Origin of the sequence: Actinomadura hibisca NBRC 15177, assembly GCF_001552635.1 — a bacterium.
GTDB lineage: Bacteria > Actinomycetota > Actinomycetes > Streptosporangiales > Streptosporangiaceae > Spirillospora > Spirillospora hibisca.
In genome coordinates, this window is sequence record NZ_BCRO01000088.1 from 1 (window position 1) to 54,632 (window position 54,632).

A 54,632-nucleotide genomic window follows, 5' to 3' on the forward strand; every position below is an offset into this window, starting at 1 on the left:
CCCCGGTGGCCGGGGTCGCTGGTCAGGTTCGGGCGCGGGGCTGAGGTTGTTGGTCACGCGCGGAGCGCGGGGTTCGGGTTGTTGGTCGGGTCCGGAGCGCGGGGCTGGGGCCGTTGGTCAGGTGCAGGGCACGGGGCTGGCGTCGTTGGGCACGCGTGCAGCGCGGACTGAGGTAGTGGCGCGGAGCGTGGCTTTAGCGCGGAGCGCAGGCTTGGCGCGGAGCGTGCCTTAGCGCGGAGCGTGAGCTTGGCGCGGAGCGTGCCCTTAGCACAGAGCACAGGCTTGGCGCAGAGCACGAGCTTTAGCCCAGAGCACGAGCTTTGACCCGAAGCACAAGCTTTGGCTCGAAGCGCAAGCTAAAGCCCCCACCCCCCGCCCTCACCTCTCATCCCACTCCACCCCCATCTCCACCAACCCCCTCCCCACCAAACTCCTCCGATGCACCGGCACCACCCCCTCCCCCAACCTCAAGCTAGGCACCCTCCCCACCAACCGCTCGAACGCGATCTGCATCTTCAACCTGCTCAGCGCCGCCCCCACGCAGTGGTGCACCCCATACCCGAACACCATGTGCTCCCGCGCGTTCGCCCGCCGGATGTCGAACCGCTCCGGCTCCGCGAAAACCGTCTCGTCATGCGCCGCCGAATCCGCATGCAGCAGCACCTGCACCCCCGCCGGAATCGTCCGGCCGTGCAGTGTCACGTCCCGCGTCGTCGTCCGGAAGCTCCCCAGGCTCGCCCCGTCGATCCGCAGGCTCTCCTCGATCATCCCCGGGATCAGCGCCGGGTCCGCGACGATCTCCTCCCACGCCTCCCGCTCCCGCATCAGCCGGTAGACCGCGTTCGACACCCCGTTCGGCACCGTGTCGTTCCCGCCCAGCAGCAGGGCGCTGATCGTCTCCACCACCTCACGATGGGAGAGACCCTCCGCGCCCGTGTCGATCAGCCCCGCCATCAGCGAGACGAAGTCGTCCCGCGGCTCCGCCCGCCGATCGCTCACCAAGCGGTCCACATAGTCCAGGTACTTCAGGAAGTCCTGCGCCAGCTCCAACTGCCGCTCCGGCGGCTGCGGCGACAGGAACAGCTGGAACCACGACAGCACGTACTGCTTCACCTGGTGCTCGTCCTCCGGCGGCACCCCGATGAACGCCGCCGACAACCTCGCCGACGGCAGGTGCGCCACCTCCGCCACGAAGTCCGCCGCCCCCTTCGGCACCACCGCGTCCAGCACGCCGTCCATCTCCGCGCGGAACCGGTCGCCCAGCCGTTCCACCGCGCGCGGTGTGAACGCCCGGGAGATCGCGCGGCGCATCCGCGTGTGCTTCGGCGGGTCCACGTTCGCCGCGAAGTCGTCCAGGAACGACCGGTGTTCGCCCAGCACCTCCTTCACCTGGTCCGTCAGCGTCCGCGAGATCGTCAGCGAGCCGACGCTCGAATACACCCGGTGGTCCCGGTACGCCGCGCGCACGTCGTCGTAGCGCGTCAGCACCCACATCCGCAGGTGCTCGCTCCAGAACACCGGTTCCTCGTGGCGCAGCCGCCGCAGGAACGGGTACGGGTTCGCGACGTGCCAGTCCGACGACACGTCGAAGTCGGCCGCGGTCTCGGGGGTGGTCACCGTGGGTCTCCGCTCGGAAGGGCGCCGCTCAGGATGCGGCGGGGGTTGACGACGAGCATCCGCTCGATCTGCGCCTCGGTCACTCCGGCGGCGCGCAGCGCGGGCAGCACGTCCCGCGAGATGTGCAGCAGGTGGTAGTTCGGGTGGCGCTCCTTCACCACCTCCGGCTCGAAGCGGTCGTTGAAGCAGTAGGAGTCGTGGGACAGCACCATCCGGTCCGCGTAGCCGCGCTCGCACAGCGCCACGACGGTCGCCACCCGGTCCTCAAAAGAGCAGAACTCGATCCCGAAGCGGTCCATCCCCAGGTAGGAGCCTGCGGCGATCAGTTCCTCCAGGTAGCCCAGGTCCGTGGAGTCGCCCGCGTGCCCGATCACCACCCGCGACAGGTCCACGCCCTCTTCCGCCAGCAGTTTCTGCTGGTTCAGGCCGTTCCGGGTGGACGACTCGCTGTGCGTGGTGATCGGCGCCCCGGTCTCGCGATGTGCCTGCGCCACCGCCCGGATCACCCGTTCGACGCCCGGCGTCATCCCCTGGCGGCCGGTCGCGCACTTCAGCATCCCCGCCTTGACGCCCGTCCGCCCGATCCCCTCGGTGATGTCCCGGACGAAGAACTCCGCCAGCCGATCGGGGCCGCCGAACAGGCTCCCCGGCCCCCGGTTCGCGAAGTAGGCCGGGAGCGCGTCGTAGGTGTACAAGCCCGTCGCCGCGACGATGTTCACCTCGGTCTGCTCGGCCACCCGCCGCACCGCCGGGACGTACCGGCCCAGCCCGATCACCGTCAGGTCCACGATCGTGTCGATCCCGGCGGCCTTCAGCTCGTTCAGCTTCCCGGCCGCCTCCCGCGCGCGTTCCTCCAGGTCCCAGCCCTCGGGGATGTCGGGCCAGTTCCACAGGATCTCCGGGCTCAGCCCGAACACGTGCTCGTGCATCAGCGTCGCGCCCGCGTCGGCGATCGGGCCCCGCATCGTCTGGATCGTCATGCGACCGGCACCACCGGGAACAGCGGGTGCTCGAACGGCCCGTTCACGGTCAGCCCCAGGTCGTCGGTCTGCCCGTAGGGCGCGCCCGTGTAGAGGGCGGCGGCGTCGAAGTAGGTCGCGGTGAACGACAGCCGGGGTTGTTCGCGCCGGTTCGCCGGTGCTCCGTGGATCACCAGGCTGTGGTGCACGGTCGCGTCGCCCGCCGCCAGGTCCGCCGGTTCCGACAGCGGCAGGTCCGCCAGCCAGGGGTGCTGGCTCAGCGCGTCGTCGTCCTCGCGCACGAAGCTGCGCCCCAGTGGCCCGTAGACGTGCGAACGTTCGTAGAAGCGCAGCGCCCCCATGTCCGCCGGCATGTCCGCCAGCGCCAGCCAGACCGTCAGCATCGACGCGCGGTCCATCGGCATCCACGGGAAGTCCTGGTGGAATACCGTCGCCCCGTGCCCGTCGTCCCCGGCGGGCTCCTTGACCAGCAGGTTCGTCACCTGCAACCGCACCGCGTCCACGCCCACCAGCAGCCGCGTCACGTTGTGCGCCAGCGTCGGCGACAGTGACAGCGCCGCGAACGCCTCGTCGTGCCGGGCGATGTCGCGGTCCTGGCCGAACGCCTGGTCCACGAAGGAGTTGCGGAACCCGCGCCGCCGCTCGGCCAGCCGCTCCAGCGCGCGTTCGCGGAGGTCGGCCACGAAGTCCGCGCCCACCAGGCCGGGCAGCCGCGCCCAGCCCCGCGCGCGGAAGTGCGCGATCTCGTCGTCGGTCACCGTGCGGACGGGAGCTTGCAACACCGGAACGCCCATGGCCGTGACGGTAACGCCGCACACCTGGGCGAAGCAAGCGCTTGGTATACAGTGCCGTCCATGCGCCCCTTCCGCTTCGCCGCCGTCCTGCGCGACGCCGCCTCGGCCGCCGGGTGGGCGGCCAAGGCGCGCCGCCTGGAGGACTCCGGATTCGACGCCCTGCTGGTCCCCGACCACCTGGTCGGGCCGCGCTTCGCGCCGCTCGCCGCCATGACCGCCGCCGCCTGCTCCACCACCCGCCTCAAGGTCGGCACGCTGGTGTTCGCCAACGACTTCCGCCACCCGGCCGTGCTCGCCAAGGAGGCCGCCACGCTGGACGTGTTGTCGGACGGCCGCCTGGAGTTCGGCCTCGGCACCGGCTGGATGGCCCACGACTACGACCGCGCCGGGCTCGTCCTCGACCCGCCCGGCACCCGCGTGGACCGGCTCACCGAGGCGATCGACGTCCTCAAGGGGTTGTGGCGCGGCGGCCCGTTCAGCTACACCGGCGAGCACTACCGCATCGACGGCCTGGAGCAGGAGCCCGTCCCCCTCCAGCGCCCCGGTCCCCGCCTGATGCTGGGCGGCGGCGGCCCGCGCATGTTGCGGCTGGCCGCCCGCGAGGCCGACATCGTCAACCTCACCCTGCGGGTCCGCGCCGACGGCTCGGGCCCCGACACCGGCGACGGCGGCCCGGACGCCTTCCGCCGCAAGATCGACGTCCTCCGGGAGGCCGCCGGGGACCGGTTCGACGACCTGGAGCTCGGCACCTCGGTCCTGCGCGTCGGCTCCTCCGGCGGCGCCCACGCCTGGAGCGCCGCCGCCCCCGACGCCCAGGCCGACACCCCGCAGGTCCTCACCGGCGACCCCCAGGAGATGGCCGAGCGGCTACGCCGCTGGCGGGCCGATTTGGGACTGTCCTATTTCGTGCTCCATCACGAGACGGATCTGGCCGCGTTCACCCCGGTCGTGGCCGAACTCGCCGCCGGATGACCACATTTCGCACTCGGCCGATCGCCAAGGGTGCGACCGGCGTAGGATGCGGACGTCCCCCCGAACCCGACGGACGCCCGAGGCAGCGGTGGCGAGTCCTGAAACACGGCCGGGCAACCTGCCGGCGGAGACGACCAGCTTCGTCGGCCGCCGGGAGGAGCTCGCCGAGATCGGCCGGTGCCTGAGCCGGGCACGGCTGGTCACGCTCCAGGGGCCGGGCGGGGTCGGCAAGACCCGGCTGGCGCTGCGCGCCGCCACCGACCTGCGGCGCCGCTTCCCCGACGGCGTGTGGCTGGTGGAGCTGTCGGCGCTGTGCGCGCCCGAGCTGCTGGCCCGCACCGTCGCCGAGACGTTGCGGCTGCCGGGCCTGACGGCGGGCGACGCCGTGGACCTGCTGGCCGACCACCTGGCCGACCGGCGGCTGCTGCTGGTGCTCGACACCTGCGAGCACCTGGTGCACGCGTGCGCGATGCTCGTGGAGACCCTGCTGGCGGCCGCGCCCGGCCTGCGCGTGCTGGCCACCAGCCGCGAGTCGCTCGGCATCGCGGGCGAGCACACCGTGTTCGTCGCGCCGCTGGAGGTGCCGCGCCCCGGCGACCCGGCCGCCGCCTCCTGCGACGCGGTGGCACTGTTCGCCGACCGCGCCACCGCCTGCCGCCCCGGCTTCACGATCGCGCGCGACAACCGCGCCGCCGTCGGGCAGCTGTGCCGCCGGCTGGAGGGCATCCCGCTGGCGCTGGAGCTGGCGGCGGTGCGGCTGCGGGCCATGCCGGTGGAGGAGATCGTCGAGCATCTGGACGACCGGTTCCGGCTGCTGGGCCCGGCGCGCACCGGCGAGCGGCGGCACCAGACGTTGCGCACCGCCATCGCCTGGAGCCACGACCTGTGCCTGCCGCCCGAGCGCATGTTGTGGGCGCGGCTGTCGGTGTTCCCCGGCGACTTCGACCTGGCGGCCGCCGAGCGGATCTGCACCGACGCGCACCTGCCGGTGGAGGAGCTCCTCGAAGTCCTCACCATGCTGGTCGACAAGTCCATCGTGCGCTTCGACCGCGACGGCCCCCGCTACCGGATGCTCGACACCCTGCGCGAGTACGGCGCCGAGCTGCTCGACCGCAGCGGCGAGCACGACCTGCTGCGGCGGCGGCACCGCGACCACTACACCGCGCTGGCCGAGCAGGCGCGCAAGGAGCGTCTCGGCGACCGGCAGCTGCACTGGATCGGGCGGCTGCGCGACGAGGCGGGCAACCTGCGGGCGGCGCTGGAGTGGTCGCTCGCCACCCCCGGCCAGGAGCGCGACGGCCAGCGGCTGGCGGTGCTGCTGTGCGACCACTGGTTCATCACCAGCCGCTACGGCGAGGGCCGCGAGTGGCACCGCCGCGCCCTGGCGGCCGTCCCGCCCGACGCCCCCGGGCGCGGCATGGCGGTGTACGGGGCCGGGATGTTCGCGGTGCTCCAGGGCGACATCGACGCGGCCGCGCCGCTGCTGGCCGAGGCGCTGCGGATCGCCGAGGCCACCGGCGACCCGGCGCTGCGCGCCCACGCCCTCCAGGAGCAGGGCCGCGCCTGCTTCGCCGCCGGCGACCTGGACGGCGCGCTGGACCTCTACCAGGAGGCCCAGGACCTGTACGACGCGGTCGGCCACCCCAACGCCCCCGCCATGATGATCTACACCGACCTCGCGTCGGTGCACATGTTGCGCGACGACCTGACCGCCGCGATCGCCGTCGCCGAGCAGGGCATGCGGTTGTGCGCGGCGACCGGCGAGCGCTGGTGCTGGGGCTCGGCGTCGTGGGTGCGCGGCGCCGCGCACTGGCGGGCGGGCGCGACCGGCGAGGCCGTCGCCGCCGTCCGCGAGATCCTGCCGGTCGCGGCGGCCTTCGACGATCAGGCGGGCATGGCGATGTGCCTGGACCTGCTGATGGTGTGCGCGGTGTCGGCGGGCCGGCACGAGCGGGCCGCGACGCTGGCGGGCGCCGCCGGGGTGTTGTGGGAGCGGGTGGGCGCTCCGCTGCACCGGGGGCCGCACTACGCGGCGATACGCGACCACGAGGTCCGGGCGGCCCGCCGCCAGCTCGGCTCCGGGCGAATGGCGGAGCTGCTGGCGCGGGGCGCGCGGTTCACGGCCGGGGAGGCCGTCGCGTTCGGGCTGGACGACCGCGACGGCGGCTGACACCGTCGCCTACCCTCTCACCAGGGAAGCCTTTATGCCGCCAAAGTGCGAAAGTGGAGGCGGACACAGCTGAACGGCCGGTTTCGACCGGCGAGATTGGGTGGACGATGAGCAGCCGAGAGGCCCCGCGCGCCGATTACGACGACTCCGCGCTGGAGGTCGGCAAGCCGAAGGAGTGGGCGGCGGGCGTCCCCGGCGTCGCGGCGGCGCTGCGCGACTCCTACGAGCAGATGGGCGTGCGCCGCGCGGCCCTGACGCTGCTGCGCGTCAACCAGAAGAAGGGCTTCGACTGCCCCGGCTGCGCGTGGCCGGAGGGCGAGCGGCGGCACACCGCCGAGTTCTGCGAGAACGGCGCGAAGGCCGTCGCCGAGGAGGCCACGACCCGGCGCGTGACGCGCGACTTCTTCGCCGAGCACACCGTGGACGAGCTGGGCGAACGTTCGGACATGTGGCTGGGCCAGCAGGGCCGCCTCACCGAGCCGATGATCCGCCGGGCCGGGTCGGCGCACTACGAGCCGGTGTCGTGGGACGAGGCGTTCGGCCTGGTCGCGACCGAGCTGAACGCGCTGGACTCCCCCGACCGGGCCGCCTTCTACACCTCCGGCCGCACCAGCAACGAGGCCGCGTTCGCCTACCAGCTGTTCGTGCGCGCGTTCGGCACCAACAACCTGCCCGACTGCTCCAACATGTGCCACGAGTCGTCGGGCTCGGCGCTGACCGAGACCATCGGCATCGGCAAGGGCTCGGTGCTGCTCGACGACCTCCGCAAGGCCGACCTGATCTTCGTGGTCGGGCAGAACCCCGGCACCAACCACCCCCGCATGCTCTCCGCCCTGGAGGACGCCAAGCGCGCCGGGACGAGGATCGTGGCCGTCAACCCGCTGCCCGAGGCCGGGCTGATGCGGTTCAAGAACCCGCAGCGCCCCTCCGGCGTGGCGGGCAAGGGCACCGCGCTGGCCGACCGCTTCCTCCAGATCCGACTGAACGGCGACCTCGCGTTGTTCCAGGCCCTGAACCGGATGCTCCTCGAATCCGACGACCCCGACGCCGTCGACCGGGCGTTCCTGGACGAGCACACCGCCGGTTTCGCGGCGTTCGAGGAGCACTCCCGCGCGCTCGACTGGGATCAGGTCCTGGAGGCCACCGGCCTCACCCGCGACGAGATCGCCGCCACACTCGGCGACGTCCTGGCCGCCAAGAGCATCGTGGTGTGCTGGGCGATGGGCCTGACCCAGCACCGCAACTCGGTGCCCACCATCCGCGAGGTCGTCAACTTCCTGCTGCTGCGCGGCAACATCGGCCGCCCCGGCGCGGGCGTGTGCCCGGTGCGCGGCCACTCCAACGTGCAGGGCGACCGCACGATGGGCATCTTCGAGCGGCCCCGGCCCGAGTTCCTGGACGCGCTGGCCGCCGAGTTCGGGTTCGAGCCGCCCCGCGCGCACGGCCTGGACGTGGTCGACACCATCCGCGCGATGCGCGACGGCAAGGTCCGCGTGTTCGTGGGCATGGGCGGCAACTTCATCCGCGCCACCCCCGACTCGGCCGTCACCGAGGCCGCGATGCGCCGCTGCCGCCTGACCGTCCAGGTGTCCACCAAGCTCAACCGGTCGCACGCGGTGACCGGCGGGCAGGCGCTGATCCTGCCGACGCTGGGCCGCACCGAACGCGACGTGCAGGCCACCGGCGCGCAGTTCGTGTCCGTCGAGGACTCCATGGGCATGGTGCACGCCTCGCGCGGCCGTCTCGCCCCGGCCTCCCCGGCGCTGAAATCGGAGGTCGCGATCGTGTGCGGGCTGGCCCGCGCCACGTTGAAGGACTCCCCCGCCGACTGGTCGGCGATGGAGGACGACTACGACGTCGTCCGCGACCACATCTCCCGCGTCGTGCCCGGCTTCGCCGACTTCAACGCGCGCGTCCGCGGCCCCGCCGGGTTCACCCTGCCGCACGCGCCGCGCGACGAGCGGCGCTTCCCCACCGCCACCGGCAAGGCCAACCTGACGGTCAACCCGCTGGAGGTGCTGCGGGTGCCCGAGGGGCGGCTGCTGCTCCAGACCGTCCGCAGCCACGACCAGTACAACACCACTATCTACGGCATGGACGACCGGTACCGGGGCGTCCGCGCGGGCCGCCGCGTGGTGTTCGTCAACCCCGGCGACCTGGCCGCGCTCGGCCTGGCCGACGGCGGCACGGTGGACCTGGTCTCGGAGTGGGAGGACGGCGTCGAGCGCCGCGCGCCGGGCTTCCGGCTGGTGGCCTACCCGACCGCGCGCGGGTGCGCGGCGGCGTACTTCCCCGAGACGAACGTGCTGGTCCCGCTGGACAGCACCGCCCAGGTCAGCAACACCCCCACCTCCAAGTCGATCGTGGTGCGGCTGGAACCGGCCGTATAACGCTCCGGCCGAGGGGCGGCCGGAACGCCGCCGGGACGTTACGATGCGCTCATCGGTGAACACCGAACGGGTGGAGCGTCTGGTGACGGTACTGGCGGCCGAAGGCAGGGCGGGCAACCTGCCCGCCGAGGTGACCCGCTTCGTCGGGCGCGCCCAGGAGCTGGCCGAGGTCGCGGACCTGGTGGAACGCGAGCGGCTGGTGACCCTGTGCGGGCCCGGCGGCGTCGGCAAGACGCGGCTCGCGCTGCGCCTGGCCGCCGACCTGCGGCCCTCCTTCGCCGACGGCGCGTGGCTGGTGGAGCTGTCGGCGCTGCGCGAGCCGCAGCTGCTGCCCCGGCTGGTCGCCGAGGCGCTGGGCCTGTGCGACCAGACCGCGCGCGACGCGGTGCAGTCGCTGGAGGACTACCTGTCGGACCGGCACCTGCTGCTGGTGCTAGACACCTGCGAGCACATGGTGGACGCCTGCGCGATGCTCGCCGAGCTGCTGCTGCGCGCCGCGCCCCGGCTGCACGTGCTGGTCACCGGCCGCCAGCCCCTGGACCTGCTGGGCGAGCACACCTACGCGCTGCCGCCGCTGGCGGTGGCCGACGCCGGGTCCGGCCCCGACCCCGACTCCGACTCCGGCGGCGACTCGGTCGCCCTGTTCGCCGACCGCGCCGCCGCGAGCGCCCCCGGCTTCGAGATCACGCCGGACAACCGGGCGCAGGTGGCCCGGCTGTGCCGCCGGCTGGAGGGCATCCCGCTCGCCATCGAGCTGGCCGCCGTCCGGCTGCGCACCATGTCGCTGGACCAGATCGCCGCCCGGCTGGACGACCGGTTCCGGGTGCTCGGCACCGCCCGCACCCGGCACGCGCGGCACCAGACGCTGCACGCGGCGGTGAGCTGGAGCCACGAGTTGTGCACGCCCGAGGAGCAGGCGCTCTGGGGGCGGTTGTCGGTGTTCCCCGGCGACTTCGACGACCGGGCGGCCGAGGCGGTCTGCACCGGCGGCCCGGCCTGCGGCGACGTCCTGGACCTGCTGGGCGCGCTGGTCGACAAGTCGGTCCTGCTCCGCGACCGCGACACCGGCCGCTACCGCATGCTCGACACCCTCCGCGAGTTCGGCGCGGGGCTGCTGGACGCGCCCGCCGCCGCCGAGCTGCGCGACCGGCACCTGCGCCACTACCTGGCGCTCGCCGAGCACGCCGAGCGGGGCATCTCCGGGCCGGACCAGACGGCGCTGATCACCGGGCTGGGCGCCGAGCGGCACAACCTGCGGGTCGCGCTCGACCACGCGTTCTCCGCCCCCGGCGCCGAGCCCGCCGCGCTGCGCCTGACCCGGCTGCTGTACATGCCGTGGGTGATCCTGGGCCTGTTCGGCGAGGCCCGGGGCTGGGCGCAGCGGGCGCTGACGCTGCGGACTGCCGAAGACCCCGCCGGGAACCCCGCCGACGGCTCCGAACGGTGCTGGGCCCTCTACTCGGCCGTCGTGCTCGCCGCCCTCCAGGGCGACGGCGACGCGGCGCGCCCGCTGCTGGACGAGCTGGTCCGGGTCGCCCCGGCCTGCGCCGACGCCGAGCTGAGCGCGCACGTCCCGCAGGCCCGCGGCCTGGTGTCCTTCTTCACCGGCGACACCAGGACGGCCGCCGAGCACCTGGAGGAGGCCCTGACGGCCCGGCGCGCCCTGGGCTGCGACCACCCCCGGTCGCTGGTGAGCTACCCGCTGCTGGCCGGGTCGTACGGGCTGCTCGGCCGCGCCGAGCGGGCCATGGCCGTGGCCGACGAGGGCCTGCGCGAGACCGGGCGCGTCGGCGACGCCTGGAACGGCTCGGCCCTGATGTACAGCCGGGGCCTGGTGCGCTGGACGGCGGGTGACGCCGCCGGGGCGATGCCCGACGTCCTGGCCTCGCTGCGGCTCAAGGACGGCTCGTCGGACGCCCTCGGCCACGCCATCACGCTCGACCTGGCCGCCGTGTGCGCGGCCGACCTCGACGCCCCGGACCGGGCCGCCACGCTGCTCGGCTTCACCGCCCTCCTGTGGGAACGGCTCCGCGTGCCGATGCTGGGCCCGGCCTACGCCGCCCTGCGGCAGAGCTGCCTGGAGTCGCTGCGCGAGCGGCTCGGCGAGGAGCGCTTGGCGGACGGGATGCGGCACGGCGCGTCCCACACGCTCGCCGAGGCGACGGCCCTGGCGCTCGGCGAGGCCGACTCCGGCGGGCCCGGACCGGCCGCCGGACGCCGCCGCGCCCGCTCGCTGACCCCGCGCGAACGCGAGATCGCGGGCCTGGTCGCCGAGGGTCTGTCCAACCGGCGGATCGCCGAGCGGCTGGTCATCGCCAAGCGCACCGTCGACTCCCACGTCGAGCACATCCTCGCCAAGCTGGAGGTCGCCTCCCGCGCCCAGGTCGCGGTCTGGGTCGAGCGGCACGGCCACGCCTCCGGCGACGACCCCGGCCATGCCGACGACCCTGACGACACGAGCGGACCGGCCCCGCCCTGAGATAACGGACCGCAGGTAAATCCAGGTTCGCCGCAAGCGCCCGATCCGGCGGGGCGGACCGGCATACGATGGGCGGCGCGCCCCCGTTCCGACACGAGGTGACCGTGACCTCTCCGCCCGAGAGACCGCGCGGCGGCAACCTGCCCGCCGAGGTGACCAGGTTCATCGGCCGCCGCCAGGAGCTGGCCGAAGCCCGGCAGGCCCTGTCGCGGTCCCGGCTGGTCACCCTCACCGGCGTGGGCGGCGTCGGCAAGACGCGGCTGGCGGTGCGGCTGGCGGCCGAGCTGCACCGCTCGTTCCCCGACGGCGCGTGGCTGGCGGAGCTGTCGGCGCTGCGCGAGCCCGAGCTGCTGCCGCGCACCGTCGCCGACGCGCTGCACCTGCCCGGCCAGTCGGCGGGCAGCCAGGTGGAGCGGCTGGCCGACCACCTGTCGGACAAGGACCTGCTGCTGGTGCTCGACACCTGCGAGCACCTGATCGAGGACTGCACCGCGCTGGTGGAGGTGCTGCTGCGCACCGCGCCGCGGTTGCGGGTGCTGGCCACCAGCCGCGAGCCGCTGGACGTGATGGGCGAGCACAACCTGGTCATCTCGCCGCTGCCGGTGCCCGCCTGCGGCGGCCGTCCCGGCGAGGGCGACGCGGTGGCGCTGTTCGCCGACCGCGCCGAGGCGATGGTGCCGGGGTTCGCGCTGACCGACGACAACCGCCAGACCGTGACGCGGCTCTGCCGCCGCCTGGACGGCATCCCCCTCGCGATCGAGCTGGCCGCCGTGCGGCTGCGCACCATGTCGGTCGACCAGCTCCTGGCCCGCATCGACGACCGGTTCAAGCTGCTCGGCACCGCCCGCGCGGGCCGCAACCGGCACCGCACGCTGCGCGCGGCGATCGAGTGGAGCCACGAGCTGTGCACCGAGGACGAGCGGCTGCTGTGGGCGCGCTTGTCGGTGTTCCCCGGCGACTTCGACCTCGCCGCCGCCGAGGCGGTGTGCTCGGGCCCCGGCCTGGAGGCCGACGACCTGCTGGAGGTGCTGGGCCGCCTGGTGGAGAAGTCGGTGGTGTTGTGCGAGCACGACGGCAGCCGCTACCGGATGCTCGACACCATCCGCGAGTACGGGGCCGAGCGGCTGACCGAGCGCGGCGGCGACGCCGAGCCCCGCCGCCGCCACCGCGACCACTACCTGGCGCTGGCCGAGCGGTCCCGGGCGGCCGCGCTCGACGGCGGGCAGCTCGACTGGCTGATCCGGCTGCGCGCCGAGAACGCCAACCTGCGGGTCGCGCTGGAGTACTCGCTGGCGACGCCCGGCGAGGAGGCGACCGGCCTGCACCTGGCGGTGGTCCTCCAGCACTACTGGATGTGCCTGGGGCTGTTCGGCGAGGCGCGGCGCTGGCACGAGCGGGCGCGCGCCGTCGCGGCCGGGAAGGCGCCCGAGGGCGGGCCGGAGGGCGCGTGGCTGGACTGCTTCACCGGGATGATCGCGGTGCAGCAGGGCGAGGCGGCGCTGAGCCGGACGCTGATCGAGCCCGCGCTGCGCTCGGCCGACCCCGACCTGCGCGCGCACGCGGTGCACGTGCAGGGGCTGATCGCGCTGTTCGAGGGCGACCTCGCGCAGGCGCAGGCGCGGCTGGAGGAGGCGCGCGCGGCGTTCGAGGCGGGCGGCTACCGCGACCCGCTGGCGCTGCTGACCGGCCCGCACCTGTCGTCGGTGCTGCTGCTCCAGAGCAAGAACGACCAGGCGCTGGAGCTGGCCGAGGTGACGGTGCGGTCGGGCGAGGCGACCGGCGAGCAGTGGCACCACTCGTTCGCGCTGTACGCGCGGGGCGCGGCGTTGTGGTGGCAGGGCGAGCACGCCGAGGCGGTGCGCGACCTGCTGGCCTGCCTGGAGATCAAGGAGCGGCTGGGCGACCAGCTCGGCATCACGCTGGCGCTGGACCTGCTGACGCCCGCGCCGGTGGTGCGCGGCGAGGACGAGCAGGCGGCGATGTTGCTGGGCGCGACCGAGCGCATGTGGCGGGCGCTCGGCGCGTCGCTCCAGTACGGGCCGCACTACATGAAGCGGCGCGCGATGTCGGAGAAGGCCGTGCGCAAGCGCATGGCCGACGACCGGTTCGAGGCGGCCAAGCGGCGCGGCGTGGAGATGACGATCGCCGAGGCGATCGGGCTGGCGCGGGGCGAGGCGCCGCCGCCGATCCCCGAGCACGCCCGCGAGCCGCTGAACGTCCGCGAGCGGCAGGTCGCGACGCTGGTCGGCGAGGGCCTGTCCAACCGGGAGATCGCCGACCGGCTGACGCTCGCCAAGCGCACGGTCGACTCCCACATCGCGCACATCCTGGCCAAGCTCGGCATCTCCTCGCGCGCCGAGATCGCCGCGTGGAGCCGGCAGACGCTGGGCGGCGCGGCCCGCTGAGGGCCGTGCGCGCCCATCACGGCCGCATGTCGTGGCCGCACGTCATGGCCACACGTCAGCGCCGCACGGGTGGAGCGCCTCTGGTCAGTCCTCGCGGCGCGGGGCGAGCTTGCTGCCGGGGTAGGGGCTGAGCAGCGTCTCGCGCCACGGGCCGTCGAGATGGGCGCGGGCGCGCTTGCGCCAGCTCAGCAGCCGGTGGTCGGGCTCGGCCTCGTCGTCCATGCCCAGCGCGGCGTCGCGGGCGCGCTGCACCTCCAGGTGGGAGTCGATGTCGGTGCCCCACAGCGTGACGACCTCGGTGTCGCAGAGCTGCACCTCGTACGCGCCGACGAGCCGGTGCCCGTGGTCGGCCATGATCGGCGCGCGCTCCTCGCGCACCGCCGCCAGGTAGTCCAGCGCCGCGCCGGGCCGCACCTGGGCGCTCTCGAACAGGTACAGCGGCGCGGCGTAGCGCTCGGCGACCAGGTCGGCCAGCACCGGCGAGCCGGGCGCGGCGGCCAGCGGGCGGGAGAACGCGCCGTGCCGCAGGTCGTCGATGTCGGACAGGAACAGGTTGGCCTGCACGTCGTCGTAGATCTCCAGCATCTGCCGCCAGCCGCCGTCCCAGCCGCCGTGGCAGTCCCAGAGCGTCACCACCTTGAACTGCGGATGGCCGCTGATGCCGACGGCGTAGAACGCGCCGACCAGGTCGATCTCGCGGGACCGGATCGACAGCCCCGCGGTGAGCTCGGCGTCACCGGCGGCGCGGCGGTCGTCCTCCTGCTTGTAGGCGGTGAGCCAGCGCAGGTACTCCAGCGGCCTGCGCGAGTTCATCGGGTGGAACTCGACCTCTTCGAGCAGGTGGACGGCACGGCGCACGACGCCTCCCATGAGCCAAGCGGACGCTTGTTTGGGACACTAGCGCCCGGCGGCCGCTCCCGCCAGGGGCGGCCGGCGGTCGCGCCACGGGCGCGCCTCCTCCAGCGCGCGGCACACCGCCATGACCAGGGCGTCGGCGTGGCGCGGGCCGACGACCTGGAGGCCGACCGGCAGGCCGCCGTCCGTCCACCCGCACGGCACGCTCGCGGCGGGTTGCTGGGTCATGTTGAACGGGTAGGTGAACGGCGTCCACGACGCCCAGCGCTCGCCGGGCCGCCCGCCCGGCGTCTCCCGGCCCGCCTCGAACGCGGTGATCGGCAGCGTCGGGGTGACGAGCGCGTCGTACCGCTCGTGGAAGCGGCCCATCGTCCGGCCCAGCTCGACCCGGCGCGCGGTGGCGTCCAGGTAATCGCCCGCGGACAGGCGCGCGCCGCGCTCGCAGACCTCGCGCAGACCGGGGTCCAGCCGGGCGCGCTGCCCGGCGTCCAGGTGCTCCACGACCTTGGCCGCGCCCGCGAACCACAACACCTCGAACTCGGCGATCGGGTCGGCGAACCCCGGGTCGGCCTGCTCGACCCCGGCCCCCAGCTCGGCCAGCGTCGCGACGGCCTCCGCCACCAGCGCCGCCACCTCCGGATCGACCCGCGCGTAGCCGAGGGCCGGGCTGTAGGCGATGCGCAGGCCCGCCAGGTCGCGCGGAGCGGCCCCGGCGAAGGGGACGGCGGGCGGCGGCAGCGCCGACCAGTCGCGGGAGTCGAAACCGGCCGCCACGTCCAGCAGCAGCGCGGCGTCGGCCACGCTGCGCGCCATCGGTCCCACGTGCGACAGTGTGCCGAACGGGCTGGCGGGATGGTGCGGCACCAGGCCGTAGGTGGGCTTGAGGGTGAAGGTGCCGGTGAAGGCGGCGGGGATGCGCACCGAGCCGCCGCCGTCGGTGCCCAGCGCGAGCGGCGCCATCCCGGCCGCGACCGCCGCCGCCGCGCCGCCGCTGGACCCGCCGGGCGTGCGGGCGGGGTCCCACGGGTTGCGGGTGACGCCGGTGAGGGGGTTGTCGGTGACGCCCTTCCACGCGAACTCGGGGGTGGTGGTCTTGCCGACCAGCACCGCGCCGTGCTCGCGCAGCCGCGCGACGCCGGGCGCGTCCTCGTCCCAGGTCTGGTGCGGGTCGATGGTGGTGGAGCCGCGCAGGGTGGGCCAGCCCTTGGTGAGTAGGACGTCCTTGATGGAGACAGGGACGCCGTCGAGCAGGCCCGCCGGTTCGCCGCGCCGCCAGCGTTCGGTGGCGGCGCGGGCGGCGTCGAGCGCACGGTCGGCGTCCACCAGGCAGAACGCGTTGAGGTGCGGGTCGGCCGCGCCGATGCGGGCCAGCACCGCCCCGGTGGCCTCGACGGGGGACAACGTCCCGGAGCGGTAGGCGTCCAGCAGTTCGGTCGCGGTCAGGTCGGCGGGATCGGTCGCACCGGTCATGGCACCCCTTCGCGGACGTAGCCGAGCCGCTTGTCCACGACGTTGCGCAGCGGCCGGCGGTGGCAGTGGCGGTCGAGGTTGTCGGCGAACAGGGCGACCAGCGCCTCGCGCCATCCGGCGGCGTCCCCGGCCATGTGCGGGGAGACGACGACGTTCGGCATGTCCCACAGCGGCGACGCGGCGAGCAGCGGCTCGTCCTCGAACACGTCCAGCGCCGCGCCCGCGATCCGGCCCGCGCGCAGCGCCGCGACCAGGTCGTCCTGCACCACCAGCGGGCCGCGCCCCACGTTGATGAGGCGGGCGGTCGGGCGCATGCGGGCGAGGGCGGCGGCGTCGATCATTCCGCGCGTGCGCGCGGTGAGCGGCGCGGCGAGCACGACGTAGTCGGCCTGCGCGAGCGCGGCGTGCAGATCGTCCATCGCCCACACCGTGCCGAGATCGGGGTCGGCGGGCCGGGCGGCGCGGCCGAGGCCGGACACGCGCAGCCCGGCGGCGGTGAGGGTGCGGCCGACGGCGCGGCCGATCGGGCCGGTGCCGACGACCAGCGCGCGGGCCCCGGCCAGGCGCTCGGTCTCGCGATGCCGCCAGGTGCGCCCGGCCTGGAGGCGCAGCGTGGTGTGCAGGTCCTTGGCGAAGCACAACACCAGGCCGAGCACGTACTCGGCGATCGGCTCGTCGAACACCCCGCGCGAGTTGGTGACGACGGTCGGGCCGTCCGCCAGCGCGGGGAACAGGAGCCGGTCCACTCCGGCGCTGGCGATGTGCACCCAGCCGGGGCCACCGCCCGCATCCGGCCATGCGTCGGCCAGCGCCTCGGACCAGAAGTGCCACATGAACAGCACGTCGGCGGACGGCAGCGCCTCGGCCAGCCCGGATTCGTCCACGTAACGGACGTGGGCGAGGCGTTCGACGGCGGTCATGTCCGGCAGCGGCTCCGGGCCCCGCAACACCACGACGTCGAGGCGGGAGACCGGATTCATACGCACCTGTTCCTCATGGGCTGGATGCGGCTTTTCTATGCGTTTCTCGGCGTTACTTTCCGCAGTCCCGAGTTAACGGCGATGCAACGCGACGGGCATTGACACGCTAGGAAGCGCTCGTAGGATTGTCAACAATCAGCACGGCCGGGCCGTGCTCCCACCCCTGATCCTTGGGGAGGTCCGCTGCACATGCCCAAGCTGATGACCGTCACCCTGGAGCGCCGCGGCGTCTCCTGCGTGGCCGAGCTGCTGGAGAAGGACGCGCCGCGCACCTGCGCGGCGGTCTGGGCGGCGCTGCCGCTGGCGGGCGACGCCTACCACGCCAAGTACGCGCGCAACGAGGTCTACACGATGGTCGAGCGGTTCGCCGCCGAGGAGGTGGGCCTGGAGAACCCGACCGTCACCCCCATCCCCGGCGACGTCGTCTACTTCTCCTTCTCCGGCGGGATGCTCGACCGGGCGTTCAAGGAGGAGAAGGGCATCGGGGCGCTGCCCGGCGTCATCGACCTCGCGCTGTTCTACGGCCGCAACAACCTGCTGCTCAACGGAGACGTCGGCTGGGTGCCCGGCAACGTCTACGCCACCGTCGTGGAGGGTCTGGGCCCGATGGCCGAGGCGTGCAACGACGTGTGGCGGTCGGGCGCGGTCGGCGAGCGCCTGGTCTACCAGCGGCACGAGCGCTGAGCGGCAGGCCGGCGATGGCATTCGACCCCGCGCTGGTCGTCGGGCCGGAACTGCTCGCCCAGACCGGGATCGGGGTGGTCGCGCCGTTCGACTTCGCGCTGGACCGCGAGTTGTGGCGCTGGACGCCCGACGACGTGTCGTTGTTCCTGACCCGGCTGCCGTACGTGCCGGTGCCGGTGACGGTGGAGATGGCGGGCGCGCTGTCGGACCACTCGATCGTGCGGCAGGCGGTGCGCGACGTGCTGGCCCCCGAGCCCCTCGCCGTCGCCTACGCCTGCGCGTCGGGCAGCTTCGTCGGCGGCGCGGCGGGCGAGCTGGACCTCCACCGCACGATGCTGGCGGCCGGGGCCCCGGCGGCGGCCACCACCTCCGGCGCGCTGGTGGAGTCGTTGCGGCTGCTGGACGCGCGGCGGATCGCGGTGGTCACCCCCTACATCGACAGCGTCACCGAACGGCTGGTCTCCTTCCTCGGCGAGTACGGCGTCGCGGTGGCGTCCTCGGTCGGGATGGGGCTGCTCAGCCACATCTGGAAGATCGGCTACCGGGAGATCGTGGCGGCGGTCTCGGCGGTGGACCGGCCCGACGCCGAGGCGGTGTTCATCAGCTGCACCAACGTGCCGACCTACGACATCATCGCGCCGCTGGAGGCCATGCTCGGCAAGCCCGTCCTCACCGCCAACCAGGTCACGATGTGCGCGGCGCTGCGCGCGATGGGCTCCCCGGCCGCCGGGCCCGGCCAGTGGCTGGTGCGGCGCACGCGCCCCACGGCGGCCTGACCACCGCGCGGGCGGCGTCACCCGGCCGCTACGATTGTCGACAATCTGCCGCAGACGAGGCGTCGGGAGGCACGGTGGGACGGAACGCGGGCCTGTCGGTGGGCTTCCTGTACCCCGGCCACAGCGCCGAGGACGACTACCCCGCGATCGAGGCGCTGCTCGGCGACGTCGCGCTGCCCGTCGTGCACACCACCATGCGCGAGGACGCGCACCGCGTGGACGCGCTGCTGGACATCGGCGGCGCGGACGTGCTCGACGTGGGCGCGCGACGGCTCCGGGAGCTGGGCGTGGACGCGGCGGTGTGGGCGTGCACCAGCGGCAGTTTCGTGTTCGGGTGGGACGGCGCGACGGCGCAGGCCGCCGGGATCGCCGAGGCGGCGGGCGTGCCCGCGTCCAGCACCTCGTTCGCGTTCGTCAACGCCGCGCGGCATCTGGGCGTGCGGCGCGTGGCGGTCGCGGCGACCTACCCCGAGGACGTGGCCGAGCACTTCGCGGCCTTCCTCGGCGGGGCCGGGATCGAGGTGGTCGCGCTGGGCTGCCAGGACATCGTGACCGCCGCCGAGGTCGGCGCGCTGGACCGCGAACGTGTGCTGGAGTTCGTCGCCGCCGGAGACCACCCCGACGCCGACGCCGTTCTCGTGCCCGACACCGCCCTGCACACCGCGCACCGGCTGGACGAGCTGGAGCGACGCCTCGCCAAGCCGGTGCTCACCGCCAACCAGGTGAGCGTCTGGGAAGGGTTGCGCCTGGCGGGCGGCACGCGCCCGCGCACGGGTCTCGGCAGGTTGTTCGCCGCCGGATGGAGCTAGGAAGAAGAGACATGGGCCGTTTGGGAGAACTGGAGCCGGTCCCCCGCCGCTCGACCGTCGAGATCGTGTCGGCCGAGCTGCGCGCCGCGATCCTGTACGGGTCGCTGGCGCCCGGGACCCAGCTCGGCGAGGCCGAGCTGGCGGCGCGGCTGGGCATCAGCCGGGGGCCGCTGCGCGAGGCCATGCAGCGCCTGGTGCAGGAGGGCCTGCTGCACAGCGAGCCGCACCGGGGGCTGTTCGTCGTCACGCTCGACCACGACGACGTCGAGGACGTCTACCGGGCGCGGCTCGCCGTCGAGCGCGAGGCGTGCCGCCTGGTGATGGCCCGCAACCGGGGCGAGGCCGTCGCGCGGCTGACCGAAGCGCTGGAGGGCCTGGTCACCGCCGCGCGCGAGCGCGACCGGGTGGCGATGAGCGACGCCGACCAGGCGTTCCACCAGGTGCTGGTCAGCGCCTCGGGCAGCCCCCGGCTGGAGCGCATGGCGCAGACGTTGCTGGTGGAGACCCGCATGTGCCTGAACGCGCTCCAGGACACCTACCCCGAGCCCGAGGAGCTGGTCGAGGAGCACCGGCGGCTGGTGGACGCCATCGCCGACGGCGCCGAGGACCGGTTGCTGCTGCTCATCGAGGAGCACATGATCGACTCCGTCGAGCGGCTGCGGCCCGCGCCCTGACCTCTGGACAGCGTCCGCCGCGCGTGATGCCATGACGGCAGATTGTCGACAATCTCCCCCGGGAGGGGCGCATGGCGAAGCTGTCCCCGGTGCTCAGGCAGGCCACCCCCGTACTGGCCGAGCGCGGTGAGGGGGTGTACCTGTTCGACACCTCCGGCCGCCGGCACCTGGACTTCACCGCCGGAATCGGGGTGACCGGCACCGGGCACTGCCATCCCCGGGTGGTGGCGGCGGTGCAGCAGCAGGCGGCCCGGCTGATGCACGGCCAGTACACCACCGTGCTGCACCGGCCGCTGCTGCGGCTGACCGAGCGCCTGGGCGCGGTGCTGCCCGCCGGGCTGGACTCGTTGTTCTACCTCAACAGCGGCAGCGAGGCGGTGGAGGCGTCGATCCGGCTGGCGCGGCACGCCACCGGGCGGCAGAACATCGTGGTGTTCCACGGTTCCTTCCACGGCCGCACGATGGGCGCGGCCGCCGCGACCACGGCGGGCACCAAGTTCCGGGCCGGGATCGGGCCGCTGATGCCGGGCGTGACGGTGGCCCCTTTCCCGCAGGCGTACCGGTACGGGTGGAGCGAGGCGGAGGCGACCCGTTTCGCGCTGCGCGAGCTTGACTACCTGCTGGCGACGGTCAGCGCGCCACAGGAGACGGCGGCGTTCCTGGTGGAGCCGGTCCTCGGCGAGGGCGGCTACATCCCCGCGCCGCCCGGCTTCCTGGAGGGGCTGCGCGAGCGCGCCGACCGGCACGGCGTGCTGCTGGTCGTGGACGAGGTGCAGACCGGGTTCGGGCGCACCGGCCGGTTCTGGGGCCACCAGCACTCGGCCGCCGTCCCCGACGTCCTGGTCACCGCGAAGGGCCTGGCCAGCGGCCTGCCGCTGTCGGCGATCGCCGCGCCCGCCGCGCTGATGGAGAAGGCGTGGCCGGGCTCGCAGGGCGGCACCTACGGCGGCAACGCGATCGCGTGCGCCGCCGCGCTGGCGACGCTGGAGGTGATCCAGGACGAGAGCCTGGTCGCCAACTCCGCCGAGATGGGCGCGCGCCTGCACGAGGGGCTGCGCAAGGTCACCGCCGACCATCCCGTGGTCGGCGACGTGCGGGGCCGGGGGCTGATGCAGGCCGCCGAGTTCACCGGCCCGGACGGCGAGCCCGACACCGCGACGGCCCTGCGCGCGCACAGGGCGGCCGTCGAGCGCGGGTTGTTGCTGCTGACCTGCGGCCCGTACGGCAACGTCGTCCGGATGATCCCGCCGCTGGTGGTGACCGCCGCGCAGATCGACGAGGCCCTGGAGTTGTGGTCCGCCGCCATGGCCGAGGCCGTGACGGGAGGTTAGTGGCAGCCCTCGTGGCCGGAACCGGGTGCCGTCCGTGCGGCGGGCGGTGCCGCTCCGGGCGGCGTCGGGGTGGTGGAGGGCACGGCCGGGGCGGGTGTGGGTCTCGGCGTCGGCGAGGCGTCGCGGTCACGTCCGGCCTCGGACCGCCCGTACAGGCGGGCGTCGCTGGACTGGGAGCGTCCGGGGCTCAGCGCGATGTCGCGGGCGACGGCGCGGCCGCCGTAGCGGTCGGTCACGCGCACGGTGAACGGGCCGCCGCCCAGGCCCGTCGCCGTCCACTGGTTGTCCATGCCCCGGCTCAGCTCGCGCCACCGGTCGCCCTGGCGCACCTCCACGCGCGCCAGCGGGTTGCCGTGCCCGGTGACCAGCAGGGCGAGCCAGCCCGCCGACGATCCGGACTTGACGCGGAACGCCAGCCGCCCGGTCTCGCCCGGGTCGCGCAGCAGCCCGTAGCGGACGGGGGCCGTTCCCCTGGCGGTGCCGCCCGCCGCCCGGCGGAACGCCTCCTCGCTGAGGTCGAGATGGCCCGACCCGCAGCCCTGGCACCGGTCCGCGACCATGACGCGCACGGTGCCGCGCGGTCCCTCGATCTCCAGGTACGCGCCGCACAACTCCGCGCGCCCGAACTCGCGCGCCGACAACGACGCGTACAGCCCGCCGGGCGGCAGCGGCCCCAGCGAGCACAACACCTCCGACCAGTCGCGGTGGAAGACCGCCGTGCCCTCGCCGGTGAAGTCGGGCGACGGATCGGCTAAAGGAGCGTGCCCGGCGGCGCGTACGGACGGCGGAAGAGCGGCGGCGCAGGCACCCTCCTGGAGCCGGATCGCGCCGAGCGCGAGCGCCGCGATCGCGGCGATGGACAGGGCCGCCCACACCCAGCGCGGGCTCGGCCTCCGTCGCGGTGTCGCATGCATCGCGCCCTCCCCCGAGGCGGCCGGAGACCCGGCCTCACTAAGTAATCAGCCACGCACGCGGAGTGTTACCGCGCCGCCGCGCGCCGGTGCGCCGCCGCCCGGGGAGGCCGCTGCTGTTAGATTCCGAATCTCATTCTGAATTGTGGAGGTCACCCGCGATGAGCAGCCCGTCGAGCAGTCCCTGGAACACCCCCGAGCGCGCCGCGCTGCGCGAGCTGGTCCGCGACTTCACCACCCGGGAGATCGTCCCGTCCCTCCCGGCGTGGGAGGAGGGCGGCGAGCTCCCCCGCGAGCTGCACCGCAAGGCGGCCGGCGCGGGACTGCTGGGCGCGGGCTTCCCCGAGGAGGCGGGCGGGTCGGGCGGCGACCCGATCGACGCGCTGATCGTGGCCGAGGAGCTGATCCAGGCGGGCGGGTCCGGCGGCGTGGTGGCCTCGTTGTTCACCCACGGGATCGCGCTGCCGCACATCATCGCGGCCGGGGACAAGGACCTGATCGACCGGTTCGCGCGGCCGGTGCTGGCGGGCGAGAAGATCGGCGCGCTGGGCATCACCGAGCCCGACACCGGGTCGGACGTGGCGGGCATCCGCACCACCGCCGTCCGCGACGGCGACCACTACGTGGTCAACGGGGCCAAGATGTTCATCACCTCGGGCGTGCGCGCCGACTTCGTCACGCTGGCCGTGCGGACCGGCGAGCCCGGCTTCGGCGGCGTCTCGCTGCTGGTGGTGGAGAAGGGCACGCCGGGCTTCACGGTGTCGCGGGCGCTGAGCAAGATGGGCTGGCTCTGCTCCGACACGGCCGAGCTGTCGTTCACCGACGTGCGGGTGCCGGTCGCCAACCTGGTCGGGGCCGAGAACAGCGGCTTCCTCCAGATCGTGCAGAACTTCGTCACCGAGCGGCTGTCGCTGGCGGTGCAGGCGTACGCGACGGCGCAGCGCTGCCTGGACCTCACCATGGAGTACGTGCGGGTCCGCGAGACCTTCGGGCGTCCGCTGTCGTCGCGCCAGCTCGTGCGGCACAAGCTGGCCGAGATGGCGCGGCAGGTGGACGTGGCGCGCGCCTACACGCGGCAGATCGCCGAGCGGTACATCGCGGGCGAGGACGTGCTGACCGAGACGGCCTACGCCAAGAACACCGCCGTCTACGCCGTCGAGCACGTGGTGCACGAGGCGGTGCAGCTGCACGGCGGCATGGGTTACATGCGCGAGTCGGAGGTGGAGCGGCACTACCGGGACGCGCGCATCCTCGGCATCGGCGGCGGCACCAACGAGATCATGAACGAGATCGTCGCCAAGCGCCTGGGGTTCTGAACGCGCGCCGCCGGTGTCCGGGCGGCTCCGCCCGGACACCGGCGGCCTCCCTCACGCCTGCGCGACCGCGCCGCTCTCGATCAGCTCGTCGGCGTCGTCGAAGCCCAGGTCGGCCAGCACCTCGCGGGTCTGCCCGCCGGGCAGCACCGGCACGCCGTCGGTCTCCCCCGGCGTGCGGGAGAAGCGCGGCGCGGGGGCGGGCTGGCGGTGCCCGGCGCCCTCGACGAACACCTCGCGCGCGGTGTTGTAGGGGTGCTCGGCGGCCTCGGCCAGTGACAACACCGGGGCCACGCAGGCGTCGCCGGGCAGGAACACCTCGGCCCACTCGTCGCGGGTGCGGGCCTTGAACGCGGCGGCGAAGCGGTCGCGCAGGTCGGGCCAGCGGTCGCTGTCGTGCTGGCCGGGCAGGTCGGCGTCGGCGAGGCCGAGCTTCTGGAGGAACTCGGCGTAGAACTGCGGCTCCAGCGCGCCGACCGCGACGTGCTTGCCGTCGGCGGTCTCGTACACGTCGTACCAGGGCGCGCCCGAGTCGAGCATGTTGACGCCGCGCTCGTCGCGCCACATGCCCCCGGCCATGAAGCCGTGGATGAAGGTGGACAGGTGCGCGGTGCCGTCCACGATGGCGGCGTCCACGACCTGGCCCTTGCCGCTGACCTTGGACTCCAGCAGCGCGGCCAGCACGCCGACCACCAGGTACATGCTGCCGCCCGCGAAGTCGCCCAGCAGGTTCATCGGGATCTGCGGCGGGCCCCCGGCGCGGCCGATGGCGTGCAGCGCGCCGGTGATGGCGATGTAGCCCACGTCGTGCCCGGCGCTCTGCGACAGCGGGCCCTGCTGGCCCCAGCCGGTCATCCGGCCGTAGACCAGCTTGGGGTTGCGGGCCAGGCAGTCGTCGGGGCCGAGGCCGAGGCGCTCGGTGACGCCCGGCCGGAAGCCCTCCAGCAGCACGTCGGACTTCTCCACCATGCGCAGCACGAGTTCCTTGCCGCGCTCGCTCTTCAGGTCGACGGCGATGGAGCGCTTGCCGCGGTTGGTGAAGTCGGTGCCGCCGGTCGCGCCGCCGCCCCGCAGGGCCGCGGCCGCGCGGTCCACCCGGATGACCTCCGCGCCCAGGTCGGCCAGCAACATCGCGGCGAACGGACCGGGCCCGATCCCGGCCAGCTCGATCACCCGCACGCCCGACAGCGGTCCGTTGCCCATATCGTGTTCCCTTTCGCCGCAACCCGCGTGAATCCCGTTCGGTGCCCCCAGTGTGCCCGATTCGAGTAAGCGGCGACTGACTCGGGGTGCCGGTCAGCCCGGGTCGGCCTGGAACACCGGCATGGCCCGCCGCTGATGATCGGCGGCGGCGAGGGTGACCCGGCCGTCGGGGGCGTGCTCGGCGACCGGTCCCGCGACGGTCAGGAGCCCGCCGCGCACGGTCGGGCGGCGCACGAACGGCCCGTCGGCGGTGAGGACGGTGACCCGGCGGCTCGCGGCGGCCAGGTAGTGCCAGCGGCCCTTGGGCGAGCGCCACCAGGTGCCGCTCGCCACGTCGCGCTGGAGCCGCGAGCAGTCCCAGGTGTCGTCGCGGCGGCCGGTCAGCAGCGCCTGCCCGCGCCCGTCCAGCAGGGTCGTGTAGGTGACGCTGCGGCCGCCGCCGTAGGCGTAGCGGGTGCAGATCCAGCGGCCCCTGCCGCCCTTGTCGGGCAGGTCGCCGCGCCAGAACTCCCACGCGGTGGCCGACTCGACGTCGCCGCGTCCGGTCCGGTCCAGCGAGGTGGGGGCCGACGGGGCGCAGCCGAGCCGCCCCCACAGGGTGAAACCGTCGGGTTCGGCGTCGGGCGCGGCGTCGATCTGGTGGGGGCCCAGGCGGCGCACCGGCGCGGGCGGCGGCGGCTGGTACATCAGGTTGGCCGACTGGAGGCCGCCCAGGTCGGCCATGGTGTAGGGACGGCCGTGGGCGATCTCGGGCTGCCGCAGCTCGAACACCGGACCGCGCCAGCAACCACCGGACGCGGCGCGCACCGGGCCGGTGACACCGCCGCGGACCGGGACGTTCCTCCAGCGGGCCGCGCCGCCGAGGTAGGAGGCGCGGAGCCCCGTCACCCACGGCGGCAGCAGGTAGCGTCCGGCGGCCAGTTTCAGCGGGCTGGCCCCGCCGGGCAGCGTCCGGCCCTCGGGGAAGATCTCCAGGGTGCGGTTCTCGCCGCTGACGGTATAGCGGGCGACCCGGTCGGCGTCGTGCAGGAGCGCGATCCGGCGGTTGCCGAGGCGTCCGGCGTACAACAGTTGCGGGTCGCGGGCGGGCGGGGCGGTGCTGACGCCGCCGGACGCGGCCGCCTTGACGTCGCCGTTCCAGGCGCGCAGCGCCTCGCCGGTGAAGTCGCCGTCTCCGGCCAGGTCGCCGCGCGCGGGCCAGGTGTCCAGGTCGAGGCGGGTGGTGCGCCGCCAGGCCCCGGCGGGAGTGGCCGTCACGCGGTCGGCGCGTCCGACGGAGCGGTCCGCGAAGCCGGAGACATGGGCCTCGCCCAGGCCGCCCGTCAGGATGACCGCTCCCCCGGCCGCCACCAGGGCCGCCACGGTGGCGACGGCGGCGGCTCGGCGGCCGGAGTACCCGGGGCGGCCGTGGAGCCGGGCGTGCAGGCGGACGACGGTCGGGTCCAGCGTGGGCCGGGCCAGCACCTGGTCGCGGATCTCGGGCGGAACGCGCTCGTCCACGGCGGCGGCCTCGCGCAGCGCGGCGTCGGGATCGGCCACGCCCAGGGCGGCCAGGCGCTCGTGCACCGTCTCCTCGGGCAGCTCCTCCAGGTGCCGCAGCACGTAGGCGGCGCGGGCCTGCGGCGGCAGCGCCGCCAGCGCGGAGGTCAGGGCCAGGTCGTCGCCGCTGGGAGCGGCGGGCCGGACGCGCAACCACGGGCCCAGCCGGGTGCTGCCGCCGGTCAGGCGGCGGCGCGGGCGGTCCGGATGGTGGGCGGCCTGGTGGAGCACCCGGTCGCTCAGCCGGGCGTAGACCTCCTCGGTCTCGCCGGAGCCGCCGCGCCGGGAGCGGTCGACGATCCAGTGCGCCGCGACGAGCCGTTCGTGCTCGTCGAGCGTGCCGGGCAGAACAAGATACGCCATTCGGACAAGCCGACGATAACGCTTATTGATGATGGAATTCGGGCTGAGTTTCTCCGGCACGGGGAGACTCCTCCAAGAAAGCGGGGGGCGCCATGACCACTACCGATGGTCGCGCGAAAAGGGCGGCCGCGCCGCCGCAATGCGCACACCGGCGGGGAATGGCGCCCCCGTTTCCGGAAGGATCACCCGATAAGGGCCGTCAGCCGGTGCGGGCGGTCAGCGCCACGGGCGCGTCCGGCCGCCGTCCCGCCTCCGCGGACCGGGCGACCAGCAGCCGTCCCGCGACCTTCGCCCCGCGCAGCGGCCCTTCGGCGTGCGGTCGCAGGCCGCGCGCGGCGGCGGCCAGGTAGTACCAGCGCGCGGGCTGGGCCGAGGCGTGCTGAGCCGAGGTGTGTTGCTCCGGGGTGTGCGGGTCCGGGGCCTGCCACCAGGTGCCCGCGACCGGGCGGCGGTCGTCGCACCAGCCGGTGGCGTGCTCGCTCCGCTCGTCCAGCAGCGTGGACTGCGCGGTGGTGCCGCCGCCCGCGAACGCCAGGCGCGTGCACGCCCAGTCGGCGCGCGCGCCGTCGTGCGGCAGCCTGCCGGACCAGAAGTCCCAGGCCATCGCCTGGATGACGGGCCGCGCGGGCTGCGGCAGCAGGCAGCCGAGCCGTTCCCAGAAGCGGATCCCGGCGGCGTCGAGATGGGCGGCGTGGGACGCGGGCACCGGTTCGGACGCGGACTCGGACGCGGCCGCGTGGTGGGTCGGCGGCCGGTAGGCCAGCACGACCGGGCGGGCCCCGCCCAGGTCGCCCACGGTCCGGTGCCCGGCGGTCCCGCGCAGGTCCAGGACGGGGCCGCGCCCGCACCTCGTGCGGACGGCGACCGGCGCGGTGACGCCGTCGCGCACCTCGACCGGCCCGCCGCCGGGCACCGTGGCCCCGGCGTCCCAGGGCGACAGCAGGTAGCGGCCGCCGCCCAGCGCCAGCGGCGCGGTCGCCTCGGCCCCGGCGGTGCGCACCTCCAGCGCGCCGCCCGGCTCGGTGTAGCGCGCGACGCGGTCGCCGTGCCGCAGGATCGCGACGGGCGTGCCGTCGACGCGTCCGGCGTACAGCAGTTGGGCGTCGCCGCGCAGGCGGCGTTGCGGGTCGTCGCCGCGCGCCGCCCAGGCGTTCAGGGCGCGGGTGGTGAACGCCCGGTCGCGGACCAGTTCGCCGCGCGCGGGCCAGGCGTCCAGGCGGTGCGGCCCCTGGGCCCAGCCGCCGGGGGCGGCCGCGACCAGGCGCAGGTTCCCGGCGGCGGCCGGACGGCTGCCGCCCATCAGCGAGCCGCCGTTCTCGGTGACCACCAGCACCCCGACCAGCGTGGCGGTGAGCGCGGCGGCGGCCGCGATCGGCACCACCGGGCGGCGGCGCACCGGCCGCCGCAGCGCGGCGGGCAACGGGTCGGGCACTGTCGCGTCCGGGATCGGCGCGGCCTCGGCCGCCTCGATCACCTTCCACGGGTCGCGCACGCGCAGCGACACCAGCTCGTCGTGCACCCGGTAGCCGGGCAGGCCGGCGACGTTCAGCAGCACCCAGGCGACGCGGACCGGCGCTTCCAGCCGGGCGAGCGCGTCGGTCGGCGCGGGATCGGGCAGCGGCGCCGGCACGGCGCGCAGCCACGGCCCGAGGCCGGTCTGCGACCGCCGGGACGGCCGCATGGCCTTGCGCAGCACGCGGCTGCGGCGGCGCTCGGGCGGACCGCCGGTGCGGTCGACGATCCGGCGGGCCATCGCCAGCCGGTACGTGCGCTTCCCCTTGCCGGGAAGCACGAAATACGCCAGCCAGACTAGGTCGCCATGGACTCCTGGCGCCGCGGAATTCGCCCTGCCCTCTGCCGGCATCGCCGTTTCTCCCTCTGCACCACTGGTTCCCGTCCTTTGCAGGGCCGAGCGTAGGGAGCGCGGCGCGGCACCGGCGCGCAATTGAACGAACGATTAACCGAGAGGGCGGGCAATTACCGCCATTTCCGGCTCAGCGCGGGGGCGCGGCCACCCTTTCGCTGAACGAACCGTGGAATCCCATGGGAATGTGATGGCGCAGCCGCAGCGTCGCGACCGGCTCGGCGGCCACGTCCCGGGCGTCGAGCACCAGCAGCCGGGACCGGTGCTCGGCGGGGTCGTAGGCGAGCGTCAGCAGCCAGCCGTCGCCCTCGGCGGCGTCGGGCTCGCGCGGCACGAACACCGGTTCGCCGAAGCCGTGGCCGGGCGGCAGTTCGTGCGCGGCGTGCGCGCCGGTGGCGTGGTCGAGATGGTGGACGCCGATGGCGGTGGCGGTGCGCCCGGCGAAGTAGGTGTGCCGGTGCGGGCGGCCCGCCTGGCGGACGTCGGCGTGCGGCAATTCCAGCGGGCCGCTGTGGACCTCCTCGCCGACGACGCGTCCGGACGGGGTGATGCGGTAGCGCATCAGGCCGCAGCCCCACGGGAAGTCCCGGGTGCGGAAGTCGCGGAAGGCGGTGGTCACCTGCGTCCAGTCGGCGAACCGGACGAACTCCACCACCACGTCCTCGCCGTCCTCGAAGGCGTTCACGAAATGGAAGCCGAGCAGCGCGGGATGTTCGATGACGCGCGCCTTTCCGCCGTAGCGGGGCGCGATGACGAAGCAGGTCGGCCGGTGCGGCTGGTAGTCCAGCCCGTCGGCGATCGAGCCGGTGCCCAGCAGGATCTGCTTCACTCGCGGGATCACCGGGTTGATGACGAACACCATGTGGCGGCGGGTGAGCGCGAAGTCGTGGTTCCACGGGCTGTAGGGCAGCGGGACGCGCGGCAGATGGTGCAGCCTGCCGCGCGCGTCCACGCGGTAGCGGCGCAGGCTGCGGGCGCGCGTGAAGTCCATGCCGAAGTTGAACAGCTCGCCGGTGTCGGGGCAGCGCGACGGGTGCGCCGAGAACGCCGACATCACCTTCAGCCGCCCGTCGAAGGAGTGCTCCCCGAGCGTGTCCAGGCTGTCGGGATCGAGCCGGAACGGCCGCCCGCCCTCCCACAGCGCCAGGAGCTGGCCGCCGTGCAGCACCACGCCGGTGTTGGCGACGTTGGCGGGCGGGCGCAACATGTTGGCGAGCGCGCCGCCGGGCCGCTGGGTGCCCAGGCCGCGCAGCCCGACGCGGCCTCTGCGCTGGCCGTAGCGGTAGTGGCGGGTGCGCACGTACCGGTTGCGGTAGCGGACGCGGCCGCCCGCGAAGGAGAACATCGAGACCATGCCGTCGCCGTCGAAGATGTGGTCCAGCAACGACTCGCCGACCTGCCAGCGGCCCGGCCCGTTGCGGTACAGGGTGCCGGTGAGGCCGTCGGGCAGGGCGCCGTCGATCTCGTCGACCTCGTAGTCGTGCTCCTCGGCCAGGCCGTCGTAGACGCCGTGCCACGGTTCGGGCGCGTGCGGGTCGGGCTGCCGGGGACCGGTCGGGGCCGCTGCCGTCACGGGACGCTCCTTGCTCGGCGGATGCTCGCGCCCGCAGCGTGCCACGACCGGCGCTAGTAGTTCAATACCTAACGACTAGTCGGGCGGCCACTCGGCCGGGCCGCCGGGGCAAAAAGCTGTCCAAGATGGGTCGTCCCCCTCCCCCGCGGCGGCGCGACGGGGTAGAAGCCGGACATGACCGACGCGCTACCGGCCCTGCCGTACGACGCCTGGACGGCCACCAAGGACACCCTGCACCTGTGGACCCAGATCGTCGGGAAGATCCAGCTCGCCTCCACCGCCCCGCGCAACCACTGGTGGCACGCCACGCTCAAGGTGGACGAGCGCGGCTACGCCACCGGCCCGATGGTGCACGACGGCGTGCACTTCCGGATCGGCTTCGACCTCATCGACCACGACCTGTGGATCCGCACCGGCGACCGCGACGAGGCGATCCCGCTGCGCGACGGCCTGTCGGTGTCGGAGTTCTACTACAGCCTGGAGGCGCTGCTGCGCGAGCTGGGCGTGCACGTGAAGATCAAGGCCGAGCCGTTCGGGGTGCCGATGACCACCCCCTTCGCCGACGACACCGAGCACGCCAGCTACGACCGCGCGAGCGTCGAGGACTACCGGCGCGCGCTGTTCTGGGCGAACGGGGTGTTCGACGAGTTCCAGGGCTGGTTCAGCGGCAAGAGCAGCCCGGTGCAGCTGTTCTGGCACAGCTTCGACCTGGCGACGGCGCGGTTCTCCGGACGCCGCGCCCCGGACATGCCGGACGCCGACCCGGTGACGCGCGAGGCGTACAGCCACGAGGTGATCAGCTTCGGCTGGTGGCCCGGCGACCCGGCCACGCCCGAGCCGACCTTCTACTCCTACACCCACCCGGAGCCGGACACGCTGACGCAGCAGCCGCTGCGCCCGCCGACCGCGCGGTGGGCGCCGACCGGGATGACGCACCAGGCGCGGCTGCCGTGGGCCGACGCGCTGGCGTCCCCGCAGCCGCGCGACGCGGTGCTCGACTTCCTGCAGAGCGCCTACGCGGCCGGGGCGAAGACGGCGGACTGGCCGTACGACAAGCTCGACTCGTCCTTCTGCCCCGACCGGGGGCACGTGCGCCCGACGAGCACCGCGAACGGCTGACCCGGCCCTTCCGCGCCGTCAGCCGAGCGGCACCTCCAGCGTCGAGGGCGACTGCACGCTGAGGGTCTGGCCGAAGCGCCCGGCGTCGGCGTAGACGGGGTCCTTGGTGTCGACGACCAGCATCAGCCGGTGCCCGGCCGGGACGTCGAACGCGGTGGTCTGGAGGTTCACCGCGACCTTCTGCGGTTTGCCGGGCGTTCCGCGCAGCAGGCTGTACGCCTCGTTGGTGATGAGGCGCGCGTTGCCCTTGGCGTCCACGTCGTAGAGGTAGGACACCAGCGTGCCGGTCCTGCCGGACGGCGTGACGGTGAGGTTCAGGCGCGGCGCGCCGCGCAGCCGCCGCCCCACCGTCAGGACCGGGGTGGACCAGACGGCGGCGGTGCGGCGCGAGATGCGGCGCTGGTCGATCTGGTTGGGGATGCCGAAGGTCTGGAGGCCGCCGCTGACGATGACGAACCCGGCGGTGGCCCCGCTGTCCTGGCCGGTGCGCAGCGTGCGCCGCCAGGCGGCCGGGGTCACCGCGCCGAGCGCGCCGTCGCCGGACGCGGCGGGGGTACCGAGGCCGAGACGCTCGACGCTCCGGGTCATCGACGGCACGTCGCGGTGGCGCTCGATCCTCCGGTTCCAGGCGACCTCGGCGGCGACCTGCGGCTCGCGGTCGATGCCGTTGGCGGCCCCGCGCAGGTAGTGGTCGAACCAGCGGTGCGCGTCGTCCCACTGGCGGCTCGGCACGCCGAGGATGCCGCTGGCGTGCGGGGAGGCGTGGTCGCCGATCGACAGGTTCAGCCGCTTGGGGCCGGTCAGCGCGGTGAAGTGCTTGACCACCTGGTTCGGCGCGAAGATCATCTCGCTGTAGGCGTTGCTGATCAGGATGGGCACCCGGCGCGCGTTGAGCTGCGCCCGGTAGGTGGCCGGGGAGCGGACCGCACCCCACTTGACCAGGTTCGGGACGTTGCGGTTCGCGTTGAAGTCGTTCATGATCCGGTCGGTCTCGGGGCTGAGCCGCCCGGTGAGCCGGCCGGTGATGGCGAGCATCGCGTAGGACGCCATGTGCCGCGTCTCGTTGGCGTACAACGACTCCACGAGGTCGCCCCAGGTGTCCATGGCGACGACGGCGGCCACCCGCGCGTCGTGCGCGGCGACGATCTGGGAGATGCCCGAGCCGTAGGAGATGCCCGCCAGCCCGATCCTGGCGCGGTCCACCGGGGTGTGGGCGATCAGCCAGTCGATCGCCTTGGAGCCGTCGGCGCGGTCGTTGGGCCCGGCCACGTCGATGCCGCCGCCGGAGTTGAAGAAGCCGCGCGCGGTGTAGCTGAGGACGATGTAGCCGCGCTCGGCCAGCTTGGCGGCCTGGGCGATGTACTCGTGGTCCTCCAGCGTCCAGCTGGAGATGAAGACCACGGCGGGGTGCGGGCCCTTGCCGCGCGGCACGAAGACGTTGCCGTCCAGCTTCGCGCCGCCGACGCTCGGGATCATGATCTCCCGGTAGTCGTAGGCGGACCGGGCGGCGGGGGCGGGGGCCGCGTGCGCGGCGGGGGCGGTGAGCGTCGTACCGCCGACCGTTCCCGCGAGGACGATCGCCGCCGCCGACTTGTATCTGGACACAGGCCCCTCCCGACACGCACACCGATCCGAAACCGGAGTTTCGGCCCGCCCAGGACCAGGAAGTGGTTACTGGCGAGTAGAACGGCGTTCAGTGTGACAGAGGTGATCACTTGTGTCAGCGTGACGCACGTCACTGGACTACCCGTCCAACAAGATGCCGCGCCCGCCCCGTCCCGCCGAGATCGAACGCGAACGTTATCCGGCACGTCCTAGTCTGTGACCGCACCGAACGACGAACCCGGGGTGGACGTGGAAACCGCAAGCATCGGCCAGATGTGGGACCGCCTGACCGGCACGCAGCCGGACCCGCCGTGGTGGCTGGTGATCCTGGTCGCCCTGGTGGCGCTGGCCGCCGTCCTGCACGGGCGGACCTGGCGGGTGTCCCGCAACGTGGTGACGATCGCGCACGAGGGCGGCCACGCGCTGGTCGCCCTGCTGACCGGCCGCAAGCTGGACGGGATCAAGCTGCACTCCGACACCTCGGGCGTCACCGTCTCGCGCGGCAAGCCGCACGGCCCCGGCATGGTGTTCACCGCGCTGGCGGGCTACCTGACCCCGCCGCTGCTCGGGCTGCTGTTCGCGGTCCTGCTGGCCTTCGGCAAGATCACGTTGCTGCTGTGGGTGTCGCTGGCGCTGCTGGCGGCCATGCTCGTCATGATCCGCAACGCGTACGGCGCGCTGTCGGTGCTGGTCACCGGGGCGGTCGTGTTCGGCGTCTCGTGGTTCGCGGGCCCGACGCTCCAGGCCGCGTTCGCCTACCTGGCCGCGTGCTTCCTGCTGCTGGCGGGCACCCGGCCGGTGATCGAGCTGCAGCGGATGCGGTCGCGCCGGATGGCCCCGACCTCCGACGCCGACCAGCTCGCGCACCTGACGGGGGTGCCGGGCCTGACGTGGGTGATGTTGTTCACCGCCGTCGCGCTGGGCTCGCTGGCGCTGGGCGCGCTGCTGCTGGCCCCGGACACCCCGCCTCTCCCAGGCGTCTAGAGATGCCGCCGCCGGAGGTGCCCGAGGGCCCGCCGGTCGGGCTCGGTCCCACGCTCGCCAAGACGCTCGGCGATGCGCTCCAGAACGGCCCGGTCCTTGTTACCGGCGTACTTGAACTTGGCGCGGACATCGGTGACGGTCAGCTCCAGCCCGCGGATGCCGGGTAGCAAGCGCCGGTCGTCACCGTCCGCCTCAACAGGCAGTCGAACCGACCCGGCAGGCTCAAAGTGCGCAAGCTGCGCATTGAGAATGCGGGCCTTCTCCTCCGCCCCGTCCACGATCCGCACGTCACAAGCGAGCTGGACCGACGCGTAATAAGAGGTGGGCACGGCCCGCTCGACGGCCTGCCCGTCGTTGCGCCCCCACTCCGAGGGCGCGTACACGTAGTCGTCGATGACGGTCAGCAGCGCGCGAGGCCGTTCCTCCAGCGCCGCCCAGATCGGATTGGGCCGCGCCAGATGGAGCCGGACGGTGCTGTCCCCGTCGAACAGGAAGTGCGCGGGAGCCACCACCGGCAGATCCCGCTCCCGCCCCACAGCGATCAGTTGCCCGAAGTCGCGCCCGTCGGCGAGCCACTCCCGCCACTCCCGATCGTCGAGCGCGGCGTCCCAAGGATGAACCAGCATGCCGCCACGCTAGCGGGACCGCTTTCGGCCACTCACACCCCCTTCGTCCGGAACGGGGCCACGATGGTGCATGGCCTTCAAGAAGCTGGACCGCGCCAAGTACCACCTGAAGCGCAAGGCCCGCCTGCGCAAGACCCGCCGCCGCCACCGCCCCACCCGAGGCAAGGGCAGAACCCACTGACCCGCCAGACCGCCCGTGCGCCCCACGCCCGCACGTGATGCCCGCCTTGTCCGGTGGCGTCGTCGGGACCGGCTGAATGTCCGACCCGGTCGGTAGTTTCGGGGTGTGAGCGAGCGGGAGCACGGGGCCGGGCCGCCCCCCGACGCGGCGGGGCGGCGCGAGCGGCGCGTCGAGGACGGTGTCGCCGAGCTCGACCAGTGGTTGCGCGACCAGGTCGCGCACGGGCTGGCGCGGGCCGAGAAGGCTCCCTACCGCGTCTGGGACGAGGTCGCGCGGCGGCTGGTGGACGCGCAGGCCGGCGGGCTGGCCGGGCAGGTGCGGGCGCTCGCCTCGGTCCCGGCGCGCGACGGGTGGCCGGGGTTGCTGCTGGAGGAATACGCGCTGCTCCGGCTGCTGGCGCGCGCCTACCAGCGGCGCGACGGGTTGCCCGACGCGTTGCGCGGGACGGTGCGCGCCCGGGTCGGGTTCACGATGACGCAGGAGCAGGTCCTGGCCGAAGGCGAGCGCGTCCGCGACCGTTGGTGGGTCGTCGGGGCGCGCGACACCGCTCAGGAAAAGCTCACCACGCGCCGCGTCTGGTTGAAGGGGCGTGCGAGCGGGCGGTTCGCGCTGGTGTTGTCGTTCGCGGCGTCGGGGCGGCCGCTGGACGCGTCGTTGCCCGTGGGCGCGGAGATCGACGCCGAGCTGGCCTTCTACCCCGGCGCGCGGCCGTTGCGCGCGCTGGTCGCCGAGCGTTCGGAGGCCGCGCCGCCGGGTGTTCCGGACGGCGGCTCGGTCAAGGCGCTGCTCGACGAGTACGCGGCCGCCCTCGCCGACGACCCATGGCTCGACCGCTGGCCCGCCGTGCTGAGCGGCGTCCGGGTCGCGCGCGACGGCGGCCTTTTCGTGGTGGACGCCCACGGCGACGCCCTGCCGCTGCGCACCTCCGCGCCCTGGCGACTGCTGGCGGTGTCGGGCGGCGCGCCGGTCACCCTGTCCGGGGAGTGGTCGCCGCGCGGCCTGCGGGCGCTGGCGGCCTGGCACGAGGACGAGGCGGCGGTGATCCTGTGAGCGCCTGGGACGAGCACGTCAGCGCCGCCCTGCTCGGCACCGAACGCCGCCCCGCGCCATCCCTCCCGGGCGCGCCGACGGACGGCGACCCGGCGGCCCGGCTGCTCGACCAGGCCGCCGTGCTGACCGTCCGGCGGCGCGCCGGGCGCACGCCGGTCCGGCTGAGCGTCCCGCCGGTCGCGCCCGCCCCCGCCGAAGACCTCCCCGCCGTCCCCGCCCCGGCGGCCCGGCGGCTCGCGCGCGTCCTCACCGGCGAGCAGATCCGCGTGCTGCCCGAATGGCTGGACGCCGCCGCCCGCAACGGTTTCCGCGTCCCGGCCCGGCTGCTGCCCGAGCTGCTGGAGAAGGGCCGCAGCGACCGGATGTTGCGGCCCTCGATCGTCAAGGCCGCCGGGCGGCGCGGCGTCTGGCTCGCCCTCCAGAACACCGACTGGGCCTACCTGATCGGAGCGGGCGACGACCCCGGCGGCGCGGACGGCGTCTGGCAGACCGGCACCCGCAACCAGCGCGTCGCCTACCTGACGCGCCTGCGCCGCGCCGACCCGGCCGCCGCCCGCGAGGTCCTGCTCGGCACGTGGGCGCACGAGCCCGCGCCCGACCGCGCGGCGTTCCTGGCCACCTTCGAGCACGGTTTGTCCCCCGCCGACGAGCCGTTCCTGGAAACGGCGCTGGCCGACCGCGGCAAGGACGTCCGCCAGCTCGCCTCCGACCTGCTGGCCCGCCTGCCCGGCTCGGCCTACGGGCGGCGCATGGCCGGACGCGCCCGCCGCTGCCTGCGCGCGGAGGTCCGCACCGTGCAGCGCCGCCGCCGCGCCTGCCTGGTCGTGGAGCCGCCGCACGACCACGACGAGGAACTGGCCCGCGACGGCGTCCCGTTCCATCCCAGCGGCTCGTTCGCGCCCGGCGAGTCGGGCCCGGTCGGCACGCGCGCGGCCTGGCTGCGCGAGATCCTGGCCCGCACGCCCCTGTCCACCTGGACCGACCTGTTCGGCCTGGCGCCGGTCGAGGTCGTCTGCCTGCCGGTCACCGACCCCGCCGGGGCGCGCGACGTCCACATCGGCTGGGCCAGGGCGGCGCTGCGCCAGCGCGACACCGCCTGGGCGCGCGCCCTGCTCGGCGGCGGCGTGATGGTCGACGAGCCCGAGGCGCTGGCCGAGCTGCTCGCCGTGCTGCCCGAGGCCGAGCGCGACCCGGCCGCCGCCGACCTCATCGGCTGGACCGAGGGGCGGCCCGAGCTGCTGCGCGTGCTGGAACGCGTGCCCGGCCCGTGGACCGGCGCGCTCGCCGAGGCGGTCGTCGCGGCGCTCACCGCCGCCGCGCGCCGTCCCGCCCGCCGCCACGAGCACGCCCTGACCCAGCTGTGCCGGCTGGCCGACCAGCGCCTCGACCCGCGCGCCGCGCCCCGCCTGGCGGCGCTGGCCGCCGACCGCGCGACCGCCCCCGGCGCGGGCCCGCCCCTGGCCGCGCTGGTCGAGACCCTGCGCTTCCGCGACGACATGCTGAAGGAGCTCCGCCCTTGACCACCGACGCCGTGCTCCGGCCCCACGCCGAGCAGCAGTACGCCGACGAGCTGGCCCGCCTCGCCGAGCACGACGAGCGCCCGCGCCCGCCAGGGTGGAAGTTGTCGCCGTGGGCGGTCACCACCTACCTACTGGGCGGCGAGCTGCCCGGCGGCGCGGTCGTCACCCCCAAGTACATCGGGCCGCGCCGCCTGATCGAGGTGGCGGTCGCGACGCTGGCCACCGACCGCGCGCTGCTGCTGCTCGGCGTGCCCGGCACCGCCAAGACGTGGGTGTCGGAGCACCTGGCCGCGGCCGTCAGCGGCGACTCCACGCTGCTGGTGCAGGGCACCGCCGGGACGCCCGAGGAGGCCCTGCGCTACGGCTGGAACTACGCCCGCCTGCTCGCCGAGGGCCCGTCGGAGGCGGCGCTGGTGGAGAGCCCGCTGATGCGCGCGATGCGGCGCGGCGCGGTGGCGCGCGTGGAGGAGCTGACCCGGATGCCCGGCGACGTGCAGGACGCGCTGATCACCATCCTGTCGGAGAAGACGCTGCCGGTGCCGGAGCTGACCACCGAGGTGCAGGCCCGCAAGGGCTTCACGGTGATCGCCACGGCCAACGACCGAGATCGGGGCGTCAACGAGCTGTCCAGCGCGCTGCGCCGCCGCTTCAACACCGTGGTGCTGCCGCTGCCCGCGACCGTCGACGACGAGGTCGACATCGTGGCCCGCCGCGTCGGCCAGCTCGGCGCGGCGCTGGAGCTGCCCGAGGCGCCCGCCGGGCTGGCGGAGATCCGCCGCGTGGTCACGGTGTTCCGGGAGCTGCGCTCGGGCCTGTCCAGCGACGGCCGCACCCGGCTGAAGTCGCCCAGCGGCACGCTCGGCACCGCCGAGGCCATCTCGGTGATCACCAGCGGGCTGGCGCTGGCGGCGCACTTCGGCGACGGCGTGCTGCGCGCCGCCGACGTGGCGGGCGGCATCGTCGGCGCGGTCGTGCAGGACCCGGTGGCCGACCGGGTGGTCTGGCAGGAGTACCTGGAGACCGTCGTCCGCGACCGGCCCGAGTGGCGCGACTTCTACCGGGCCTGCCGGGAGGTCTCGTGATCGAAAGCCGCGTCCTCCCCGACGAGGAGCAACCGCCCGCCGTGGCCCACGTGCAGGTGTACGGCGTCCGGCACCACGGGCCGGGATCGGCGCGCGCGGTGCGGCGGGCGCTGGAGGAGTTCGAGCCGGACGCGGTGCTGGTCGAGGGCCCGCCCGAGGCCGACCCGCTGCTGGAGCTGGCGGGCGACCCGGCGATGGTGCCGCCGGTGGCGCTGCTGGCCTACTCTCCCGGCCTCGACGCGGCCGGGACGGGGCGGCGCGCGGCGTTCTGGCCGTTCGCCGGGTTCAGTCCCGAATGGCAGGCGATCCGGTACGCGGTGGGGGCGGGCGTGCCGGTCCGGTTCTGCGACCTGCCCGCCGCCAACCAGTTCGTCGCGGCCTCCGGCGAGCAGGACGACGGCGACGACGTGCGCCTCGACCCGCTCGGCGCGCTGGCCGAGGCCGCCGGATACGACGACGCCGAACGCTGGTGGGACGACGTCGTCGAGCACCGCTCCGGCGAGGACTCCCCGTTCGCCGCGATCGCCGAAGCGATGGCCGAACTGCGGGCCGCGCTCCCCGTGCCCGCCGCCGGTGGATACCGCCGCCGCGAGGAGCAGCGCGAGGCGTACATGCGCCGCACGTTGCGCCGCGCCCTCAAGGACGGCCACGAGCGGATCGCTGTGGTCTGCGGCGCGTGGCACGTGCCCGCCCTGCTGGAACAGGTCCCGGCGGCGGCCGACGACCAGACGCTGCGCGGCCTGCCGAAGGCACGTGTGGCGATGACGTGGGTGCCGTGGACGCACGGCCGCCTGGCGGGCCGGTCGGGCTACGGCGCAGGGGTGCGCTCGCCGGGCTGGTACCACCACCTGTTCACCGCGCCCGACCGGCCGGTCGAGCGGTGGCTGACCGACGCGGCGCGGCTGCTGCGCGGCGAGGACCTGCACGTGTCGTCGGCGCACGTCATCGAGGCGGTACGGCTGGCCGACGCGCTGGCGACCCTGCGCGGCCGTCCCCTGGCCGGGCTGGAGGAGGTCACCGAGGCGACCCGCGCGGTGCTCTGCGAGGGCTCGGACCTGCCGCTGGAGCTGATCCACCGGCGCATGGTGGTCGGCGAGCGCCTCGGCGTGGTGCCCGCCCGCACGCCGATGGTGCCGCTCCAGCGCGACCTGCACGCCGAGCAGCGCCGCCTGCGCCTGAAGGCCGTCCCCGACCCCAAGGACCAGGACCTCGACCTGCGCAAACCCACCGACCTCGACCGCAGCCGCCTGCTGCACCGGCTGCGGCTGATCGAGGTGGAGTGGGGGGTCCCGAAGGAGGAGGGTCGCTCCCGGGGCACCTTCCGCGAGGCGTGGACGCTGGCGTGGCGGCCGGAGTTCGACGTGGAGCTGATCGAGGCGAGCGCGTGGGGCACCACGGTGCGCGACGCGTCGGCCGCCCGCGCGCAGGCGATGGCCGCCGACGCGGGCCCGCTGCCCGAGCTGACGGCGCTCGCCGAGCGTTGCCTGCTGGCCGACCTCCCCGAGGCGCTGCCCGAGGTGACCCGCGCGCTGGCCGACCGCGCCGCGACCGACACCGACGTGGCGCACCTGATGGAGGCGCTGCCCGCGCTGGTGCGGGCGCTGCGGTACGGGGACGTGCGGGGCACGGCGACGGGCCCGCTGCGCGAGGTGGTGGACGCCTTGGCCGTGCGCGTCCGCGTGGGCCTGCCCCCGGCCACCACGGCCCTGGACGACGACGCGGCCGAATCCCTGCTCGACCGCATCGACGCGGTACACGCCGCCCTGGCCCTGCTGGCCGACCAGGATCACCTGACCGCCTGGCAACGCACGCTGGCATCCCTGCTCGACCACCCCGGCCTGCACGGCCTGCTGGAGGGCCGCCTGACGCGCCTGCTACTGGACGCAGGCCTGCTGCCCGACGTCACCGCCCGAATGGCCCGCGCGGTCTCCACCGGCGCAGCCCCCGCCCGCGCGGCCGCATGGGTGGAAGGCTTCCTGGCGGGCGGCGCACTGATCCTGACGCACGACGACGAACTGCTGCGCCTGCTGGACGCCTGGATCGCAGAGCTGCCCCCCGACTCGTTCACCGCCGTACTACCCCTACTACGCCGCACGTTCGGCGGCTACACGGCGGCCGAACGCCGAGCGATAGCCGACCGCGCCCGCTTCACGACAAGCCCACCCGGCGAGACCCTCGACCCGGCCCGCGCGGCCCCCGCCACGGCAACGACCCTGCGCATCCTCGGCTGGGAGACCCCATGACCCCCGAAGACCCCGCTCCCGACCAGACCCCACCTCCCCAAGCCCACCCCACACCCGACAAAGAGCCAACCCCCTCCAACCGTCACACCTCCCCACCCGAACCATCACCCCACGACGATCGCCCCGTCCCCCTGGCCGGGGCGGCGCCCGCCGCGCGGTCCGTCTCTCCCACCGGGACGGAGGATGACGAGCGGCTGCGGCGCTGGCGGCTCGTGCTCGGCGGCAACGGGTCAGGTCCGGCTCTGAGCGGCGACGACGCGCGCATGGACGCGGCCCTGGAGAAGCTCTACGGCACCGGCGAAGGCCGCTCCCGCCCCGGCCCCCGCAGTGCGGGCCTGGGCGACTCGGCTCCCTCGGTCGCGCGCTGGCTGGGCGACATCCGCGCCTACTTCCCCTCCTCCGTCGTCCAGGTCATGCAGAAGGACGCCCTGGAACGGCTCAACCTCACCCGGCTCCTTCTGGAGCCCGAGCTGCTGGACGCCGTCGAGCCCGACGTCCACCTGGTCGGCACCCTGCTGTCGCTGACCCGCGTGCTGCCGGACCGGGCGCGGGAGTCGGCCCGCGCGGTCGTGCGCAAGGTCGTCGCCGACCTGGAGGAGCGCCTCGCCCGCCGCACCCGCTCGGCGGTCGGCGGCGCGCTGGACCGCGCGGCCCGCGGCCGCCGCCCGCGCCGCCCCTCCGAGGTCGACTGGGACCGCACCATCCGCGCCAACCTGCACCACTACCTGCCCGATCACCGCACACTGGTCCCCGAACGGCTGGTCGGCCACGCGCGGCGACGCGACACGATCGAGCGCGAGGTGATCCTGGCGCTGGACCAGAGCGGTTCGATGGCCGCCTCGGTCGTGCACGCGGGCGTGCTGGGCGCGGCGCTGGCCGCGCTGCCGTCGCTGCGCACCCGCCTGGTGGCCTTCGACACCGCCGTCACCGACCTGACCGAGCACCTGCACGACCCCGTCGAGCTGCTGTTCGGCACCCAGCTCGGCGGCGGCACCGACGTCAACCGGGCCCTCGCCTACTGCCAGGGCCTGGTCACCCGGCCCGCCGACACCGTGCTGGTGCTGGTCAGCGACCTGTTCGAGGGCGGCCGGCGCGACGAGATGTTGCAGCGCGCGGCCGCGCTGACCGCCGCCGGAGTGCGGATGGTGGTGCTGCTGGCCCTGTCGGACGAGGGCGCCCCGGCCCACGACCACGAGACCGCCGCCGCCCTGGCCGCGCTCGGCGTCCCGGCGTTCGCGTGCACCCCCGACGCCTTCCCCGACCTGATGGCCGCCGCCATCGAGGGCCGCACCCCGACCGACCTGGCCGAAGCGGCCGAACCGACCCGTCAGGCGTGACCCGGCCCGCCGGGGTCACCGCCGTCAGCGGGGCGGTGCCGGGGCGCGCATTCCCCATGCCAGCAGCAGCACCACCGGCACCGTCAGACCCGCCTGCAGCGCCAGGTCCGGCGTCCGCACCACGACCACCATGCTCCACGCGCCCCACACCACGACCCGCAACACGCGCGCGACCAGCACCGTCCACACCGCCGGGCGGCTGCCGCGCCAGCCCAGCACCACGCCCACCAGCGTGACCACCGCCAGCGCCACCAGCGACGCCCCGGTGAGCAGCAACCACTGCCCGCCCCGCCCGTTGCTGAGATCGGGGCTGGCCACCACGGCGGCGGCCCCGATCACGTCGAACGACGCCAGCAGCCCCGCCAGCAGCAGTCCCGCCAGCAGCGCCCGCGACCGCCGACGTCGGCCAGGGCCCGCAGGCCGCGCGGACGGCTCCTGCCGGCCGTCGGTCCCTGGCTGCCCGAAGGCGCCCGCCCGTTCCGAAGACCCCGCCTGCCCGTACGGGGCCCACTGTCCGGGTACTCCCTGCGCCCCCGCCCCCGGGACGTGCTCCTCCGGTGGTGCGGCGGACTGCGCGGGCACCTGTCCCTCGCCCGGCGCGTAGGGAAGGGCCTGCCACGACGGCGTCATCTCTTCGGGCGACAGGCGGGGGCGGTACTCGTCGCCGCGCGTTCGCGGATCGAGCGCCTCTCCAGGCGCGGCGGCCGTGCCCCGGCGTTGCCCCGCATGTCCGAGATGCCCCGACGGCACCGGCGGCGCTTCCGTCCGCCCCGCCGTCGTGGCCGGCCACCCGGCCGGCTGCCCGGACCGCGGATCACCGGACGGAGAGGTCTCCCAGTCCTCCGGCACCGGGCCCGGCCGCCCGCCCCGCGGCACCGGCTCGGTCGTGTCGTCGGCCCCCGCCAGCGGCCCCACCGCCGCCGCCCCCGGCATCGGCGGCGCGGCCTCGCGCGGCGGGACCGCGCGCCTGCCCGACGACTCCGGGTCCCCCAGCAGCCACATCAGCACCCGCTCCGCCGACGGCCGCTCGTCCGGGTCCTTCGCCAGGCACGCCGCCGCGATCTCGGCGAGCTGCGGCGGCAGCGGGTCGAGGTCCGGGGTGTCGTGCAGGATGCGGTACATCACGGCGGGCAGCGGGCCCCCGGCGAACGGGTCGCGGCCCGTCGCCGCGTACAGCAGCGTCGCCGCCCAGGCGAACAGGTCGGCCGCCGGGCCCACCGACGTGCCGGTGAACTGCTCGGGCGCCATGTACGCGGGCGTGCCCACGACCTGGCTGGTCACCGTGGAGCCCGCGTCCAGCGCGCGGGCGATGCCGAAGTCGATGACGCGCGGCCCGTCCGGCCCGATCAGCACGTTCTGCGGCTTGAAGTCGCGGTGCACGATCCCGGCCCCGTGGATGGCGGTCAGCGCGGTGACCGAGGTGACCGCGAGCCGGTCCAGGTCGGCGCCCACCCGCGGCCCCCGGTCGCGGACCAGCTCGCGCAACGACGGGCCGGGCACGAACTCGCTGACGATGTAGGGCTGGTCGCCGTCCATGTCGGCGTCCAGGATCTGCGCCGTGCAGAAGCCCGCCACCCGCCGCAACATCGCCAGCTCCCGCACGAAGCGCGCCCGCGCCTGCCGGTCGCCCAGCAGCCGGGTGTGCAGCAGCTTGATCGCGACCTGGGGGCCGCCGTCGTCCGGCCGGGCCAGGTAGACCGCGCCCTGGCCGCCGGTGCCGAGCCGGCCGGTCACCTCGTACCCGCCCAGGCGGCGCGGATCGGCCTGCCCGAGGGGCAGCGGGTTCACCATGTGCATCCCCCGTGGAACCGCCGGGCCCCGCCCGGCGGCTGGTAACGAAATTACGAATGTTCGACGGGGCACAAAATGCTCTGCCGCGGCATCAAAGAGTATAGGTTAGGTCGGCCGCTAGGGGGAGATGGCACATGTCGGAGATCAATTCCCGAATTACCGGGCACAGAGTTCTTATCGCGCCCTTCGTGGCCCTGGTGATGATCGCCGCCACTTTGACCGGTTGCCGGGAGGCCGGGGCGACGATCGCGCGCCTGACGGTGGGCGCGCCGGGCCCCGATCCGTACACGGTGATGCTCGGCTCCGACAGCCAGGGGATCCGGCCGAGCCCCCAGGCGGGCGGCGCCCGGCCCGGCGACCAGCCCGGCCTGTACGGCGGCACGCGCCGCACCAAGGGCTGCGACCCGCAACGCCTGATCGCGTTCCTGCAGGCCAACCCGGACAAGGCGCGGGCCTGGGCGAGCGTGCACCGGATCGAGCCGGCCGGCATCGCGGGGTTCGTGACCAAGCTGACGCCGGTGCTGCTGCGCACCGACACCCTGGTGACCAACCATGGCTACCGGGAGGGCCGGGCCACCAGCGCCCCGGCGGTGCTCCAGGCCGGAATGGGGGTCATGGTCGATCAATTCGGCGCGCCGCTCGTCAAGTGCAATTGCGGCAATCCGCTCACCGCGCCGGACAAGAAGATCTCCGTGCGCGAATCGTCCTACTCCGGCCCGTCCTGGGAGGGATTCAGCGAGCGCAAGGTCACGGTGATCCTGCCCCGCGATTCCGACAAAGGCCCAATTTCCACTTTCGTTCTCGTCGCCCCGGACGGCACCACCGGTTTCAGCCGCCCCGCCGCCACCACCGGCGAGTCCGACGGCCCGGAGACCCCGCCGCCGCCGACCGAGAGCGCCGCGCCCGGCGGGTCCCCCAGCGGCGTGTCCGGCCCGAGCGAGTCCCCGCCCGCCAGCGAGCCGGTGGCGCCGGGCACCGAGCCGCCGCCGTCGCAGTCGGCCGTCCCGAGCGAGGCGCCGCCGCCCAGCGCCCCCGCCTCCGGGGAGCCGACCACGGGCGGGGGCGGCGCCGCCAACCCCGAGCCGCAGCCGGTGGCCCCGAGCGAGCCCGCCGCCGACCCGGTGACGCCCGAGCCCAACGGCGAGGCGTCGCCGCCGCAGCCCGTCTCGCTGGCCCCGCCGCGCCCGGAGCGGCCCACCTCCACCTGACCTGCGCGAACGCGCCGACGCCGGGGCCCGGACGGGTCCCGGCGTCGGCGCGTCCGGCGGCATGCCCTATATTTGCTCATATGAACAGTGCTTCAGACGTCACGGCCGCCGACGGGTGCGTGACCCGGATGGTCGATCCTGAGAAGGTCGCCATGGTGACGGCGGCGCTGCCGGCTCCCGAGTCCATCGCCGAGCTGGCCCAGGTCTTCGGGCTGCTGGCGGACCCGGGGCGGCTGCGCGTCATCACGGCACTGCTCGAAGGGGGCGAGATGTGCGTGTGCGACATCGCGGCGTCCTGCGGCGCGTCGGAGTCGGCGGTCTCGCACGCGCTGCGGCTGCTGCGCGCGGGACGCGTGGTGCGGGTGCGCCGCGCCGGGCGGATGGCCTACTACCGGCTGGACGACTCGCACGTGCGGATGTTGCTGGACCTCGCCCTCACCCATTTCGGCCACCAGGAGGAAGCTCGATGAGGGAGGCACCGGAGACCGGCGGGCAGGGCCATGGTCACGGCCATGGCCACGGGCACGGCGTGACCGCGGGCGCCGACCGCCGCTACCTGACCGCGGCGCTGGCGCTGATCCTCGCCTACATGTCCGGCGAGGTCGTCATCGGCCTGGTCGCCCGCTCGCTGGCGCTGCTGTCGGACGCGGCGCACATGCTGACCGACGCCGTCGCGATCATGCTGGCGCTGATCGCGATGCGGATCGCCGCGCGCCCGCCCAAGGGCGGCTACACCTACGGCCTGCGCCGCGCGGAGATCCTGTCGGCGCAGCTCAACGGCCTGACGTTGCTGCTGCTGGCGGCCTACTTCGTCTACGAGGGCATCGGGCGGCTGGTGGACCCGCCCGCCGTCAACGGCCAGCTGGTGTTCTGGACCTCGCTGGCCGGGGTCGCGGTGAACATCGCGGCGACCTGGCTGATCAGCAAGGCCAACCGGTCCAGCCTGAACGTCGAGGGCGCCTTCCAGCACATCCTCAACGACCTGTACGCGTTCATCTCCACCGCCATCGCGGGCCTGGTGGTGTGGACGACCGGGTTCGCGCGGGCCGACGCGATCGCCTCGCTGGTGGTGGCGGCGCTGATGCTCAAGGCGGGCTACGGCCTGCTGCGCGACGCCGGGCGCGTGCTGATGGAGGCGGCCCCGGCCGGGATCGACCCGACCGAGCTGGGCTCGCGCCTGGCCGAGCGGCCCTGCGTCCAGGAGGTCCACGACCTGCACGTCTGGGAGGTCAGCTCCGGCTACCCGGCCCTGTCGGCGCACGTGCTGGTGGAGCCGAAGGGCGACTGCCACGCGGTGCGCCGCGACCTCCAGGAGGTGCTGCGCGCCTCCTACGGCATCACCCACACCACGCTGGAGGTCGACCACGTGGACGACCGCTTCCACTGCGAGGACCCGCACGGCCCGCGCCACGTGGCGGCCGACGCCGACGAGCCGCACGAGCACATCGGCCGCACCGGCTGCGACCACTGAGCCCGCCTACTGGAGGTCGAACAGCTTGGCGGCCCCCTCCCAGCACACCGCGCGCAGCCACGCGTCCCCGAACCCCAGCGCCGCCAGCGCCTCCAGCTGGTGGGCGTAGGGGTAGGGGATGTTGGGGAAGTCGGTGCCGAGCAGGACGCGCCCGTCCAGCCCCAGCTCGCGCAGCCGGGGCAGCAGCGACTCGGGGAAGCCGCCCAGGGAGTGCCCCGAGAAGTCGGTGAACGACATGGTGGTGTCGAGGCGGACGCGCTCGTACCGGTCGGCCAGCGCGAAGAAGCCGTCGAACTCGGGCGCGCCGAGGTGGGCGATGATCGCGGTGAGCCGGGGGTGCCGGGCCAGCACCTCGCCGAACGGGCCGGGCCCGGTGAAGCCGTTGGCGACCGGCCCGGACCCGGCGTGCACGATCACCGGCGTCCCGGCGTCGGCGAGCGCGCCCCAGACGCCGTCCAGCTCGGGGACGCGCGGGTCGAAGCCGCCGACCTGGAGGTGCGCCTTGAAGACGCGGGCGCCCTCGTCCAGGGCGCGGCGCACGTAGCCGTCCGCGCCGGGCTCGGCGAAGAACGTGGCGGTGCGCAACGTCTCGGGCACCCGCTCGGCAAAGCCGCCCAGCCACCCGTTGAGGGACTCGGCCATGCCGGGCCGGTGCGGGTAGGCCAGCGACGAGAACGCGCGCACGCCCATGTCCCGCAGCCGCGCGATCCGCGCCTCCTCCGGCTCGCGGTAGCGGACGGGCCACTCGTGCCCGATCAGCGGTCCGGGCTCGGCGAAGTACTCCCACACCGCCTCCATCAGGCGCGGCGGCATGAAGTGCACGTGCACGTCGATGAGACCGGGCAGGCCGAGCGCCCGCCAGAAGGCGGGAACGTCGGCGTCGGCGGCGGGCCCGGGAACAGAACGCGATTCAGTCACGCTCTGGACCCTAGCCCCGGCACCACGCCTTCAGACGACCTCGGCGAACAGCACCGGCCGGACGGCGTTCAGATGATCTCGGCCAGCAACACCGGCAGGGCCGCGTTCAGCTCGCGCTCCCAGTAGGGCCAGCCGTGCGTGCCCCGGTAGAAGTGCGTCGCCGCCGGGATGCCCAGCCGGGCGAGCTTCGCGGCGAACGCCTGCCCCGTCCGGCAGGCCAGCGCCTCCACCGCGTCGGGCCCGCGCCCCGGGAGCGGATCGTAGGGGCCCGGCGTCCCGTCGCCGCCGCTCAGGTACAGCCGGACGCCCGCCAGCCGGTCGGCCAGATCGTAGGGGTTGTGGTGCCGCCAGACCACCCGCTGCTCGCACGGGTCGCCCCACAGCGCGCGCCAGTCGGCCGCCGGGCGGCCCACCGCCACCGACAGCTCGACGAGGTCGGGCCCGTCCAGCGCCGCCGGGTCGCGGTGCAGCAGGTCCAGCGTGCCGCTGAAAGAGGCCGCCGCCCGGAAAAGGCCACGGTGACGGGCCGCATACGCCAGCGCGCCCGTCCCGCCCAGGCCGCTCCCCGCGATCGCGCGGGCGGTTCCGGCGCGATATCCGCGTTCGAGAATCTGCCGCAACTCGGCGAGATGGAAGGTCTCCCACTTCGGCGGCCCACCCGCGCCGCGATTCCACCAGTCGCTGTAGTTGGCGCAACCGCCGTCGGGCAGGACGATGAGGACGTCCAGCCCTTCGGTGCGGCGCTCCAGGTCGGTGTTGTCGGTCCACGCGGTGTGCCCCTGGCCGCACACGCCGTGCAGCAACCACAAGACCGGCCAGGTGCGGTCGGCGTCCGGTGACCAGCCGGGCGGCAGCAGCAGCCGCACGTGCGCGACGCCGGGCAGGTTGGGCGACCGGACCGCCAGGTCGAGGACGCGGGTGCTGCGGCGGCGCTCGCCGACCACGGCGGCGCCGTCGCCGGCGGGCGCCGGGGCCGCGCCGGTCCCGCCCGGGGCGATGGTCGCCACGACCCCTGCGATTCCCGTAATGATTCCCGCCCCGATCACCACTCTCCGCCACATATTCACGCCCCGGATTCCCGCATACTTCCTTGTGAGGAATGTCCCCACTTCTCAGGGCGTTTCAACGCAGAGTAACCGTTTTATAAAATATGTGGCCGGGTTTCCGGTCACGCCGCCCGGAGACCGCTCCCGACCGGCCGGTAGGGTGGCCGCAACGGAGGGAGACCGATCTTCACGATGCGCAGCAAACCCGAACTGGAAGCGGTGATCCGGGAGCCGGGCCGGGGCCGTGCGGTCCTGGTCGTCAACTCCCGGTCCCGGCGGGGCCGGCGCCGGTACGCCGAGGCGCGGCGGCTGCTGCGCGAGGCGGGCCTGGAGTTCGACGAGGTCCTGCCGGTGACCGATCCGGAACGGCTGCCCGAGCTGTTCGCCGAGGTCCTGGCCAAGGAGCCGGACCTGGTCGTGGTGGGCGGCGGCGACGGCACGGTCGCCGAGGCCGTCGGCAACCTGGCGCACCGCGACGTGGCCCTGGGCGTGCTGCCGCTCGGCACCACCAACAACTTCGCGCGCAGCCTGGAACTGCCCCTCGACCTGCCCGGCGCGGTGGCGGTGCTGCGCGACGGCAAGGTCGCCGACGTGGACGTGGGCTGGTTCGAGAGCACCGGCGACCCGGCCGACGCCTCCGGCGACCGGGAGCACATCTTCGCCAACATGGTGAGTCTGGGCCTGTCGGTGCAGGTCGCCGAGCACGTCCCGCACCGGCTCAAGGCGGTGCTGGGCCGGGCCGCCTACGCGCTGACGGCGGCGTGGCAGCTCCCCCGGCACGCGCCGTTCCGCGCCGAGGTGGAGATCGACGGCGAGACGCACGAGATGACCACCCACCAGCTCAACATCGCCAACGGCGCGCACCACAGCGGCCAGCGCATCGCCCGCGACGCCAGCCCCGACGACCGGCTGCTGGCGGTGTACCGGCTGGGCGACCGCCACCGGCTGCGGCTGGCGTCGGCGACGATGCGGCACGTGCTGACCGGGCAGTGGCGGTCGCTGGACGACGACACGTTCCTGACGACCGACCGGGTGCGGGTGACGACCGACCCGCCGATGGCGGTGGACGTGGACGGCGAGATCCGGGGGCGCACGCCGGTGACGATCCGGCTGCGCGGGAACGCGCTGCGGGTGATCGTCCCGCAGTCGTTCGTGGACACCTGACCGGCCCCGCGGCCGCCCGATCAGTCCGGCACGCGCGTCCCGCCCGCCGTCACCAGGTACCACTCCGCGCCGTGGTCCCACACGTCGTGCCCGGCCGAGTCAGTCGGCGCCATGTCCTTGTCGTAGCGGTACAGCGGATGCCCCGCGTAGGTCACCTGCTCCTTGCCGCCCGCCCGGCCGACGCTCCCCAGCAGCTCCCGCCGCGCGCCCGGCCCGGCCTTCGGCGGGCCGTCGGTCAGGTAGGGCGGCCACATCTCCAGGCAGTCGCCCGAGCACCGCGAGCGCCCCTCCCCGTCCCGGTCGAACAGGTACAGCGCGCGCCCCAGGCCGTCCACCAGCGCCGGACCCCGCCCCGTCGTCCCGACCTGCACCAGCGCCGGGCCGCCCTGGTACACCGGCAACGTCTTGCCGGGCGTCGCCATGTCCTCCTGGTCGGGGTCGCCCGAGCAGCCCGCGGCCGCCATGACCAGCACGATCGTCCCCGCCACCAGCCGCTTGCGCATCGCGCCTCCGCACGTCGTCACAGGTCCGCCGCCGTTCCGGTTCACAACGCCGCCGAACCGGGCAGGCATAGGCCCATGGACGCACAGGAACCTCCGGCCGCCAACCCCTTCGACATCTTCGACAGCGAGGCCGCCCGGCTCGACGCGCACTTCGCCGGGCTGTCCGGCGACGACTGGGACCGCCCCTCGCGCTGCGCGGGCTGGTCGGTGCGCGACGTCCTCGCCCACCTGGCGGGCGAGGAGCTGTACAACCACGCCTGCCTCGACGACGATCTGGACGGCCTGTTCGCGCGCCTGGAGAAGGAGGGCGTCGCCGACCTCGCCGGGTTCAACGACTGGTGCGTCCGCACGCGCCGGGACCTGCCGGTCGCCGACGTGCTCGCCGAGTGGCGGCGCACCAACGGCGACACCCGCGCCCGGATGCGGGAGCTGGGCGCCGACGCCATGCTCGCCACGATGGCGGGGCCCTACCCGGTCGGGTTGCAGACCTTCCACTACTGCGTCGAGTACGCCACGCACGCCGACGACGTGGGCGCGCTGGTCGACCCCGGCGAGCAGCCGGGACGTGCCGCGTGGCGCGCGGAGTTCGGGGTCTTCACGCTGGGCGAGAACGACGCGCCGGTGCAGGTGGTGCAGGTTCCGGGCGGCTACCGGGTGCAGCTGGAGGATGAGTCCGCCGAGCTGACGGCGGCCGAGTTCGCCGACGCCACCGTGGGCCGCCTACCGGACGATCACTCGCTGCCGGCGTCGCTGCGCTCGGCACTGGTGTGCCTGGCCTGACCGGTCTATCTGGTTCGCCTGGTCTTACCTGCCCGGCCCGATCGGCCTGCCCGGCCCGATCGGCCTGCCCGGCCCGATCGGCCTGCCCGGCCCGATCGGCCTAACCGGCGTCCTCACCCGCAGCGCCGGTCCGTCCGGCGTCCTCACCCACAGCGTCCGTCTGCCCGGCGTCCTCGCCCGCCATCACGTACGCGCCGTCCGCCAGCCGCTCGATCAGTCCCCGCGTCCACTCGGCGGCGGCGTCGGCGGAGTACACCCACCAGCCGAGCAGCTCGTCGAGGTGGTCGGTGCCCGGGTCCCGCCCGAGGTGCGGGGCGATCTCGGCACGGTAGGCCGCCAGGCCGTCCAGCCGCCGGCGCAGCAACTCGATCGCCTCTTCGCGCGTCAGCTCGGTCAGGAAGCCGAGCGCGGCCGTCAGCAGCTCGGGCCGCCGCACGTCCACCGTGACCAGGGCCTCCCGCAGCAGCCGCCCGAACTCGGCGTCGCCTTCGGGAGTGATCTCGTAGTCGGTGCGCGGCGGCCCCGCCGCGTTCTCGGCGACCTCGTGGGAGCGCAGCAGCCCTTCCTTGGTGAGCTGCTTGAGCGCGTGGTAGATCGAGCCGGGGTTCACGTTGGCCCACTCGTCCGACCCCCACGACAGCAGGGTGCGCCGGACCTCGTACCCGTGCGCGCGCCCGAACCCGCGCACCCCGCCCAGCACCAGCAGCCGCGTCGCCGACATCGTCCCCCCTCGCCGTCCCCGGTCCCAGGGTAGGGGGCCTGGCGCGGGGCGGTTCCACGCCAGGGCCGCCCCTACGACCGGAACAGCTCCAGGTCCTCCGGCGTCGGCCGCACGCTCAGCGCGCCCATGTTCTCCTCCAGGTGCGCCGGGGAGCTGGTGCCGGGGATCGCCAGCATCACCGGGGACAGCGCCAGCAGCCCCGCCAGCAGCGTCTGCGCGACGGTCGCGCCGTGCCGGGCGGCGACCTGCTTGACGCGGTCGTCGTCGGGCAGCCCGAACCCGCCCAGCGGGAAGTAGGGCACGTAGGCGATGCCGTTCTCCTCGCAGGCCCGCAACATCGCGGTGTCGGCGGGCTGGGTGATGTCGAAGCGGTTCTGCACCGCCGCGACCGGCGCGATCGCGCGGGCCTCGTCCAGCTGGTCAAGGCTGACGTGGCTGACGCCCAGATGTTGGATCAGGCCCTCCTCGCGCAGCCCGGCCAGCACCTCGAAACGCTCGGCGATCGACCGGCCGCCGGGCTCGTCCATGCCGCCGACCCGCAGGTAGACCAGGTGCAGGCTGTCGCGGCCCAGCTCGCGCAGGTTCCGCTCGACCTCGGCGCGCAGGTCCCCGGCGGCCAGCTCGCCGCTGGGGACCAGGTCGTCGGGGCCCTTGTACGGGCCGACCTTGGTGGCGATGACCAGGCCGTCGCCGTAGGGGTGCAGCGCCTCGCGGATCATGTCGTTGGCGGCCAGGCCGCCGTGGAAGTAGAAGGCGGCGGTGTCGATGTGGTCCACGCCCAGCTCGACGGCGCGCCGCAGGACCTCCAGGCCGGTGCCGCGGTCGTTGGGCTCGCCGCCGAACTGGGAGACCGGCAGCCGCATCGCGCCGAATCCGAGGCGGCCGACCGTCAGGTCCCCGCCGAGCCGGAAGGTGCCGGGTTCGTTGTTCTTCGTCATGCCTCCACCCTGCCGCGCGGCCCGGTGCGGGACGAGCCGGTGACATCTTGCTGCCAATTGACCCGGGCGCCTCCCGCTGGGGAGACTGGCCGCGATGAACTCCGACCAGAACATCGTGCTGCGCGGTGAGCGCGAGCTGGCCGAACGCGCCGGGCCGCTGTTCGCCGAGGCCAGCAAGACGTTCGTGTGCGCGGCCACCGATATGAAGACCTGGGTGATGCCCGGCGTCCGCGAGCAGATCGCCGTCACCCGCCGCACGTCGGCGGACTGGCCCGCTCCCTACAAGCTCTACACCCCGCAGGCCCTCGCCGACGAGGAGTCCGAACGGCACCTGGTCGAGCTGGAACGGCACGGCGCGCGCGTCCGCATCTGCCAGGCCCCGATCCCGCACGAGACGATCGTCATCGACGACCGCGTGGCGATCCTCGCCGGGGAGCCCGTGCGGGGCGTGCGCGAGTACACCGTGGTGCGGACGCCGGGCGTGGTCGCCGGGGTGTTGTCGCTGTACTGGGCGACGTGGGAGAACTCCACCGACCTGACCGACTACCGGCGCACCCGGCCGCCCGCGCTGTCGGACCAGAGCCGCGAGATCCTGCGGATGCTGGGCAGCGGCCTGAAGGACGAGCGGGCGGCCCCGAGGCTCGGCCTGTCGCTGCGCACCTACCGGCGCCGGGTGGCCGAGATCCTGACGCTGCTGGACGCCGACTCCCGCTTCCAGGCGGGGTTGCGCGCGCACGAGTTCGGCCTGATCAACTAGCGGTCCGTCGATCGGTCAGGAGACCTTGGTGAGGGCCTGCTCCAGATCGGCCCAGAGGTCGTCGGGGTGCTCGATGCCCACCGAGAGCCGCACGGTGCTCTCGCTGATGCCGGCGGCCGCGAGCGCCGCCGCGTCCAGCATGTTGTGGGAGGTGGACGCCGGGTGCATCGCGAGCGTCCGCACGTCGCCCAGCGACGGCGCGAGCGACACCAGCCGCAACGCCTCCACGAGCACCCGCCCGGCCTCGCGCCCTCCGGCGAGTTCGAAGGAGAGCACGCCGCCGTAGCCGCCGTCCAGCAGCCGTCCGGCCAGCTCGTGCTGGGGGTGGTCGGGCAGGCCGGGGTAGGCGACGTGCGTCACGGCCGGATGCCGCGCGAGCCGTTCGGCGAGGGCTTGGGCGTTGTCGCCCTGCCGCCGCATGCGCAACGGGAGCGTGGCGAGACCGCGCAGGAGCAGGTGCGCCGAATGCGGGTCGAGCACCGAGCCGAGGTCGATCATGCGCTTCCAGACGCGCTCGTGCAGCTCGGTGTCGGCGAACACCGCGACGCCCGCGATGACGTCGGCGTGCCCGCCCAGGTACTTGGTCGCCGAGTGCAGCACGATGTCCACGCCGTGCTCCAGTGGACGGCACAGCAGCGGCGTCGCGAAGGTGTTGTCCACGAGCACGGTCACGCCCGCCTCGCGTGCGACGGCCGCCAGCGCGGGCAGGTCTGCGACCTGGGTGGTGGGGTTGGCGATGGTCTCCAGGATCAGCAGCCGCGTCTCGGGCCGCAGCGCGGCGCGGACTTCTTCGGGGTCGTTGCCACTGACGTGATCGACGGTGACGCCCCAGCGCTCGGTCAGGTCACCGAGCAGCGACATGGTGCCGCCGTACAGGCAGCGCTGCGCGACGACGTGATCGCCGGACTGGAGCAGGGCCAGTAGCACGCCGCTGACCGCCCCCATCCCGGACCCGGCCGTCAACGCGGCCACGCCGCCCTCCATCTCGGCGACGGCCTGCCCGAACGCCTGGACGGTGGGGTTGCCGTAACGGCTGTAGACGTAGCCTCTGCCTTCCGGGGGCCCGTGGAAGGTGTTGGCGAGGTCGTCGGAGTCGTCGAAGGTGAAGATGTGGGTCTGGTAGATGGGAGTGCCGACGGGACGGCTGGTGGCGGGGACGTCCACGACGGGCGGGTGGACGGCTCGGCTGTCGGGGTGCAGGTTGTCCATACCTCCAGCTTGTAGCCGTCTCAGCTGAGCGAATAGGGCCAATCGGGGCTATTGGCTTGGTCGGCTCGGCTCGGCTCGGCGCGGCTCGGCGCGATGCGAGATGCCTGTCATGCCTGTCCCCGGACCGCTGTGCTGATGCGGGCGCTGGGCTGCGGGGCCGCTGGAACCACCGAGATCGGTGGATGATCACGTAGCCCGTGCTAGCCGTAGCGAAGAATATAAGGGCC

General features: G+C 74.3%; 44 protein-coding genes. 24 read left to right on the top strand and 20 right to left on the bottom strand.

The genetic code is table 11. The features are described 5' to 3' along the window. Window positions 1–378: 378 nt before the first annotated feature. From AH6_RS33605 to AH6_RS33615, 3 genes are read right to left on the bottom strand one after another with little or no spacing between them, the layout of a single operon-like run. On the bottom strand, window positions 379–1,617 hold the full coding sequence (locus AH6_RS33605) for a cytochrome P450 (protein ID WP_067488289.1): 1,239 nt from the start codon (window positions 1,615–1,617) through the stop codon (window positions 379–381). After that, the gene (locus tag AH6_RS33610; protein WP_067488291.1) at window positions 1,614–2,597 is read right to left on the bottom strand and encodes a phosphotriesterase family protein; all 984 of its coding nucleotides are present in this window, start codon (window positions 2,595–2,597) and stop codon (window positions 1,614–1,616) included. The genes AH6_RS33605 and AH6_RS33610 overlap by 4 nt, the downstream gene beginning before the upstream one ends. Continuing rightward, window positions 2,594–3,391, bottom strand: a complete 798-nt coding sequence (locus tag AH6_RS33615; RefSeq protein WP_067488293.1) for a phytanoyl-CoA dioxygenase family protein — start codon at window positions 3,389–3,391, stop codon at window positions 2,594–2,596. Before AH6_RS33615 ends, AH6_RS33610 begins: the two co-directional genes overlap by 4 nt. Before the next feature lie 60 nt (window positions 3,392–3,451). Between AH6_RS33615 and AH6_RS33620 the strand changes: the two genes are divergently transcribed. From AH6_RS33620 to AH6_RS33640, 5 genes are all read left to right on the top strand, one after another. Continuing rightward, window positions 3,452–4,363, top strand: coding sequence for a TIGR03621 family F420-dependent LLM class oxidoreductase (locus AH6_RS33620; RefSeq protein ID WP_067488294.1), 912 nt, complete (start codon window positions 3,452–3,454; stop codon window positions 4,361–4,363). Window positions 4,364–4,451: 88 nt separating this feature from the next. Continuing rightward, window positions 4,452–6,533: an ATP-binding protein gene (locus AH6_RS33625; RefSeq protein ID WP_067488296.1), complete on the top strand. Its 2,082-nt coding sequence runs from the start codon at window positions 4,452–4,454 to the stop codon at window positions 6,531–6,533. Between the two features lie 107 nt (window positions 6,534–6,640). Beyond that, window positions 6,641–8,923 (top strand): FdhF/YdeP family oxidoreductase, encoded by a 2,283-nt coding sequence (locus AH6_RS33630; RefSeq protein WP_067488298.1) that lies wholly within the window; start codon window positions 6,641–6,643, stop codon window positions 8,921–8,923. A gap of 55 nt (window positions 8,924–8,978) precedes the next feature. After that, window positions 8,979–11,402, top strand: a complete 2,424-nt coding sequence (locus tag AH6_RS33635; RefSeq protein ID WP_245679579.1) for an ATP-binding protein — start codon at window positions 8,979–8,981, stop codon at window positions 11,400–11,402. 104 nt (window positions 11,403–11,506) lie between these two features. Then, window positions 11,507–13,807 carry an ATP-binding protein gene (locus AH6_RS33640; protein WP_245679580.1) on the top strand — a complete coding sequence of 767 codons (2,301 nt, stop codon included), beginning with the start codon at window positions 11,507–11,509 and terminating at the stop codon, window positions 13,805–13,807. 84 nt (window positions 13,808–13,891) lie between these two features. On the opposite strand, the gene AH6_RS33645 is transcribed toward AH6_RS33640, so the two are convergent. Genes AH6_RS33645 through AH6_RS33655 form a run of 3 tightly spaced genes read right to left on the bottom strand, consistent with a single transcriptional unit; the run spans window position 13,892 to window position 17,112 of the window. Then, window positions 13,892–14,677, bottom strand: a complete 786-nt coding sequence (locus AH6_RS33645) for an NIPSNAP family protein (RefSeq protein WP_218005998.1) — start codon at window positions 14,675–14,677, stop codon at window positions 13,892–13,894. Between the two features lie 27 nt (window positions 14,678–14,704). Continuing rightward, entirely contained in the window at window positions 14,705–16,132 is a 1,428-nt protein-coding gene (locus AH6_RS33650) for an amidase (RefSeq protein ID WP_067488305.1), read from the bottom strand. Then, window positions 16,129–17,112: a D-2-hydroxyacid dehydrogenase gene (locus tag AH6_RS33655; RefSeq protein ID WP_067488307.1), complete on the bottom strand. Its 984-nt coding sequence runs from the start codon at window positions 17,110–17,112 to the stop codon at window positions 16,129–16,131. Before AH6_RS33655 ends, AH6_RS33650 begins: the two co-directional genes overlap by 4 nt. Window positions 17,113–17,313: 201 nt before the next feature. Here AH6_RS33655 and AH6_RS33660 point away from each other — a divergent pair, with 201 nt between their 5' ends. From AH6_RS33660 to AH6_RS33680, 5 genes are all read left to right on the top strand, one after another. After that, window positions 17,314–17,796 (top strand): DUF3830 family protein, encoded by a 483-nt coding sequence (locus tag AH6_RS33660; protein WP_174555149.1) that lies wholly within the window; start codon window positions 17,314–17,316, stop codon window positions 17,794–17,796. Window positions 17,797–17,810: 14 nt separating this feature from the next. Then, complete coding sequence (locus AH6_RS33665; RefSeq protein WP_083983743.1) at window positions 17,811–18,572, top strand: maleate cis-trans isomerase family protein; 762 nt, start codon at window positions 17,811–17,813, stop codon at window positions 18,570–18,572. Between the two features lie 74 nt (window positions 18,573–18,646). After that, window positions 18,647–19,381 carry a maleate cis-trans isomerase family protein gene (locus tag AH6_RS33670; protein ID WP_373861845.1) on the top strand — a complete coding sequence of 245 codons (735 nt, stop codon included), beginning with the start codon at window positions 18,647–18,649 and terminating at the stop codon, window positions 19,379–19,381. A gap of 11 nt (window positions 19,382–19,392) precedes the next feature. Continuing rightward, a complete protein-coding gene (locus AH6_RS33675; protein WP_067488311.1) occupies window positions 19,393–20,055 on the top strand; it encodes a GntR family transcriptional regulator in 663 nt (220 codons plus the stop codon). Window positions 20,056–20,126: 71 nt separating this feature from the next. After that, a complete protein-coding gene (locus tag AH6_RS33680) occupies window positions 20,127–21,386 on the top strand; it encodes an aspartate aminotransferase family protein (RefSeq protein ID WP_067488313.1) in 1,260 nt (419 codons plus the stop codon). Here the strand turns inward: AH6_RS33680 and AH6_RS33685 are convergent. After that, window positions 21,383–22,300 (bottom strand): expansin EXLX1 family cellulose-binding protein, encoded by a 918-nt coding sequence (locus AH6_RS33685; RefSeq protein ID WP_083983744.1) that lies wholly within the window; start codon window positions 22,298–22,300, stop codon window positions 21,383–21,385. The two genes, AH6_RS33680 and AH6_RS33685, sit on opposite strands and share 4 nt — an antisense overlap. Before the next feature lie 158 nt (window positions 22,301–22,458). Here AH6_RS33685 and AH6_RS33690 point away from each other — a divergent pair, with 158 nt between their 5' ends. Next, the gene (locus AH6_RS33690; protein ID WP_067488318.1) at window positions 22,459–23,613 is read left to right on the top strand and encodes an acyl-CoA dehydrogenase family protein; all 1,155 of its coding nucleotides are present in this window, start codon (window positions 22,459–22,461) and stop codon (window positions 23,611–23,613) included. A 51-nt stretch (window positions 23,614–23,664) separates the two neighbouring features. On the opposite strand, the gene AH6_RS33695 is transcribed toward AH6_RS33690, so the two are convergent. The 4 genes from AH6_RS33695 to AH6_RS33710 all read right to left on the bottom strand — a co-directional run bounded on the left by AH6_RS33695 (window position 23,665) and on the right by AH6_RS33710 (window position 30,152). Continuing rightward, on the bottom strand, window positions 23,665–24,813 hold the full coding sequence (locus AH6_RS33695) for a CaiB/BaiF CoA transferase family protein (RefSeq protein ID WP_067488320.1): 1,149 nt from the start codon (window positions 24,811–24,813) through the stop codon (window positions 23,665–23,667). Between the two features lie 93 nt (window positions 24,814–24,906). Next, window positions 24,907–26,715, bottom strand: coding sequence for a hypothetical protein (locus AH6_RS33700; protein WP_067488322.1), 1,809 nt, complete (start codon window positions 26,713–26,715; stop codon window positions 24,907–24,909). A gap of 199 nt (window positions 26,716–26,914) precedes the next feature. Next, window positions 26,915–28,507, bottom strand: coding sequence for a hypothetical protein (locus AH6_RS33705; RefSeq protein ID WP_067488324.1), 1,593 nt, complete (start codon window positions 28,505–28,507; stop codon window positions 26,915–26,917). A gap of 202 nt (window positions 28,508–28,709) precedes the next feature. Further along, a complete protein-coding gene (locus AH6_RS33710) occupies window positions 28,710–30,152 on the bottom strand; it encodes a carotenoid oxygenase family protein (RefSeq protein ID WP_218005999.1) in 1,443 nt (480 codons plus the stop codon). Window positions 30,153–30,326: 174 nt separating this feature from the next. Here AH6_RS33710 and AH6_RS33715 point away from each other — a divergent pair, with 174 nt between their 5' ends. After that, window positions 30,327–31,271: a DUF5996 family protein gene (locus AH6_RS33715; RefSeq protein WP_067488326.1), complete on the top strand. Its 945-nt coding sequence runs from the start codon at window positions 30,327–30,329 to the stop codon at window positions 31,269–31,271. An 18-nt stretch (window positions 31,272–31,289) separates the two neighbouring features. Here AH6_RS33715 and AH6_RS33720 read toward each other — a convergent pair whose 3' ends face one another. Then, on the bottom strand, window positions 31,290–32,876 hold the full coding sequence (locus AH6_RS33720) for a CocE/NonD family hydrolase (RefSeq protein WP_067488328.1): 1,587 nt from the start codon (window positions 32,874–32,876) through the stop codon (window positions 31,290–31,292). 273 nt (window positions 32,877–33,149) lie between these two features. Here AH6_RS33720 and AH6_RS33725 point away from each other — a divergent pair, with 273 nt between their 5' ends. Then, complete coding sequence (locus AH6_RS33725) at window positions 33,150–33,860, top strand: M50 family metallopeptidase (RefSeq protein WP_067488369.1); 711 nt, start codon at window positions 33,150–33,152, stop codon at window positions 33,858–33,860. Here the strand turns inward: AH6_RS33725 and AH6_RS33730 are convergent. Further along, window positions 33,857–34,486, bottom strand: coding sequence for an FMN-binding negative transcriptional regulator (locus AH6_RS33730; protein ID WP_067488330.1), 630 nt, complete (start codon window positions 34,484–34,486; stop codon window positions 33,857–33,859). The genes AH6_RS33725 and AH6_RS33730 overlap by 4 nt on opposite strands. A gap of 286 nt (window positions 34,487–34,772) precedes the next feature. Between AH6_RS33730 and AH6_RS33735 the strand changes: the two genes are divergently transcribed. Genes AH6_RS33735 through AH6_RS33755 form a run of 5 tightly spaced genes read left to right on the top strand, consistent with a single transcriptional unit; the run spans window position 34,773 to window position 41,899 of the window. Next, a complete protein-coding gene (locus AH6_RS33735) occupies window positions 34,773–35,717 on the top strand; it encodes an SWIM zinc finger family protein (protein WP_174555148.1) in 945 nt (314 codons plus the stop codon). Further along, window positions 35,714–37,237 carry a DUF5691 domain-containing protein gene (locus AH6_RS33740; RefSeq protein ID WP_067488332.1) on the top strand — a complete coding sequence of 508 codons (1,524 nt, stop codon included), beginning with the start codon at window positions 35,714–35,716 and terminating at the stop codon, window positions 37,235–37,237. Before AH6_RS33735 ends, AH6_RS33740 begins: the two co-directional genes overlap by 4 nt. After that, a complete protein-coding gene (locus tag AH6_RS33745) occupies window positions 37,234–38,319 on the top strand; it encodes an ATP-binding protein (protein ID WP_067488335.1) in 1,086 nt (361 codons plus the stop codon). Before AH6_RS33740 ends, AH6_RS33745 begins: the two co-directional genes overlap by 4 nt. Beyond that, window positions 38,316–40,562 (top strand): DUF5682 family protein, encoded by a 2,247-nt coding sequence (locus AH6_RS33750; RefSeq protein ID WP_245679581.1) that lies wholly within the window; start codon window positions 38,316–38,318, stop codon window positions 40,560–40,562. The genes AH6_RS33745 and AH6_RS33750 overlap by 4 nt, the downstream gene beginning before the upstream one ends. Beyond that, the gene (locus tag AH6_RS33755) at window positions 40,559–41,899 is read left to right on the top strand and encodes a VWA domain-containing protein (RefSeq protein WP_083983745.1); all 1,341 of its coding nucleotides are present in this window, start codon (window positions 40,559–40,561) and stop codon (window positions 41,897–41,899) included. The genes AH6_RS33750 and AH6_RS33755 overlap by 4 nt, the downstream gene beginning before the upstream one ends. Window positions 41,900–41,923: 24 nt before the next feature. On the opposite strand, the gene AH6_RS46825 is transcribed toward AH6_RS33755, so the two are convergent. Continuing rightward, complete coding sequence (locus AH6_RS46825; RefSeq protein ID WP_067488337.1) at window positions 41,924–43,690, bottom strand: serine/threonine-protein kinase; 1,767 nt, start codon at window positions 43,688–43,690, stop codon at window positions 41,924–41,926. A gap of 188 nt (window positions 43,691–43,878) precedes the next feature. Between AH6_RS46825 and AH6_RS33765 the strand changes: the two genes are divergently transcribed. From AH6_RS33765 to AH6_RS33775, 3 genes are all read left to right on the top strand, one after another. Beyond that, complete coding sequence (locus AH6_RS33765) at window positions 43,879–44,898, top strand: DUF6777 domain-containing protein (protein WP_067488340.1); 1,020 nt, start codon at window positions 43,879–43,881, stop codon at window positions 44,896–44,898. A gap of 80 nt (window positions 44,899–44,978) precedes the next feature. Beyond that, window positions 44,979–45,368 (top strand): ArsR/SmtB family transcription factor, encoded by a 390-nt coding sequence (locus AH6_RS33770; protein WP_067488341.1) that lies wholly within the window; start codon window positions 44,979–44,981, stop codon window positions 45,366–45,368. After that, a complete protein-coding gene (locus AH6_RS33775; protein ID WP_067488343.1) occupies window positions 45,365–46,369 on the top strand; it encodes a cation diffusion facilitator family transporter in 1,005 nt (334 codons plus the stop codon). Before AH6_RS33770 ends, AH6_RS33775 begins: the two co-directional genes overlap by 4 nt. Before the next feature lie 6 nt (window positions 46,370–46,375). Here the strand turns inward: AH6_RS33775 and AH6_RS33780 are convergent, their stop codons facing one another. Beyond that, window positions 46,376–47,287 (bottom strand): amidohydrolase family protein, encoded by a 912-nt coding sequence (locus tag AH6_RS33780; RefSeq protein ID WP_067488344.1) that lies wholly within the window; start codon window positions 47,285–47,287, stop codon window positions 46,376–46,378. A 68-nt stretch (window positions 47,288–47,355) separates the two neighbouring features. Continuing rightward, a complete protein-coding gene (locus tag AH6_RS33785) occupies window positions 47,356–48,294 on the bottom strand; it encodes an alpha/beta hydrolase (RefSeq protein WP_169807955.1) in 939 nt (312 codons plus the stop codon). A gap of 231 nt (window positions 48,295–48,525) precedes the next feature. On the opposite strand from AH6_RS33785, the gene AH6_RS33790 reads away from it, so the two are divergent. After that, window positions 48,526–49,497, top strand: coding sequence for a diacylglycerol/lipid kinase family protein (locus tag AH6_RS33790; RefSeq protein ID WP_067488349.1), 972 nt, complete (start codon window positions 48,526–48,528; stop codon window positions 49,495–49,497). Window positions 49,498–49,517: 20 nt separating this feature from the next. Here the strand turns inward: AH6_RS33790 and AH6_RS43045 are convergent, their stop codons facing one another. Beyond that, complete coding sequence (locus tag AH6_RS43045) at window positions 49,518–50,000, bottom strand: COG4315 family predicted lipoprotein (protein ID WP_169807956.1); 483 nt, start codon at window positions 49,998–50,000, stop codon at window positions 49,518–49,520. A 75-nt stretch (window positions 50,001–50,075) separates the two neighbouring features. On the opposite strand from AH6_RS43045, the gene AH6_RS33800 reads away from it, so the two are divergent. Next, window positions 50,076–50,780 carry a maleylpyruvate isomerase family mycothiol-dependent enzyme gene (locus AH6_RS33800; RefSeq protein ID WP_067488351.1) on the top strand — a complete coding sequence of 235 codons (705 nt, stop codon included), beginning with the start codon at window positions 50,076–50,078 and terminating at the stop codon, window positions 50,778–50,780. A 100-nt stretch (window positions 50,781–50,880) separates the two neighbouring features. Here the strand turns inward: AH6_RS33800 and AH6_RS33805 are convergent, their stop codons facing one another. Further along, a complete protein-coding gene (locus AH6_RS33805; protein WP_067488353.1) occupies window positions 50,881–51,501 on the bottom strand; it encodes a PadR family transcriptional regulator in 621 nt (206 codons plus the stop codon). A gap of 71 nt (window positions 51,502–51,572) precedes the next feature. Continuing rightward, the gene (locus tag AH6_RS33810; RefSeq protein WP_067488355.1) at window positions 51,573–52,439 is read right to left on the bottom strand and encodes an aldo/keto reductase; all 867 of its coding nucleotides are present in this window, start codon (window positions 52,437–52,439) and stop codon (window positions 51,573–51,575) included. 94 nt (window positions 52,440–52,533) lie between these two features. Here AH6_RS33810 and AH6_RS33815 point away from each other — a divergent pair, with 94 nt between their 5' ends. After that, window positions 52,534–53,196 (top strand): helix-turn-helix transcriptional regulator, encoded by a 663-nt coding sequence (locus AH6_RS33815; protein ID WP_067488356.1) that lies wholly within the window; start codon window positions 52,534–52,536, stop codon window positions 53,194–53,196. A 15-nt stretch (window positions 53,197–53,211) separates the two neighbouring features. Here AH6_RS33815 and AH6_RS33820 read toward each other — a convergent pair whose 3' ends face one another. After that, window positions 53,212–54,405 (bottom strand): trans-sulfuration enzyme family protein, encoded by a 1,194-nt coding sequence (locus AH6_RS33820; RefSeq protein ID WP_067488358.1) that lies wholly within the window; start codon window positions 54,403–54,405, stop codon window positions 53,212–53,214. Window positions 54,406–54,632: the final 227 nt, after the last annotated feature.

What these genes read in the sequence shown, in the direction of transcription:
- AH6_RS33610 (WP_067488291.1), bottom strand. Translation starts at nt 2,597, where the DNA reads ATGACGATCCAGACGATGCGGGGCCCGATCGCCGACGCGGGCGCGACG.
- AH6_RS33715 (WP_067488326.1), top strand. Translation starts at nt 30,327, where the DNA reads ATGACCGACGCGCTACCGGCCCTGCCGTACGACGCCTGGACGGCCACC.
- AH6_RS33650 (WP_067488305.1), bottom strand. Translation starts at nt 16,132, where the DNA reads ATGACCGGTGCGACCGATCCCGCCGACCTGACCGCGACCGAACTGCTG.
- AH6_RS33775 (WP_067488343.1), top strand. Translation starts at nt 45,365, where the DNA reads ATGAGGGAGGCACCGGAGACCGGCGGGCAGGGCCATGGTCACGGCCAT.
- AH6_RS33790 (WP_067488349.1), top strand. Translation starts at nt 48,526, where the DNA reads ATGCGCAGCAAACCCGAACTGGAAGCGGTGATCCGGGAGCCGGGCCGG.
- AH6_RS33675 (WP_067488311.1), top strand. Translation starts at nt 19,393, where the DNA reads ATGGGCCGTTTGGGAGAACTGGAGCCGGTCCCCCGCCGCTCGACCGTC.
- AH6_RS33815 (WP_067488356.1), top strand. Translation starts at nt 52,534, where the DNA reads ATGAACTCCGACCAGAACATCGTGCTGCGCGGTGAGCGCGAGCTGGCC.
- AH6_RS33645 (WP_218005998.1), bottom strand. Translation starts at nt 14,677, where the DNA reads ATGGGAGGCGTCGTGCGCCGTGCCGTCCACCTGCTCGAAGAGGTCGAG.
- AH6_RS33620 (WP_067488294.1), top strand. Translation starts at nt 3,452, where the DNA reads ATGCGCCCCTTCCGCTTCGCCGCCGTCCTGCGCGACGCCGCCTCGGCC.
- AH6_RS33630 (WP_067488298.1), top strand. Translation starts at nt 6,641, where the DNA reads ATGAGCAGCCGAGAGGCCCCGCGCGCCGATTACGACGACTCCGCGCTG.
- AH6_RS43045 (WP_169807956.1), bottom strand. Translation starts at nt 50,000, where the DNA reads ATGCGCAAGCGGCTGGTGGCGGGGACGATCGTGCTGGTCATGGCGGCC.
- AH6_RS33770 (WP_067488341.1), top strand. Translation starts at nt 44,979, where the DNA reads ATGAACAGTGCTTCAGACGTCACGGCCGCCGACGGGTGCGTGACCCGG.
- AH6_RS33800 (WP_067488351.1), top strand. Translation starts at nt 50,076, where the DNA reads ATGGACGCACAGGAACCTCCGGCCGCCAACCCCTTCGACATCTTCGAC.
- AH6_RS33725 (WP_067488369.1), top strand. Translation starts at nt 33,150, where the DNA reads ATGTGGGACCGCCTGACCGGCACGCAGCCGGACCCGCCGTGGTGGCTG.
- AH6_RS33615 (WP_067488293.1), bottom strand. Translation starts at nt 3,391, where the DNA reads ATGGGCGTTCCGGTGTTGCAAGCTCCCGTCCGCACGGTGACCGACGAC.
- AH6_RS33805 (WP_067488353.1), bottom strand. Translation starts at nt 51,501, where the DNA reads ATGTCGGCGACGCGGCTGCTGGTGCTGGGCGGGGTGCGCGGGTTCGGG.
- AH6_RS33730 (WP_067488330.1), bottom strand. Translation starts at nt 34,486, where the DNA reads ATGCTGGTTCATCCTTGGGACGCCGCGCTCGACGATCGGGAGTGGCGG.
- AH6_RS33665 (WP_083983743.1), top strand. Translation starts at nt 17,811, where the DNA reads ATGGCATTCGACCCCGCGCTGGTCGTCGGGCCGGAACTGCTCGCCCAG.
- AH6_RS33755 (WP_083983745.1), top strand. Translation starts at nt 40,559, where the DNA reads ATGACCCCCGAAGACCCCGCTCCCGACCAGACCCCACCTCCCCAAGCC.
- AH6_RS33700 (WP_067488322.1), bottom strand. Translation starts at nt 26,715, where the DNA reads ATGGCGTATCTTGTTCTGCCCGGCACGCTCGACGAGCACGAACGGCTC.
- AH6_RS33660 (WP_174555149.1), top strand. Translation starts at nt 17,314, where the DNA reads ATGACCGTCACCCTGGAGCGCCGCGGCGTCTCCTGCGTGGCCGAGCTG.
- AH6_RS33680 (WP_067488313.1), top strand. Translation starts at nt 20,127, where the DNA reads ATGGCGAAGCTGTCCCCGGTGCTCAGGCAGGCCACCCCCGTACTGGCC.
- AH6_RS46825 (WP_067488337.1), bottom strand. Translation starts at nt 43,690, where the DNA reads ATGGTGAACCCGCTGCCCCTCGGGCAGGCCGATCCGCGCCGCCTGGGC.
- AH6_RS33695 (WP_067488320.1), bottom strand. Translation starts at nt 24,813, where the DNA reads ATGGGCAACGGACCGCTGTCGGGCGTGCGGGTGATCGAGCTGGCCGGG.
- AH6_RS33655 (WP_067488307.1), bottom strand. Translation starts at nt 17,112, where the DNA reads ATGAATCCGGTCTCCCGCCTCGACGTCGTGGTGTTGCGGGGCCCGGAG.
- AH6_RS33690 (WP_067488318.1), top strand. Translation starts at nt 22,459, where the DNA reads ATGAGCAGCCCGTCGAGCAGTCCCTGGAACACCCCCGAGCGCGCCGCG.
- AH6_RS33820 (WP_067488358.1), bottom strand. Translation starts at nt 54,405, where the DNA reads ATGGACAACCTGCACCCCGACAGCCGAGCCGTCCACCCGCCCGTCGTG.
- AH6_RS33810 (WP_067488355.1), bottom strand. Translation starts at nt 52,439, where the DNA reads ATGACGAAGAACAACGAACCCGGCACCTTCCGGCTCGGCGGGGACCTG.
- AH6_RS33685 (WP_083983744.1), bottom strand. Translation starts at nt 22,300, where the DNA reads ATGCATGCGACACCGCGACGGAGGCCGAGCCCGCGCTGGGTGTGGGCG.